The sequence below is a fragment of the Psychroserpens jangbogonensis genome (genome assembly GCF_000797465.1).
Classification (GTDB): domain Bacteria; phylum Bacteroidota; class Bacteroidia; order Flavobacteriales; family Flavobacteriaceae; genus Psychroserpens; species Psychroserpens jangbogonensis.
The window spans coordinates 230,686-288,356 of the sequence record NZ_JSWG01000009.1 but is presented as its reverse complement, the minus strand read 5'-3'; the positions used below and the strand labels follow the sequence as shown (position 1 = coordinate 288,356).

The window sequence follows — 57,671 nt, the reverse complement described above, 5'->3', positions numbered from 1 at the left end:
GAGGTAGAAATGAAGCCTAATTTTGGTCCTTATCTACCAAATCCTGTTCGTACACAAAAAGATGTCGATAATGTTATTGTTCCTGATGTAAAAGAAGCATTGAACTATGTATATGAAGCTATTAAAGCGACCAAAGAAAAGCTTAACGATGAAATTCCGTTAATAGGATTTGCTGGTTCACCTTGGACAATTTTATGTTATTGTGTGCAAGGACAAGGCAGTAAAAACTTTGATAAAGCAAAAGAGTTTTGTTTCACAAACCCAATAGCTGCTCATCAATTATTACAAAAAATCACAGACACAACTATTGCTTATTTAAAAGAAAAAGTAAAAGCAGGATGTAATGCTGTTCAAGTCTTTGATTCTTGGGGAGGCATGTTATCGCCTGTAGATTATCAAGAATTTTCTTGGCAATATATTCAGCAAATTATTGATGCTGTAAAAGATGATGCTCCTGTAATTGCTTTTGGGAAAGGGTGTTGGTTTGCTTTAGGTGATATGGCAAAATCTGGAGCTTCTGCTTTAGGTATTGACTGGACATGTTCTGCAAGAAATGCAAGATACTTGACTGGTGGAAATATTACTTTACAAGGTAATTTTGATCCAACACGATTGTTTTCTCCGCCTTCCGAAATTAAAAAAATGGTTCACCAAATGATTAACGAATTTGGGAAAGATAGATATATTGTAAATTTAGGTCATGGAATTCTACCAAATATTCCATTAGACAATGCAAAAGCATTTATTGATGCTGTAAAAGAATATAAGGCTTAAAAAGTTGGGCGATACCACTTGTGGTCGTGCTCTTGCAAGTCGCCATCAGAGATGAGCTTCAACAATTGCTCCATCACTAACGCAAAATTGAGATACAATTGTTACTTTAGTTCTATGATTAAGAATATATTAAAAGGTATACAAGCGTATTCAGGCGCTTTAACATTGATTTCAAAATTAAATCTTTGGAAGTTCTTTTACATTCCTATAGTCATTAGTGTAATTACAGCTACCATTATTGGTTTTTCAGCTTACATCCTTTCAGATAATATTGGTGAATTCATTGCTAAGGCTTGGATTTGGGATTTCGGTAAAGAAACCTTTACAGCAATCTCTACTTTCATAGGAGCCATTTTTGTTTTAGTTATTGGCTTAATTCTATACAAACACATCATAATGGCATTATCTGCGCCATTCATGAGTCCTGTTTCAGAAAAAATTGAAGTCTATTTAACAGGAATTAAAAGACATAATTATAGAAATACAACCTTCCAGGAACAGTTATGGCGAGGTATTAGAATTAATATGAGAAACTTGGTTAAGGAACTCCTTTTTACCATTCCTATTCTATTATTAAAGTTCATTCCTATTGTAAACATTTTTTCAACAGTTTTACTATTCCTTGTTCAAGCATATTATGCTGGTTTTGGAAATATGGATTATACATTAGAACGTCATTTTAAATATCGTGAAAGTGTTCAGTTTGTAAGGAAACATAAAGGCGTGGCAATTGGAAACGGAATTGTATTTATCTTATTTTTATTTATTCCTATTATAGGCGTTATTTTAGTTTTACCATTGAGTGTGACTGCAGCTTCATTAAAAACGGTTAATCTTCTAAAAGAAGAAAACCGCCTATTAGAATCCAAAATTTTAGTGCCATGATTGCAGAATTTAATGGTTTCGAAATCAACCCTATAAATGAAGGTGATGCATGGAAAATTTGCGACTTTGTAATTACAAATGCTGATCGTTTAAAACGTTATTTTCCGAAGACGCTAGAACAAAATTTAAATCCGACCTTATCACAAATCTATGTAGAGAAACGCGTGAAAGAGTTTCGAAATAAAGAAATGTTCGTGTTCACTTTAAAACAAATAGAGACACGAAAACTTGTCGGGTTAATAATTATTAAAGAACTAGATTGGACAATAAAACAAGGCGAGTTTGCCTATGCTATAGATTACAATTGCAATGGAAAAGGCGTCATGACTAAGGCAATAGAAAAGCTTTCAACATATGCATTTGAAACCTTAGGATTAGAACGACTTCAAATCATCGTTCATAAAGACAATTTGCCTAGTGTTAAAGTCGCTTTAAATAATAGTTTTGAATGGCAAAACACGTTAAAAAACGGATTCACACCTATCGGTGAACAACCTTTAGATATGGAGTTATACGAATCATATAAGACTTAAATTTTGAAAGAAAAATTTTTCAATTACATACACGAATTACAGGACACCATTACTTCTAAATTAGAAACTATAGATGGTAAAGCTATGTTTCAAGAAGATATTTGGAAACGTCCTGAAGGTGGAGGTGGAAGAACACGAGTGATTGAAAATGGGAGCGTATTTGAAAAAGGTGGCGTGAATGTTTCTGGAGTTCACGGAAAGTTACCAGAGAGTATGCAAAAATACTTCGGAGTTGAGGATGCAAATTTCTTTGCCTGTGGATTAAGTCTCGTTCTTCATCCTAAAAATCCAATGGTGCCAACAGTTCATGCAAATTGGCGCTATTTTGAAATGTATGACCAAGATGGGAATATCGTTGACCAATGGTTTGGTGGTGGACAAGATCTTACGCCATACTATTTGTTTGAAGATGACGCTAAACATTTTCACCAAACCTGTAAAACAGCTTGTGACAAACATAATCCAGAATTTTATCCAAAATACAAAGCGCGTTGTGATGAGTATTTTTACAATACACACAGAAATGAAGGTCGTGGTATAGGTGGTTTATTCTTTGATTATTGTAAGAAGACTGAAGACATGAGCATGCAAAATTGGTATGACTTTGTTACCGAAGTTGGTAATAGTTTCCTTGAAGCCTATGTTCCAATTGTAGAAAATCGAAAAAATATTGAGTTCACTAAAGCACAACGAGATTGGCAAGAAATAAGACGAGGTCGTTATGTCGAATTTAACTTGGTTCATGATAAAGGCACGCTTTTCGGATTAAAAACCAACGGAAGAATTGAAAGCATATTGATGAGTTTACCACCACATGTACAATGGGTTTACGACCATCATCCAGAAGCTGGAAGCGAAGAAGAAAGATTATTAAACGTATTGAAAAGCCCATTAGATTGGGTTAACGCATAAACTAATTAATATTTAAACAGTTTTAAATATGTATCCATTAAGAAGAAACCGAAGATTAAGAACTAACGACGCTATTAGAGGTTTAGTTCGAGAAACGATAATTACACCTAATGATTTCCTTGTTCCACTTTTTGTTGTGGAAGGAAAAGGCATCAAGCAAGAAATTGCTTCAATGCCCAATTACTATCGTTTCAGCTTAGATTTGTTAGAACATGAGGTCAAAGAGCTATGGAAACTAGGTTTGAAATCGGTTTTATTATTTGTGAAGGTACCTGACAATCTAAAAGATAATAAAGGTACTGAAGCTCTTAACCCAAACGGTTTGATGCAACGTGCGATTAAAACCGTAAAAAATGTATGTCCTGGAATGCTAGTAATGACAGATGTTGCTCTTGACCCATATTCATCTTATGGTCATGATGGCATTATTTCAGACGGAAAAATAATAAATGACGATACTATCGATGTTTTGGCAGAAATGAGTCTATCTCATGCAGAAGCTGGAGCCGATTTTGTAGCACCTAGCGATATGATGGATGGACGTATTCTTTCTATTCGTGAAGCTTTAGAAGATGATGGATATACTGATACTGGTATTATGAGTTATTCAGCAAAATATGCTTCTGCTTTTTATGGTCCATTTCGTGATGCCTTAGATTCTGCTCCTGCAGATATCGCAAATATTCCAAAAGACAAAAAAACATACCAAATGGATTTTGCTAATCGTTTTGAAGCCCTTAAAGAAACCGAAATGGATATTGATGAAGGCGCTGATATCGTAATGGTAAAACCTGGATTGTGTTACTTAGATATAGTTCGAGAAATTAAAAACGAAGTCGATGTTCCTGTAGCGGTTTATCAAGTATCAGGAGAATATGCAATGCTAAAAGCTGCTGCCGAAAAAGGGTGGTTAGACCACGATGCTGTGATGCTAGAGCAAATTATAGCAATCAAACGTGCTGGAGCAGACATCATAGCCTCTTATTTTGCTAAGGATGTAGTGAAATTATTATCGTAAATTGCAGCAACTAAAATAGTTTTAATGGGTTTACTTGTTTTTTACGCTATCATTTCCATTTTCTTTTCCTTTTTATGTTCCATTTTAGAAGCCGTACTTCTAAGTGTTACACCTACTTTTATTAACTTAAAAAAGAATGAAGGGAAAACATATGCTGAAGACTTAGAGGTCCTTAAGAAGGATGTTGATCGTCCTTTAATTGCTATTCTTACTTTAAATACAATTGCGCACACAGTAGGTGCAATTTTAGTTGGTGTACAAGCAAAAGTGGCTTATACAGAATTATACGGTTCGACAACAAGAAGTATTTTAGGCATTAAATTTACAGAAGATGTTATGGTGGGAGTTGTATCTACCATCATGACCATTCTAATACTTGTGGCTTCAGAAATTATACCTAAAACCATTGGCGCAACCTATTGGAAACAACTTGCTAATTTCACTACTAAAGCATTACATGTTTTAATTTTTCCTTTAAAATGGACTGGAATACTTTGGCTATTACAACTTACCACAAAACTTATTGGTGGTAAAGGTCATGGAAGTGTTTTAAGCAGAGAAGGTTTTTTAGTCATGGCAGATATGGCACATGAAGAAGGTGTCTTTCAAGAGAATGAAAGTAAAATTATTAAAAACCTTTTGACTTTTAAAGACGTGTTTGCAAAAGATGTCATGACACCTAGAACAGTTATGAAATCTGTAGATGAGAAAACAACTGTTGAAGATTTTTTTAATAAAAATATGAATCTTCGATTTTCGAGAATTCCTATCTATGCTGATGATGCGGATAACATAAAAGGATTGGTTTTAAAAGATGAAGTCTTTAAAGAAATGGCATTGGATAACGGCTCTAAAAAGCTTTCAGAATTAAAAAGACATATCATTGTAGTGTCTCGAGAATTGCCAATTCCTAGGCTTTTTGAAAAGTTAGTAGAAAGCAGAAATCATATGGCTTTAGTTGTAGATGAATATGGATCGGTAAGCGGTTTAGTCACAATGGAAGATGTTATTGAAACACTTTTAGGTCTAGAAATTATGGACGAAAGTGATAATGTATCTGACCTTCAGCAAATGGCTAGAAAAAGCTGGGAAACCAGAGCAAAAAAATTAGGTATCCTTGAAGATAAACCATCAGAAGAGAACGAATAACATTGGAAAACTGCATTATAAAATCGCCTTTAGGTTATACCAAAATTGTTGGTGACGAAGAAGGTGTTTGTGAAGTAACTATTCTAAATTCAGAAGAAAAAGAAACAGACATTATCCCTGTGGAACTAGAAGATTGTGTCACACAACTTAAAGAATATTTTGAAGGTACTCGAACTGAATTTGACCTCATTTTAAATCCACAAGGGACTACCTTTCAAAATAAAGTATGGAAGCAATTACAGCAAATTCCTTTCGGAAAAACATTTTCTTACCTAGAACTTTCTAGACAGCTTGGTGACATAAAAGCCATTAGAGCAGTTGCTAATGCTAATGGTAAAAATCCATTATGGATTATTATTCCTTGTCATCGCGTTATTGGAAGTGACGGAAGTTTAACTGGATATGGTGGTGGATTATATAGAAAACAATGGTTGTTAGAACATGAAAGTCCGTACAAACAACAAACTCTTTTTTAATGTACAAAGTAGCTTCCAAATTTTTAAATCGCTTTTTTAAACCGGCAATCATTTACAAATATGGGTTTAATTGGTCGCCAATGTATAGGAGAACAACTGCCAAAATTATTGAAGTAAGTGACGATTTACACAAAGTGGTTATTACTATAAATCTCAATTGGAAAAATCGAAATTATGCAGGTTCAATATTTGCAGGAAGCATGTTATCTGCTACAGATCCAATCTACATGATACAGCTCATTCAAATTCTTGGTGATAATTATGTCATTTGGGATAAATCGGTTGAAGCACGATATAAAAAACCTGCAAAAAGTAGAGTTTTTGGTGAGTTCATTTTCACAGCTGAAGAAATAGAAAACATCAAACAAGGAGTGGCAGATAAAAATGAAATTGATATTATCAAAACCATGCATCTTGTTGATGCCAAACAAAATAAAATTGCTACTTTTAATAAAACACTTTATATCGCTGACAAAGGGTTTTACAAACAAAAATTAAAACAACGTCGAGCGAATAAATAACTTGCATTTTCATGAAATTTTTAAAAAAATTCCTCAAGCGAACACTTATCATAATTGGAGTATTAGTCCTTATAATGTATGTTTTTGATTATGGTTATATCTTAAGAGGCGTTCGTGTCGTCTATTTCACAGGTCATAATACAGCCTTTATTGACGATTTCCCTTATTTTGAAAACGATATCATCGAGAAAGGAGATAAAACAGATGTTTGGTCAAATCACAAAGATTATAATTCGGTTGAAGCTACGGGAATCTTAAAAAGAGCAAATGAAAACTGGGGAACCGTTGCCTTTGTAATCATAAAAAATGATAGCATTTGGTTTGAAGAATATTATGATGGCTTTGACGAAAACTCGAAAACAAATTCGTTTTCTATGGCAAAAAGTTATGTTTCAGGTTTATTAGGTAAAGCGATTATGGACGGTCATATTAAAAGTTTAGATCAACCTATAAGTGACTTTTATCCAGAGTACAGTTATGCAAAAACTACTGTTGGCGATTTAGCATCCATGGCTTCTGGTTTAGACTGGGTTGAGCATTATACTAGCCCTTTTTCTGTTACAGCTAGAGCTAATTACGATGATGATTTGGCCGAAACAATTTTAAATCAAAAGGTAATCAAAACACCTAGTGTTGAATTTGAATACTTAAGTGGAAGCACACAATTATTAGGAATGATTATTGAAAAAGCTACTGACAGAACATTATCAAATTATCTATCTGAGAGTTTCTGGAAACCTCTTGGCTCTTCAGATAATGCTTTATGGCAATTAGATGATGAAGATAATAGACTGGCTAAAGCATTTTGTTGTATTGGAAGCAGCGCAAAAGACTTTGCACGTTTTGGAAAACTATATAAAGATCATGGAAAATGGAATGGTCAACAAATTTTAGATTCTGCATTTGTAGCTAAATCTGTAGTACCTCGTTTTCCTCAAAGTCCAGAATATGGATATGGTTGGTGGTTAAAAGAACATCTAGGGAAAGATTTTTTTATGATGCAAGGACATCTAGGTCAATACGTAATGGTTGAGCCTAATGATAATATTATTATTGTTAGATTAGGCCATTCTAAAGGGCCAGGTAACCCATTAGAAACCTATACTGACGACATTTCTATTTATATTGAAGAAGCTTACGAAATGCTAAACAAATAGCATTTATCTAAATTAATATTATCAATCATTTAGTATTATAGAATATATTCTATATATTTAATGCTGTATACTTATACACTTATGAAATACATTAAGCTCATTACATCCCTTTTAGCTATGATGGCTATATTTTATGTTTTGAATACAAAACTTGGTAGTCTTCCTCCTTTAGGAAAGTTTTTAGCACCATCTGAAGGTATTTGGCAAAACGAAACAGATGATTCTACCAATGGTATTGTTTCCATTAACGGTCTGGAAGATGAAGTTACTGTACATTACGATGCTCAACTTATTCCTCATGTATTTGCGAAAAACGATTATGACCTATACAAAGCTCAAGGCTATATTACAGCCAAACATCGTTTATGGCAAATGGAATTTCAAACTTTTGCTGCAGCTGGACGGATTTCAGAAATTATTGGAGAAAAAGGTTTGAATTTTGACAGAGCACAACGTAGAAAAGGAATGCTTTTTGGTGCTGAAAACAGCTTAGAAGTTATAAAAAATGATCCAGAAGCGCTGAAATATCTTGAAGCTTACAGCGACGGCGTGAATGCTTATATAAGTCAACTTCAACCAGAAAACTATCCTGTTGAGTATAAATTATTAGGCTATCAACCAGAAGCTTGGAGTATTGATAAAACCATGAATTTGTTAATGTATATGACAGATATGCTTTGTGGAAGAGACTCTGATCTAGAGTACACTAATATGCTTCGTAAATTTGGAAAAGAGCGTTTTGATTTATTATTTCCAGACTTTTTTGATGTCAATGATCCTGTAATACCAAGTGAAAAAGATTGGAGTTTTATAGATGTCGAAATGACCGAAACACCTCTTGGAGAATTACCATTAGATTCCATTTCAGAAACTATGGAGAAACCGCATCCAAATAATGGAAGTAACAATTGGGCTGTTGCTCCACAAAAATCATATTCTGGTAATGCCATTTTAGCCAATGACCCACATTTAGGTTTAAAATTACCATCTATTTGGTTTGTGATGCAATTATCATCTCCAAATCAAAATGTGTTTGGCGCGACACTTCCTGGCGCATTAGGAATCATTATTGGATTTAATAATGATATTTCTTGGGGAGTTACAAATGCTACAAGAGATGTAAAAGATTGGTATAAAATTGAATTTCAAGATAAAACTAGAAAGGCTTATAAATACGATAATGCTTGGAAAAAAACGTCGGTACGAATAGAAGAAATTAAAATAAGGGATAAGAAAACTTATATCGATTCTGTAATATACACACATCATGGACCAGTGAGTTATGATCACACATTTAAAAGTAATGACGAGAAAAAAGGGTATGCGATGAAATGGGCTGGACATACTGGACATAACTTTACTAAGTTGTTTTTAAATCTAAATAAAGGGAAAAACTATGATGATTATTTAAATGCAATTTCAAATCATGTAGCACCAGCTCAAAATTTTGCTTTTGCTTCTACTAAAGGTGATATTGCGCTCTGGGTTCAAGGTCAGTTTCCTAATAAGTGGGAAGGTCAAGGAAAGTTTCTACTCGATGGAAGTAATCCAGAACACGACTGGCAAAGTTTTATTCCAAAAGAATTCAATGCACATATTAAAAACCCAGAACGTGGTTTTGTGGGATCTGCCAACCAACATCCAGTTGATGAATCATATCCGTTTTATGTATTTAATGATGGTTATGGAACCTATAGAAATCGAGTGATTAATGATTATTTCAGAGCGAGAGAGACTGTTAATATTCAAGATTTCAAAAACCTTCAAAACAATAACTTCAATCTAAAAGCGAAAGAACTCGTTCCTTTTATGCTTGAAAAAATGGAAACACCAGCACTAACAGAAAACGAGCAACTACTTCTTAACCATGTTAGACATTGGAATTTTAATAACAGTATTGATAATGTTGGACCAAGTATTTGGTCTACATGGATTAAACATTTGTATAGAATGACTTGGGATGAATTTAATGTAGAAGACGAAGCACTTAAAACCCCTTTTATATACCAAACGATTTATATGCTGAAGAACCATCCTAATGATCCATTTATGGATATTGTAGAGACGCCTGAAAAAGAAACAGCTATTGATTTATTTAGTCTCTCATTTAAGGCTGCATCCAAGGAACTAAATGAATGGAAAACTGAAAATGGAGACTACGAATGGAAAAACTATAAAGGCGCATATGTTGGTCATTTATTACAAGCATTACCTGCCTTTTCAAGGTTTGATATTCCTGTTGGAGGTGACCGAAATACTGTAAATGCCTCAGATGTTAATCATGGTCCTTCATGGCGAATGATTGTTGAAATGTCTTCTCCTCCTAAAGCCTATGGAATTTATCCTGGTGGTCAATCTGGAAATCCTGGAAGTGTCTACTACGATAATTTTATAGATGATTGGGCCGCAGGAAACTATTATGATTTATTATTTATGCAAGACCAAAACACAACTGAAGGTGTTACATCTACTCAAAAATTAACTCCAAAACAATGAAGAAGAACCTTATAAATTTTATTGCCACGATTATTATAGCTTTACTCCTATCTCAAATTTTACCTTGGTGGTCAGTTATGCTTGCGAGTTTTATAACTGCAGTTTTATTGAGTTTAAAAAGGAGTGCAGTATTTTTTGTTCCTTTTTTAGCTATTGCAGTGTTTTGGATGGTTTATGCCTTTTGGTTAACTAACGCTAACGATTTTACACTATCTAAAAAAATTGCTGTCTTATTACCGCTTCAAGGTAATCCTTACCTACTCATATTGGTAACAGGAATTGTTGGTGGATTAGCAGCAGGTATCGCAGCGATTTTCGGAAAACAATGTGCTTCTTTATTAAAACCTAAAGCCTAATAAAATGATATCTAAACTCAACTTAGAGCATATATTGTTTTTAGATATTGAAACTGTTCCTGAAACAGAGAGTTATTCTGATTTAGACGACACCAAACAACAACTTTGGGAGTCAAAATCGCAATATCAAAGACGAGATGATTATACAGCAGAAGAATTTTATGATCGTGCTGGTATTTGGGCAGAGTTTGGAAAAGTAGTTTGTATTTCAGTGGGATATTTCACCTACCAAGGAGATTTAAGAACATTTAGAGTGACTTCCTTCTATGGTGATGAAATTAAAATATTGAAAGATTTCAAAAACCTTTTAATCTCACATTTTAGTCAAACAAAGCATTTGCTTTGCGCGCATAATGGTAAAGAATTTGACTTCCCATATATTGCAAGACGAATGATCATTAACAACATTGAATTGCCTTATAAATTAAATTTATTCGGAAAAAAGCCTTGGGAAGTACCTCATCTTGACACATTAGAATTATGGAAATTTGGTGATTACAAAACCTATACGTCTTTAAAATTATTGACGAACGTTTTAGGGATTCCTTCTCCTAAGGATGACATTGATGGCAGCGAAGTATTTGCGGTGTATTATAAAGAAAATGATATAGATAGAATCGTTACCTATTGCGAGAAAGACACCATTGCTGTGGCTCAAATCTTTTTACGATTGCGAGGTGACGAATTACTTCATGATAATGAGATTGTTCATATTTAAGACCGCAAAAAGGATTGAATGGTTTGTTTGAAATCCTTTTTTTTAAAAAAAAGATTGAGCAGTGAAAGCCTGTTTTCTAGCATTACTAGAAATTTGCTCAAATAAAAAAAGCCCAGACATTACATCTGGGCTTTCTCTTTTTAATAATTGTATCTTAATTAGTTTCTAATAAACTTTTTAGTTAAGATTTCATCACCATCATTTACTTCAATAAAATACATTCCAGCCTCTAAACTGCTCACTTTAATTTGACCAGTAGAGTTGCCTTTCGTTATTATTTGACCTAACATGTTTTTAATCACATATTCAAATTTACCGCCTTCAGATAATTCCACATTTAGAATATCTCCTTTAACAGGGTTTGGATGAATTCGTAAATCCATTTCAGAGATTTCTGCTTCATTCAAACTACCGACAATTGCTAAATTGTTAATCTCTCCTCGACTCGAATTAGTTCCTGTAATAGTCACTTGATCTATATGAATATAATCTTGATTTCCAGAGGCATCATTTCTAAATCTAAATCCAGAATTCACCGCAAAATTATATTCAGAAGGTGTAAGTGTAATGGTTGCGTTATAGAAATTACTATTTTCTATTCCTGATCCTGCTACCCAGGTTGCAGCTGTAATATAGCTAGAACCATCATAAAATTGTAACCAGAAATCTTCACCGCTTTCCATACTAAACACATAGAAATAGAAATCTACTACCACTTGTGAGTAAGGTGTAACATCAATATTAGATAATGTCATCACTGATGAACTTGTATTATCTCTTAGTCGTATTGAGTAACTTCCTTCATAAGATCTAGTACCAGTATATCTAAAAGAATCACTTCCTCCATCTACCCAGCCGTCCCAGCCAGTTTCAAAATATCCTTTATTTAAAACTACGTCACTTGTAGAACAAGGTGAACAAGAAGAGCCTCCACAATCTACGCCTGTTTCATCTCCATTTTGAATACCATCATTACAAGTTGGTGCCACAGGTTCTAATAAATTGATATTATCAATAGCTATATCTGCTTGCCATGTGTTTCCTACAAAACGGTTAAACCTTAATTGAACATTACTTCCTGCATAAGCAGAAAAATCTAATTCAATTGTATTCCATTGGTCTCCTTGATTTCCTGTTTGATTCCAAATACTTGTCCAAGAAGCACCATCATCATCAGATAATTCAAGATCAATAGATCCCATATTTGCTGCACCAAACATATGATAATCGAAACTAAATGTTGGTGTTGAAACTGCACTTAAATCAAAACAAGGTGAAGTTAAAATTGCTCTTTTATCAGGATATCCTGTTCCATTACCCGATGCTTCGACATAAATATAACTAGAACCTTGATTTGCTGAAGAAGGTCCAGTTCCAGAAGATGGTGTTGTTCCAGAATTAACTGCCCAATCTATATCATCAGCAGTTGATTGTGACCAAGCTCCAAATGAGCCTTCAAATCCTTCGGAATAAGGGTAAGATGTAATTCCTCCTGAACATCCAGTTGAAGGGTCAGAAACATTTACTGTTCTTGTTACTTGAGCAGCTGCATTTCCTGCTGCATCACTTACGTTATAGTTCACAAAATACGTTCCAGCCAAACTGGTGTTTACAGAACCTGTTGTAACAATACTCGAAGTAAGATTGCCATCTATGTTATCCGAAGCAGTCGCACCTTGTTCGCTATACGTATCTCCTACTAATAAGTTTATTGTAGATGCTCCAACCAATACAATAACTGGTGGTGTTGTATCTGCAGCTACATTTACTGTTCGTGTCACTTGAGCAGCTGCATTTCCAGATGAATCACTTACATTATAATTTACAAAATATGTGCCTGCAGAAGCTGTATTAACTGTTCCTGAAGTAACTATACTAGATGTTAAGTTTCCATCTATATTATCTGTTGCAGTTGCTCCTTGTTCTGAATAAGTGTCTCCAACATTTAAGTTTATCGTTGAAGCTCCAACCAATACTATTACTGGTGGTGTTATATCTTCAGCTACATTTATTGTTCTTGTTACTTGAGTTGCTGCATTTCCAGACGAATCACTTACGTTATAATTCACAAAATATGTACCTGCAATTGTAGTATTAACTGCTCCAGTAGTAACTATACTAGATGTTAAATTTCCATCTAAATTATCTGTAGCAGTTGCACCTTGTTCAATATAAGAATCTCCAATATTTAAGTTAATTGTTGAGGCTCCATTCAAGGTAATAACAGGAGCTGTTGTATCAGGATTTACAGTAACCGTTCTTGTTACTTGAGTAGCAGCATTTCCAGCAGCATCACTCACATTGTAAGTAATTGTGTATAATCCAACCACATTAGTATCTACTGTATCTCCACCAACATTAATACTACTTGTTAAATCACCATCAATATTGTCTGAGGCTGTTGCGCCTTGATCAGAATAAGAATCACCAAGTTCTAAACTAATATTTGCAGACCCAATAATTGTAATCACAGGAGCTGTTGTATCAGGAATCACATTTACAGTTCTAATCACTTCAGAAGCGGCATTACCTGCAGCATCACTTACATTATAAGTGACCACATAAGTGCCTCCTAAGCTTGTATTGACTGTGTCTCCACCAATTATTATACTTGACGTAAGATTACCATCTATATTATCTGTAGCAGTTGCTCCCAATTCTGAATAGGTTTCGCCAACATTTAAATTTAATGTTGAAGCACCATTCAATGAAATTACTGGAGCTTCAGTATCTGGTCCGTTGCCTTCAATAACAACTGTATAATCTTCAACTTCACCATACTGAAAAGTTTCACATTCTGTTGGTATACCATTATACTTCATAGAAACTCTCATTCTTGTAGAATTCTCAACAGCACCTGATGGAATTGTAAAACTACCACTTACAGGAGTTGATTGCGTTGCAGCTTGAGACCAAACAAGTTCTCCAGCATCTCCAAAATCACCATCTCTATTATAATCTATCCAAACAGCATACCCTTCGCTATAAACTGTTCCAGTCCAAGTTGGTGTTACTGTTATTGTATATTGAGTATCTATTGTTAATGTTGTTGATATACTTGTAAAATCTGTATAAAACTGACCACCTGATGCGTTATCAATCGTATTTAATTGAACACGACCTATATATTCATCGTTAATATTTGTACTTGCTGAAGCGCAATAATTTAACTGTACATCAGTAGTTGTAAAGTTTACTGAACTACTATAAACTGAATTACTTCCACCAGAACATTTACTTCTTACTTGAGCTTCATACTGAGTTAAAGCAGTTAGACCTGTAGCATTTAAAGAAATTCCATTAACTGCCGTAGTTATCCAAGTAGATGCTCCAACTTCACGATATCTTAAATCGTAGCTTGCGCCAGGAACAGCGGTCCAACTTATAGTTGCTGAAGTTGTAGACACATTAGATGCTCCTAAACCAGTTGGTACGTCAGCATTACAAACAACTGGAGCTCCAATTGTAAAGTTTGTATTTGAAATATCAAAGAAAATATTATTAGCTCCTCGAACCATTACTCTATTTTGATTTCCTTGACTGTTTGGTACAACAATATCATGTGAACCATCATTTGTCACTCCAGAGGCCAACGATACTGAATAGGTATCACCTCCATCAGTTGAAAGAAAAATATCAACATTTGCAGCATTAACTCCATTTCCTGTAGTACCAGCAACATTCCATGTGACAGTTTGTGTAGTACCAGCATCCCAAGTCACATTTGTATTCGGTGAATTAAGAACGAATGGTCCAGCTGTACCATTTACAGTAACAACCATATCATCACTACTATTTGTTCCTCCTCCTGCAACATTATCTCTAACGGTTAATCTAAAATTAAGCGATCTAGCAACATTAGGAACAGCTTCCCATTGCCATGATGTTGCACCAGTTTTTATAGTTGAAAGTCTTGGAAAATAACGACTTGTAGATGTCGTTGGTTCATAAGCTCTAAAAGCAACACCTGTTGTTGCAGTTGTACTTGGATATGTAGAGGATGCATTATTTTCATCCATCTGTTCCCAACTATAAGTCAATGCGCCAGCTGCTGTATCGGCATCAGTTGCTGACCCGTCTAAAACAAAAGCAGTTCCATTTGGAATTGTATAATTAGAACCTGCGTTTACTGAAGGAACAGCGTTCCCAGTATTTGTATTCGTTTGGCAACTTGTACTTTTAACATAATCTGTTACTTGTTCTATTGAAGCTGCATGGAAATTAGGATGTACGTTAGGCTCAACATCTGTAGCTCCTGTAATTCCAGCATAACTCATAATAGTAGTTCCACTTCCTGGTTCCATTTGAACATTAGTTCCTTCATTACCACCATGTGTCCATGTATGATTAGCGCCAAATTGATGGCCCATTTCATGTGCTACATAATCTACGTCAAAGAATTCTCCTGTAGGCACTGTTGCAGAAGTCCACCCACTACCTTTTTGATTATTTACACACACGCATCCAATACATCCAGCATTACCATTGTTTTGTAGATTAGCAAATAAGTGTCCAACATCATAGTTTGCCTCTCCAATTGTACTTGTAAGTTCTGATTGAAGTTGTCCGTTATAAGATCCTGTAGTTGTATATGGGTCACTTCCAGAGTTCGTGAAAATAACATCATCTGTATTATTAATCAATATCATAGTCACGTTGAAATCGGTTTCAAAAATCCCGTTTACACGAGTCATCGTTTGAACAATTGCAGCCAATGCTAATGCTTTTGTGCCTCCATGGTAATTGGTGTATTCTCCTGTAGCAGAAACCACTAATCTGTATGTTCTCAGGATACTATCATCTGCATTCCTCATAGACATGCCGCTATCAGAATTCATGGATCTATTCATACTTTCTGTTACAGAGCATTCAAAATCATTATTTACATTTAGTTTATTTGCTCTAGTAAATACTGAATAGACAGAAGCGTCTTCAGTCACAGCTTCAATAAAAGAAGCAGGTTTATTAGCCGAAAATCTAATACTTTGAAAACCTAAAGGTGTTACACTAAATCTTATAATTGCTGTAGGATCATCTATTCCTTGACCAGCATATGATTTAATTTCAGGGTATCTCGCAGCTAATTCAGTATCCATTACTGAAGCTTCAAAAACTCTAAAGCGTTCGAATTCGCCATTAGCATTCGGAAATGATAAAACCACATTAGATGATTTGGATAAATCTCCTCTTTTGGGAGTCTTTTCTAAAGCTTGCCTTAAACCTTCAGTGTTTAAAGAGAAGGTTTGTGATCTTGGAAGATCTTGTTTACTTGGTTTTACTCTAAGATTGTTGTCAATTGGTTGTTTTTGCCAAAGTGCTTTACCTTGAGACATTGCAAAACTTGTGCTCATCAAAAAGACGAGTAGGAGTAATTTAATTTTCATTATTTAGAAGGATTAAAGGATTAATTTAATAGCGAAAAAATTCGATAATGAAAATAGGATTTTTCACAAAGAAATTACCAAAATGTTAATAAGTTTGCATCAAAAATCAAAAATATACGGTTTTTCCGCATGTATTTAAAAGAAAAATACTACAATCAATAATTAATCACAAAACCGTTTTATGCTCTATAAAAAAGAGCCCAGATTAAAACCTGAGCTCTTGTAATTATATGTGATTTAGGTTTACCTAATAATTAGCTTTTTACTAATTGTACCTTTAGTATTGGTAAGTTGAACTAAATAAACTCCTTTTGAATAATTAGAAGAATCTATAACATTAATAGCGCTATCAATATTCAAGTCTGTTCTTATAATTTCTCTTCCTTGTATATCATACAGAACAAACGATGTGTCTTCTGTCAATTGTCCATTTACAATAATCTCTTTAAAATCAGAATTATTATAAATTTGAATATTATTAAGGCCAGCTTCTACAACAGATAACGTCTCAGTCTCAAATCTCAGATAAAAACGTCCTGTACCTAATAAGTTTGTTTCTGCAGTTAAATTATAATCTGATGTGTTCAATAATGTAACTGTATTTGTAAGCGTGTCTTCAAAATACACATTATATTCTAAGTCTGTAGTGTCCATACTTATACTTACTTGCTGACCTTGTAAAAGATTAATACCTATAGGAATTAAAGTGCTTCCGTTTACATCATTGAATCCAATAGTTTGAATTGCCATGTTTAAATCTTCACCACCTTCAGTTAGTTCAGAATAAATTGAAAAAGATGAAGGTTCTTCTGCATATAATTCGGCGTCATAACCAATATCAAGGCCTAAAGAAGCATTATTCTCAAAATATATATCTGTATTATAGGTTTTATCTGGTCTACTCATTGTGATTACAAAATGAGCCAAGTTTGAATTTCTTCCGGCTATAAAATCGTCTGAAGTCCCAATAGTTCTCATTGAAGGATTAAAGATGACGTTTGAACCACCAACTTTAGACGACACAAAGAACCCTTGTCCAGGCGCTATTAAACTACCAGGATTATTATCTGAATAGGCCATATTCCAAATCGTCCATTCGGTTCCAAATGTTATGTCTGCATCATAACCATATACTGCTACAGTATTAGGATCTAATTCGGTTAGGTTTGCCAATAAGAAATCTTCTACTTTAATATAAGATGTATATGGGTTACCGACTAAATTCCATTTTGCATATTCTGTACCTGAACTCACGATAGGGATACTTAATGCTGTATTAGTAACTGAACCTTCAAAAGTAAAAGTCCCGTCATCGGTAGATGCTGCTCGATAGCCTTTTGCAACTTCGAGATTTACAGCTTCAACATTAGAAAACAATCCATAATCATTTAATGGTTTCTCAAAAGGTCCAAACAAATATAAAGTTTCACCTGTGTTAGCAAATACATTTGAGTTATTAGAGATAAAGCTTGTAAAGGCTTCACCGCTTACTGGTGGAGAAATTAAATCATTCCCTCCAGCATTATCAGTGACATGTCGATTATATTTAACATCTCCTGTTACTGTGCCATCAACTAATAAACTTGAAAATATTGTTGAACTAGAATTTAATACAAGGTTTCCGTTATTCATAACATCGATATCTCCTCCAACGGTAATATTGTTTGCTTGATCAATATCAATTGAAGCACCTGAATTTACAGTTAAATCATTTATACTAATGTCAGTTGTATTCACATTATACAGACCATCCAATATTAATACATTATCGGCCGTTGTAGTTCCGTCAGGCGCACTTGGATCCCAAGTACCTCCAGAAAATAATAAACCATCATATTTGACATTAACCGTGTAATCTTCTACTTCACCATCAAAATTTGTTAGACAAGACGTTGGATCCACATTGTACTGTGCAGATACTCTCATTCTTGTATTACCAAAAATCATACTTTCAGGAATGGTAATAGGTAAGGTAGGTAAAGCTCCATCTGGTACATCAGTTACATCTCCTAAATCATACTCTTCTCCAGGATCATCAAAGTCGCTATCTTGATTCCAATCAATCCATACAAATGCATTAACCGTATAGTCTCCATCTGTATCTACATGAACAGTGAGGTCTACGTTTGTCCCTTGAAAAATATCTGTGCTAATATTTGTAAAATCTTCATAACCTACATCTTTTGGAGAACCATCTGCATTATCAATTGTTCCAAAAATCACTCGAGTCACTCCGGTTTGAAAAGATGTATCTCCAGAAGATTCACAGTAGGTTGCTTCAACTACATTTACAGTTCGTGTAACTTCAATAGCATCATTTCCAGCAGCATCACTTACATTAAAGGTCACAAAATAAACACCTAAACTATTTGGGTCAACAGTATCTCCACCAACGACAATACTTGAAGTTAGATCGCCATCCTCATTATCGGTAGCAGACGCACCCGGTTCTGTGTATGTTGATCCCATTATTAAATCGATTGTAGAAGCACCATTTAAAGTAATTACAGGAGCTTCTGTATCTGGGATTGGAGCTCCAATTCCAATATGATCTATAGCCATATCACTCGCGAAACCGTTTCCTGTTGTTCCAGTAATCCTTAGTTTAACATTTTGATTGAGGTATGAAACTAAATCAATATTCTGAATGTTCCAGACATCACCTTGATCTCCGGCTATTGCAAAAATACTTGTCCAGATAGTACCATCATCGTTTGAAATTTCCACTTCAAGAGAACCAGTATCAGCTCCATATAAATGATAGTAGAATGATAAGGTAGCATCTGTAAGACCATTTAAATCAAAACATGGGCTTTCAAAAACAGCCGCTGCATTAGCTCCTATTTCTCCAGGAGATCCGTTTGAAGAAGCTTCAAGAAATAAGTAGTTTCCACCAACTGTAATATCATCTGAAGGTCCAGTACTTCCAGAAGGAGTCGTACCTGAGTTTAAAATCCAATCACCAGCATCTCCAGATCCTTGATTCCAATCTCCTAATCCACTATCAAAAGTTTCTAAATAAGGATAAGATACTATTTGAGTTCCGGAACAAGGTGGTAACACTGTTGTAGTAAACGTAATTATTCCAGAGTAGGCAGAAGTTGAGTTGTCTGGACAACGGCTTCTTATTTGTGCCTCATAATCTGTTTCTGGTGATAATCCCATTAAATCAAAAGTTGCATTACTAGTAGAAGCATCTAGCCAAGTACCAGATCCAACTTCTCTATATTGGATGTCAAAAACTACAGATGCGATAGCATCCCAAGATAAGGTTGCTGTAGTCGCTCCAACATTAGAACTTGCAAAATTAGCAGGTACTGTAGCTGTACACGTAATTGGTGCTCCAATAGTAAAATCGGTATCTGAAATGTCGAAGAAGATATTATTCTCTCCTCTTACCATGACTCTATTTTGATTACCTTGATTGTTTGGCACTACAATATCATGTGAACCATCATTTGTAACTCCAGTAGCTAAGGTTATTGGATATGTATCTCCACCATCTGTTGATAGGAAAATATCAACATTTGCTGCATTAATTCCATTTCCTGTTGTACCAGCTTCATCCCAAGTTATTGTTGCAAAAGCATCTGCATTCCAGGTTACATTTGTGTTTGGAGAATTGACCACAAAAGGTCCAGCAGTACCATTTACGGTAACTACCATATCTGCACTACTATTAGTTCCTCCTCCGACAACATTATCTCTAACAGTAAGTCTAAAATTAAGGGTTCTACCAATATCAGGTACAGCTTCCCATTGCCAAGATGTAGCTCCTGTTTTAATTGTTTCTAGTCTAGGAAAATACCGATTCGTTTCAGTAACAGGTTCATAAGCTCTAAAAGCAACACCTCCTGTTTTCGTTGGGCTTGGAAATGTTGATAAATTTCCATTATCATCTATTTGTTCCCAACTATAGGTTAATGCACCCGCTGCTGTATCAGCGTCAGTTGCTGATCCATCTAATTCGAATGCTGTTCCGTTAGGTATTGTATAATCTGAACCTGCATTTACAACAGGAACAGCGTTGCCTGTAGGGAAATCAGTTTGACAATTTGTAGTCTTTATATAATCTGTAACTTGTTCAATAGACAAAGAATGAAAATTAGGATGTACATTATTCGCCACATCAGTAGCAGCACCTGTAATTCCTGCATAACTCATAATGGTCGTTCCACTTCCTGGTTCTGCTTGTACTCCAGAACCTTCACTTCCTGCATGAGTCCAAGTGTGATTTGCTCCAAATTGGTGTCCTATTTCGTGAGAAACATAATCAACATCGAAAAATTCTCCTTCTGGCACTACAGCTGTTGTCCATCCACTACCTTTTTGTCCATCAACGCAAACACAACCTATACAACCTGCATTTCCGCTATTTCCACCTGTTCCAAATAAATGGCCTATATCGTAATTGGCTTCACCAATTTCTGCAGTTAAAGTAGCTTGTAATTGACTATTGAGATTTCCAGTATATGGATCGGAAGTTCCATCTGTGTATATCACATCATCAGTATTAGCAATTAATGTCATTGTAACATTGAAATCAACTTCAAAGATCCCATTAACTCTTGTCATGGTTTGGTTGATTGCTGCTAAAGCATCTGCAACAGTACCGCCATGATAAGCTGTATATTCTCCAGTCGCAGACACTGCTATACGATATGTTCTTAAAATACCATCATCGGCATTTCGCATTGCCATGTCATTATCTGAATTTAAAGTGCTGTTCATACTCGCTGATACTGAACACTCAAAGTCGTCATTCATGTTGATTTTCTGTTCTCTAGAAAACACAGCATATACACTGGTATCATTTGTTAAAGCTTCTATAAATACTGCTGGTCGATTTGCCGAAAGACTAATACTTTGAAATCCTAAGTGGGATATACTAAATCTTATTATTGCAGTAGGGTCGTCAATTCCCTGACCTGCATATGATTTTATATCTGGATATCTGGCTGCCAATTCTGGATGCATTATAGACGCTTCAAAAACTCTAAAACGCTCAAATACACCATCTGCATTAGGAAATGATAGAATCAAATTAGATGATTTACCAATTTGTGCTGATTGTTCTAAAGCTTGTCTTAAACCATCGGTATTTAAAGAAAACGTTTGTGATCTTGGAAGATCTAGTTTACCTGGCTTTACTCTAAGATTGTTGTTAATTGATTGTTTTTGCCAAAGTCCTTTATTTTGAGCCATTGCAAAACTTGTGCTCATCAAAAAGATGAGTAGGAGTAATTTAATTTTCATAATTTCAAAAACCTTTAGGGAGTTAATGTTTGCAAATATATCACATTTGAGAGCTTTTTAATCCGTAACATGCATTAAAAATCGTCAAAACGCAAACGCACAAAACACAACTACCTAATAATTAGCGAATTAATATATCTGGGGTTTTTGGTTTGTGAGCTTATAAATGATAAGGATAATGAGGTCTCTTATCTTCTTAATAAAAAAGAGCCCAGATTAAAACCTGAGCTCTTGTAATTATATGTGATTTATAAAGTTTACCTAATAATTAGCTTTTTACTAATTGTACCTGTAGTATTGGTAAGCTGGACTAAATAAACTCCTTTTGAATAATTGGAAGCATCTATAATATTAATAGCATTGCTTGTATTTAAATCTTTTCTAATAATTTCTCTTCCTTGAATATCATACAGAATAAATGATGTGTCTTCGGTCAACGGACCTTTTACAATTATCTGTTTTGTATCAGAATTATTAAAAACTTGAACATTACTAAGACCAGAGTCTACAATTGATAATGTTTCTGCTTCAAACCTAATATAAAAACGTCCAGTACCAATTAAATCTGTATCTGCCGTTAAATTATATTCAGATGTATTTAAAAGTGTGACTGTATTTGTAAGTGTATCTTCTAAATATACGTCATAATCTAAATCTGAAGTGTCCATACTTATACTTACTTGCTGACCCTGTAAAAGATTAATGCCTAAAGGAACTAAAGTACTTCCATTTACATCGTCGAATCCAATAGATTGAATTGCCATGTTTAAGTCTTGACTCCCTTCGGTTAATTCTGAATAGATAGAATATGATAACGGTGTTTCTTCAAAAAGTTCGGCATCATAACCTATATCTAGCCCTAAAGAGGCATTTTCTATAAAATAAATATCAGTACCAAAAACTTTATCAGTAGACGTCATTTTAATTACAAAATGAGAAATAGTATTATCCGCGTTTCTTCCTTCTATAAAATCGTCTGTAGAACCTGTAGTTCTCATAGACGGTGTAAATGATACATTAGATCCGCCATCTTTTGAAGAGACAAAGAATCCTTGACCAGGAGCAATTAAAGTATTAGGGTTATCCTTTGAATAAGCAACATTCCATATGGTCCATACACTTCCGTCTGTGATATCAGCATCATAACCATATATGGCAACACTTTGAGCATCCAACTCAGTTAAGTTTGCATTTAAAAAATCTTCTAATTTTATGTATGAAGTATAAGGGTTACCTATTAAATTCCACTTGGCAAAATCGATTCCTGTTTTCACTATAGGAACATTTAATGATCCCGTAGTAACTGAACCCGAAAATGTAAACGTCCCACCATCTGTAGAGCCCGTTCGATATCCTTTAGCTGCTTCAAGATTTACGGCCTCAACATTAGAAAATAGTTGATAATGATTTATTGGTTTTTCAAAAGGTCCAAAAAGATAAACCGTCTGTCCAGAATTAGATAGTATGTTGGAATTATTAGAAATAAAGCTTGTAAAGGACTCACCACTCACTGGTGGCGAAATAATATCATTTCCGCCAGCATTTGATGTGACATGACGATTGTACTTTACATCTCCAGCTACTGAACCCTCAACAATTAAACTAGAGAATTCATCAGAATCAGAATTTAAAATAAATTCACCAAAATTTCTTATGTCTAGAGCAACTGCTACAGATTGTCCTTTTTCAACATTAATTGTTGCTCCAGAATTTACAATAATGTTGTTAACACTAATTGCAGAGTCAACATTATATATTCCATCTAATAATAGAACCTTTTCAGATGTAGTTGTACCATTTGGAGCGCTAGGTATCCAAGTATTATTTGTGAATAAAAGACCATCGTAAACAATATTGACTTTATAATCTTCTACTTCACCGTAACCAAAGGATTCGCATTCTGTTGGTATTCCATCATATTTCATTGAAACTCGCATTCTAGTCTCTCCATAATTAATGTCTGTAGTTGGTAATGTAAAAGTTCCAGAAACTGACGCGCTATTGGTTGCAGCCTGTGTCCAAACTTGCTCTCCACTATCTGAAAAATCACCATTATGATTATAGTCTATCCATACAGAATAGCCTTCATTAAATGAATTACCTGGCCAATCTGGTGAAACTGTTATTGTATATTGTGTACCTGATAATAAATTAGTGATTAGAGAAGGAGTGTCAGTAAAATCTGAATAACCTGTTCCGTCTGTTCCGACTCCTGAATTATTGTTATCTAAGGTGTTAAGTTGCACTCTATTTATGTATTCGTCAGAAGTATCATTTCCGTTAGACGCACAATAGTCATAGTCGTCAACTATAACAATATGGTCAATTGCAATATCACTACTCCAACCATTACCTGTTATACCAGTAAATCTAAATTTTACGGTTTCGCCGAAATAACTACTTAAGTCTATGTTTTGTGTATTCCATTGATTACCAAGATTACCGGATTCTGTAAATATATTTGTCCAATTATCACCATTATCTGATGATATCTCTAAATTTAATGTCCCAACGTCTGTTCCGAACATATGATAATAAAATGAAAAAGAACCCGTAGTAAAGTTTGTAAGATCAAAGCATGAACTCGTTAAGATAACAGTGGCATTAGAACCCACACCACTAGATGATGCTTCAGTAAAAAGATAATTACCATTACCAGTATTATCATCTGAAGGTCCTGTATTATTTGAAGGCGTTCCATTTGCATCTAAAGACCAATCTCCGGAATCTCCAGAATCTTGTGTCCAGTCTCCTAATCCAGAATCAAAAGTTTCTAAATAAGGGAAAGAAGATATCAATGTTCCCACACATGCAACTGCATCTGAGGTTGTAAATAGAACCGAACTGCTATAAGCAGAATTGAAATTACCACAATTACTTCTTACTTGAACCTCGTATTGCGTTAATGCAGTTAAACCCGTTAGCTGTTTAGTTGCCTCTGAAACTGTAGTTGTTGTCCAAGAAGGCTCTCCTTGTTCCCTATAGCGCAAGTCGTAAGTTATTCCAGATATTTCATCCCAACTTAATGTTGCTGAAGTAGTGCTTACATTCGAAGCTTGCAGTCCTGTTGGTATACTCGCTAAAGGAGTCAATAGAACATTTGCTAAAACAACTGTATTACCATCAGTTATTGATTGGCCTGAAACCGTTACTGGTTGATAACATGGCGCTTCGAATAATAAGTCATAAGTACCTGCTTTAATTGGTCTGTAATAATCGCCATCCACATCTGTATAAATTTCAGAACCATAATCATCATGACCTACAATGGTTACTTTTGCGCCTTCAATTTCTAGAGAAGGATTCGTTGCATCTGCTACAATTCCTCTAAAGCCATAAGTTCCTTGAGTTAAAAAATCTAATAAGGCATCTCTATTATAATACCAATAATCAACTAATGAACTCTCGGCTAAAATTTTAACATCGGAAAGCTCTATTGTAATTTCTCTACATTGCTCATAAAAATTCATGTAATCCTGTCTTCCTCCATAAACACGATACCATTCTGCTCCATGAGTTACACCAGGACTTTGTGCATAATCATTATGCCATGCTTGGTTACCTGCACTCTCATCCCAGTCATCATCATCAGTCATATATGAAGCTTTATTACTATATGATGGTGTTGAACTTGGTCCTGCGTTTGCATCTGTTTGACAATGTGTGGCATATTCTATACCAATGTGCTCAAACCAATCATTATCTGCATGAATATATTGAGCGGAATACGCATTATCAAAAGGATAATTAACTAATTCTGTTCCACCATGAAAATTTGCTGACAATACAAAGTTATGTGCCTCTGCAAAAGCCATAAACGCCAAAGTTTCTGTTTGATAAACTTCGGTATCAGGATGTGCTCCAGCAACGTTATCTGGATAATTTCTATTCAAATCAATATTTAAGGCGTTACCTCTTCTTGAACCAGTCACTGAAGTATTACCCGAACTATTATGATAAGTCCCATCTGGATTTGCGCTTGGGTTAATCCAAATTTCTGCATTCTCAACTAAATTTTTAATTCTAGCATGATCTGAATGACCAGTATTATTATAAACCGTTAGTATATAATCTATTAATGATAGCATCATTGGATAGCCAGCAATCTCATCTCCATGCATTGAAGAGGTTAGCATAAGTTTTGGCTCTTGCTCATCTGTAGCAACATTATCTGATATTTTTACAAATAGTAAATCTTTATCTCCTTGATGAGTCGCACCTATATTTACCATCTCAACTAATCCAAAATTATCATCTTCAAAATGTTGCATTTGATGTGCATACTCTGCATAAGTTGGATAAGAAGCTAGAGGAAATGTAAGTTGATCACCAGGAGCTCTAGCAGCCAAAGGTCTTACATCATATATGACAGATTCATCAACTTCATTTTCGCTTTTGGGTATACTGTAAGGAATGTTTTTAGTTACAAATCTTCTAAACTGAGCTTCGTTTGCCCAGGCCTTAACAGTATTAGTGTTAGGGTCATAATTAACTAGAGACATGTCACGTGTTAAAGCTTCTACATCTCCACCTCTTTCTATTTGAAACGTAAAGGTAAGTTCTCCCTTTGATGAAAGGTATTTTTCTGCTTTTTCTTGTTCTAAATCCTGTGATTTAAGTATTGAATTTTGTGCATTTACATTAAGTAAAAGCGTCAATAAAACGGCTAAGGTTAAAGTAATTCTTTTCATTTAATTTGGGGTATCAATGAATTTGATTTCAACAAATATATAACATCTAAGTGTGTTTTTATCCATAAAGCGCATAAATAATCGATGAAATGCACGATTTAAAAATAGTAAAAAATGTAAATTGTTGAAAACTAATAATTTACGTGAAAATGAATTTTAACTTATTTATGTAAAAATAGAGGTGAATGAAGGTTTTTAGTGTTTTATGGTACTTAAAATTGTCTATTTTTACATATGCCAAATACAGTTTTACTGCAAGTAAAAGACCTTTCAATCTCATTCTTTAATAACGAAAACGAGACCAAAATTATTCATAATATTTCCTATGATTTAAACACCAATGAAATCCTTGGTATTGTAGGTGAATCTGGTTCAGGGAAATCTGTATCATCATTGGCTATTTTAGGATTACTCCCTAAGGCTATATCAAAAATTACTAGCGGAGCTATTCATTTTAATAGTCAAGATTTAACTTCGCTTTCTGCAAAAGAGTTTCAAAATATTAGGGGAAATGATATTGCAATGATCTTCCAAGAGCCTATGAGTTCTTTAAACCCGTCAATGACCTGCGGAAATCAGGTTATTGAGATCATACTTCAGCATACCAACTTATCAAAAACTGAAGCTAAAGCAGAAACTATTGCGCTTTTTGAAAAAGTAAAATTGCCACTACCAGAACGTGTATATAAAGCCTATCCTCATGAAATTTCTGGAGGGCAAAAACAACGCGTCATGATTGCCATGGCTATTGCTTGTAAGCCAAAACTTTTAATTGCAGATGAACCTACAACCGCTTTAGATGTAACGGTCCAAAAAGATATTATTGAGCTTTTAAAGCAGTTACAAGCCGAAAAAAACATGAGCATCATATTTATTTCTCATGATTTAGCTCTTGTTTCTGAAATAGCAGATCGCATTTTGGTCATGTATCAAGGTGCTATTGTTGAACAAGGAAACGTATCTGATATTTTTAATAAACCTCAGCACACCTATACTAAAGCATTATTAAGTTCGAAGCCTTCATTAGAAATTCGTTTAAAACGCTTGCCAACCATAAAAGATTTTATGGAGGGTAATTCTATAACAGAGACAATAAGTATGGCTCAACGTAAAACGGCTCACGAAGCATTATACAATAAACCAGCATTACTAGAGGTTAAAAACCTTGAAAAGGAATACCTATCAAAATCTGGTTGGTTTGGGAAAGCTGAATCGTTTAAGGCTGTAAACCAAGTAAGTTTCGAACTTTATGAAGGCGAAACATTAGGTTTGGTTGGCGAGTCTGGCTGTGGTAAATCAACTTTAGCAAATGCTATTCTTTTATTAGATAAATCGACAGCTGGACAAATTTTATATCATGGTATTGATATTACCAAACTCAATACAACTGAAGTAAGAAAACTAAGAAAAGATATTCAAATTATATTTCAAGATCCTTATGCTTCGCTAAATCCAAGAATTCCAGTTGGTAAAGCCATTATGGAACCTATGAAAGTACATGGTATAGGATCATCTGATTCTGATAGAAAAGAAAAAGTATTGAATTTACTACTAAAAGTGGGTCTTGACGATAGTTATTTTAATCGCTATCCACATGAGTTTTCTGGAGGTCAACGTCAAAGAATTGGAATTGCTAGAGCCATTGCTTTAGAACCAAAGTTAATTATTTGTGACGAATCGGTTTCTGCTTTGGATATATCGGTTCAAGCACAAGTATTAAATTTATTAAATGACCTTAAAGATAATTTTGGGTTTACTTACATATTTATCTCTCACGATTTAGCTGTGGTGAAATATATGTCTGATCAACTTTTAGTAATGAATAATGGAAAAGTAGAAGAAATGGACGATGCAGATATTATATATGAAAACCCTAAAAAAGAATACACTAAAAAACTTATTCATGCTATCCCTAAAGGATTATAGCATGAATATTTTTTTAGTTAGGTTTAAGATATTTTTGAGCAATCTTAATGTGTTTCTGAAATTAATTTTCAGCTTATTTTCAGAAACTGTAGGTTTAAGTAGATTTGGGGCAAAAAAGTTCATAGGTTAAAATTTATGATAGATTTGGGGCAAATCATAAAGTTAAGTTTATGGTAAATTTGGTTAATATTTGTTTCGATTTGGTTTTGTAAATATGTAACATGTTTTTAATTAATCAGACAAAACACGTAATTAATCGATGAAATGCATTAAATTTTAACATTTACTATATGATTTGACGTTTTTTCTTACAATATAACATGTATTAGAGCTCTCGGATTAGTTTACAAAACATAAAAAAACCACTAAAAAAGTGGTTTATTAATATCTCTACTTAGTTGAAATAGTCTCAAATCTGCATTTCAGGAATATCTCCTTCAATAATTAGAGTCCCTTGAGTAGCATTTTTAATATCCTCAACTGAAACACCAGGAGCGCGCTCTAAAAGTTTAAAGCCATTGTCTGTAATTTCAATTACAGCGAGGTTTGTTACAATTTTCTTAACGCAGCCAACTCCAGTTAACGGTAAAGAACATTCCGCTAACAATTTAGATTGTCCAGCACGATTAGTATGCATCATGGCCACAATTATATTTTCAGCACTTGCTACTAAATCCATTGCTCCTCCCATACCTTTAACCATTTTACCTGGAATTTTCCAGTTAGCAATATCTCCATTCTCAGAAACTTCCATGGCACCTAATATTGTTAGGTCTACGTGCTTTCCTCTTATCATAGAAAAACTTGTAGCTGAATCAAAGAAACTTGCTCCAGGTAATGTTGTAATAGTTTGTTTTCCTGCGTTAATAATATCTGCATCCTCTTCTCCTTCAAAAGGAAAAGGTCCCATTCCTAAAACACCATTTTCACTTTGAAACTCAACTTCAATGTCGTCCCTTACATAATTAGCAACTAAAGTTGGGATACCTATCCCAAGGTTCACATAATAACCATCTTGAACTTCTTTTGCGATTCGCTTTGCGATTCCGTTTTTATCCAACATATTAATCTCTTTGTCTTACAGTTCTTTGTTCAATTCTTTTTTCAAAACGCTCACCTTTAAAAATGCGCTGTACAAAAATACCTGGTATATGAATTTGATTTGGATCTAATTCACCAACTGGCACCAATTCTTCAACTTCAGCTACTGTTATTTTAGCTGCGCCACACATATTAGGATTAAAATTACGAGCTGTTCCTTTAAAAACTAAGTTTCCAGCTGCATCACCTTTCCAGGCTTTTACAAATCCAAAATCAGCATCAAACGCATGTTCTAATACATACATTTTTCCATCAAATTCTCTGGTTTCCTTTCCTTCAGCCACTTCAGTTCCGTAACCAGCAGGTGTGTAAAACGCTGGGAAACCTGCTTGTGCAGCTCTACAACGTTCAGCTAAAGTCCCTTGTGGAATCAATTCCACATCTAATTCACCTGAAAGCATTTGTCTTTCAAATTCATCATTCTCACCAACGTAAGATGACGTCATTTTATCTATTTGCTTACCTTGTAATAATAAGCCTAATCCAAAATCGTCTACACCTGCATTATTAGATATACATTTAAGACCTTTAACTCCTTTTTGCACTAGTTCTGCAATAGCATTTTCTGGTATTCCCGATAAGCCAAAACCACCAAACATAAAGGTCATATTGTCTTTTACGCCTTCTAAAGCTTCAGAAACATTAGCTACTTTTTTATTGATCATTACTATTAAATTTTGATACCGAAAAATACGAAATAAAAAAGCCATTCTACAATGAATGGCTTTGGATTTTTACTTAAAAAACAGTCTAACTATTAAAAATCTAGAACATCTTTTAATTCATCAGCTGTGTCTTTTTCATTAGAATCATCATCACCTAATTTACTACAATCTACTTCGATTGAAAGGTTTTGAGGTCTCTCAAACTCCCCTTTTGATACATTTAACTCAGAATCTTCATAACATGCTTTCATATACAGCGCCCAAATTGGAAGCGCCATAGCAGCGCCTTGTCCATAAGTCAGAGTTTTAAAGTGTGTAGCCCTATCTTCTGCACCTACCCAAACACCAGTCACTAAATTTGGAACAATTCCCATAAACCAACCATCACTTTGATTTTGTGTAGTTCCTGTTTTACCAGCTATTGGGTTTGTAAAACCATATGGATATCCTGTTATTATTTCTTTGTAGACACCTTGATCTGCTCCCCAAGTTCTGCGCAATCTAGCTCCCGAACCTGATTCGGTAACACCTTGCATCAAGTTAACTGTAGTATAAGCCACTTCGTCACTCAATACATCACGACTTTCAGGAGTAAACTGATATAGAATAGTTCCATTTTTATCTTCAATACGAGTTACCATTACAGGTTTGTTATAGACCCCTTTATTGGCAAACGTTGAGTATGCTGCCACCATTTCATAAACACTTAAATCTGGAGTACCTAATGCAATTGCTGGAACGGGCAAAATATCTTGCTCTATACCCAACCTTTTTGCCATATCAATAACTGGTTGCGGACCAACCTTATCCATTAATCGTGCAGTAATGGTATTAACCGAATTTGCTAGTGCATCTTTTAGTGTTAAAAATCCATCATAACGACCATCAGAGTTTTTAGTTGTCCAAGGTTCTGGGTTTCCGTATTTATCTGCTTCTATAGTTATTTGTTGTCTTGGCAAGGTATCACAAGGCGATAAATGCAATTGATCTATAGCAGTAGCATAAACAAATGGTTTAAAAGTAGAACCTACTTGTCGCTTTCCTTGTTTAACATGATCGTACTGAAAATGTCTATAATTCATTCCTCCAACCCAAGCTTTAACATGTCCAGTTTGCGGATCCATTGACATCATACCTGGATGTAAAAACGATTTATAATATCGCATAGAATCGATAGGTTTCAGAATGGTATCAATCTCTGACGCTTTACCATCTTTCCAGGCAAATACAGACATTTGTGTTGGCTTATCAAATGAAGCCTCAATCTCTTTTTCAGTCTTCCCTTTATTTTTTAAAACTCTCCAACGCTCAGAACGTCTCATCGAAGTCTTCATTAATCCTCTTATTTCACTTTCTTCTAGGTCTAAAAAAGGCGCTGTTTTATTTCTATCTGGTGAATTCTGGTGGTCAAATTCAGCTTGTAATCTTGGCATGTGTCTTTGAACGGCTTTCTCAGCATACTTCTGCATTCTTGAATCTATTGTCGTGTAGATTTTTAGTCCGTCATTATACAAGTTATAGCTTTCTCCATCTGGTTTTGGATTATTTTTAATCCAATCTTTCATAAAGCGGTCGAGATATGCTCTAAAGTATGTCGCAATTCCTTCTCTATGAGATTCTGGAGAATAATTTAAATCTAATTCTGTTTTTTGAAGTGAATCTTTTTGAGCTGTCGTGATATACTCATACTTTTCCATTTGGCTAAATACTACATCTCTTCTGTTTTTAGTGCCTTCAGGATTACGATGCGATCTTGGATTATACAACGAAGAATTCTTAAACATACCAACCAACATTGCCGCTTCTTTTATATCTAACTCTTTTGGTTCCTTTCCAAAATATATACGAGCAGCACTTCTAATTCCATCTGCATTATTTCCAAAATCGTAGATATTGAAATACATGGCAATAATTTCTTCTTTAGTGTATTGACGTTCTAGTCGAATAGCAATAACCCATTCTCTAACTTTTTGAAATACACGTTGTATTTTATTTGAAGAGACTTGTTTAGTAAATAATTGTTTTGCCAATTGTTGCGAAATGGTACTAGCTCCTCCGCCTTTTCCAAACTTGGAAACTGCTCTTAGTGTTCCTCTAGCATCAATTCCTGAGTGCTCGTAATATCTTATATCTTCAGTCGCGACTAAAGCGTCTACCAAATGTTTTGGCAATTCACTATAATCAACAGGAGTACGATTATCATTAAGATAAAACTTACCTAAGGTTTTATCATCAGAAGAAATGATTTCAGTTGCTAAATGAGTTTTAGGATTCTCTAGAATAGTATGATCTGGCATTTCTCCTAAAAAACCCCAAGATGCCAACAAAAACATAAGTATGAATAACAAAACGCCACCTGTAAATGTCATCCAAAACCAACGTATGTATTTAGAAAAATCAACGATTGTAGTCGATGCTGATTTCTTTTTTACTGTCTTTTTTGCCATAATCAATTTGTATTATCTCGCTCAATTCTAAAACCAACATCAGTAATGCCTTCAAGATTAAGAACGCCATTTACTTCACCATTTTTGCGCATAGCATGTTGCACTTTAATTTGGTAATCTCCAGATTCATTAAAAACAAAAGGTTGATCATAACCTTTATACCAGAGTTTATTTTCTTTTAAATCAGTGAACCCTGTGCCTAGAAATGTGCCATCTGGCGCAGACATTCTATACTCTAATGTATCTTTTAATGTTTTACCATTGGGATAATTTAATTCTACTACCAAGTAAAGATTACTGTACTTATAGTTGCTAGTATTTCTCAAATTTACAAACAAATTGTAATTGTTAATTGTATCTGGTGGTGTAACCTTAAAAGAGATAACTGAATCTTTATGCCATTGATCTGGTATGGACTTATATTCGTCATAAATGCGATTAGAATCGCATGAGACAGCAATTAAGAACATTAAAAAAACAATGCAATACTTACTTTTTGGCATTATTCTGAGGCTTTTGACGACGTCTTTGTTTCCCTTTATTATTTTTACGTTTGTTTTTATGTTTTGGACTATCGAAACGTGTTAAACTATCTTGACCAACAACGTTTTCAAACTCGGTTTTAGTATCTTCAATAAGCTCAGCAGCATATTCTTCTAAGCTTGCCACTTTTTGTTTCGCCTTGTTTTTATCAATAATTTCTTTGACCTGATCTGTAGTAAGAACATGCCAATTCATCCATTCACCTTCATAAGCATACCAAAGGTGTCCTTTAAAAATATCCGTTTTTTGACAAACTGCTGTTCCTTTTTCTGTATATAATTTGGTGTCATTTTTCGGAAATGCTTTTAAAGCATCTAAATAAGCATCCAGCTCATAATTTAAACAGCATTTAAGTTTACCGCATTGACCAGCAAGTTTTAAAGGGTTTAGAGAAAGTTGCTGATATCTAGCTGCAGATGTACTAACAGATCTAAAATCTGTTAACCAAGTAGAACAACATAATTCTCTACCACAAGAACCTATACCTCCAAGACGAGCAGCTTCCTGACGGAAACCAACTTGTTTCATCTCAATACGCGTTCTAAATTCGCGAGCAAAAAGCTTAATAAGTTCTCTAAAATCTACACGCTCTTCAGCTGTGTAATAAAATGTAGCTTTACTGGCATCACCTTGATATTCAATATCAGAAATTTTCATTTTAAGCTGCAAATCAATAGCAAATTGACGTGCTTTCACCTTCATTGGCTCTTCTTTATCTCTGGCTCCTGACCAAATATCAATATCTTTTTGAGACGCTTTTCTATAGATTTTCATGACATTTTCTTCATCATTAATATCTATTTTTTTGCGCTTCATTTGCACTCTTACCAATTCTCCTGTAAGAGTAACCATCCCAATATCATGTCCAGATTGTGCTTGTGTAGCCACTATATCACCAATACTTAAAGTAAGACTTTCGGTGTTTTTGTAGTATAGTTTTCGTCCATTTTTAAAACGCACCTCAATACCGACAAAGGCTTCTTCTCCTTGAGGTAACGACATATTAGCCAACCAATCAAAAACAGTAAGTTTATTGCAGCTATCTGTGCCACAAGTCCCATTGCTTTTGCATCCTTTTGGTTGTCCATCCTTTCCAGTTGAGCAACTGTTACAACTCATAAATTTTATATATAAATTCTGAAAGGATCTCTTTCAGAAGACGATTCATAGTTCTTTTGAAATGTAAAGATAAGATTATTTATTGAGTATGATAATTGAATAAACCTAACACCATTACATCATGTAAATGTTGTATATCTAATTGATTTTTAGTAATTTAAAGAAATAATTTGATGGAATGTTTTTATTATGCTCACAATCATAATTCTTTTCGATGATAACATATAAACTTAAAACTATAAATTATGAATTCAAAAATTACACTTTACATTTTTGCGCTTTTTTTTATCGGACATATTATGGCGCAGACTCTAGATTAAAAAGTCGATAGTGAATTAACGTCACCCGCCACTTTTGGAGAAAAAATTGTAACTCAACCAATTAATGTTATTAGAATTAATCAGGTTAGTTTTAATCAAGCTTTAAATTTCTCAAATGGAATGTGTTTCGTTAGGCTTGAAAGCGATTCAAACGAAGTCAAAACAATTAAGTTAATTAAAGAATAAAAGAATAAGGCTCCATTTTATAATGGAGCCTTATTTTATTTTTTTAAGACTTCAAAAATATTTCTTAAGTCTTTTTTAAAAGGTAGGTGATCTGCTCTTCCTTTTTTGAAAATGTCGTTGCTATTGCCTTGGCCTTTTCGTAATTCCTTTTGCTCTTCAAATGGCAATCTACTAATTTCCTTACAGCTTGTAGAACAACAGTTTTCCATTTGTTCCTTACAATCATCACATTGAATAAATAACAAATGACAAGCTTCATTAGCACAATTTGTATGCATATCTGCAGGCTTGCCACATTGATGACAATTAGATATTACATCATCAGAAATGCGTTCAGAGCGACGTTCATCAAATACAAAGTTTTTTCCTAAAAATTTATTTTCTAAATCATTGGCTTCAACTTGTCTCACATAATTGATAATACCTCCTTCTAGCTGGAATACATTTTTAAACCCTTTGTGTTTGTAGTAAGCACTCGCCTTTTCGCAACGAATTCCTCCTGTACAATACATGACTAGGTTTTTATCTTCTTTGTGTTCTCTAAGATCTTCTTCAATAAGATCTAAAGATTCTCTAAACGTATCCACATCTGGAGTTACTGCATTTTTAAAATGACCAATCTCGCTTTCATAATGATTACGCATGTCAACCAAAACGGTATTTGGATCTTCAATTAAATAATTGAATGTCTCTGCATTTACATGAACACCTTTATTTGTAACATCAAAGGTATTGTCATTTAAACCGTCTGCAACAATCTTATGACGTACTTTAACTTTTAACTTTAAAAAAGCAAAATTATCATGCTCAATGGCAATGTTTAATCTTACATTTTCTAAAAAAGAAATTGTGTCTAAATGGTTTTTAAAGGGTTGGAAACTTTCTGCTGGAACAGAGAGTTGGGCATTAATACCTTCATTAGCAACATATATTCTACCCAAAACGTCAAAATCGTTCCAAGCTATAAACATGTGGTTTCTAAAAATTTCGGTATTGCCAATTTTGGCGTACTTGTAGAAAGAGATAGTTAAGCGATCTTTTCCCGCTTTCTCTATTAGTTCTGCTCTTTCATTAGCACTTAAGTTATTGTACAGTTGCATGCTATACTAATTTTAGGTGTTAAAAAAATATGAATTGCAAAGGTACAAAAACCATTGTTTAACAATATCCAAAAAAACAAAAAAGCACTTATGGATTTTCCAAAGTGCTTTTTTTAGACTTACTCGTTATTAATATTTTTAATTTAATCTTAAAAATATTTTGCGAGTTAGCCGCCATCGGCTTTACAGTTACTGTTAACTTGAACAGCTCCTGAAAGACCTAATGCGTTGTTAAAAATAATTTTTCTAAAAAATCTCATCCTAATTAAAAGAATTAAATTTAAGTGGATAAGTCATGTAACTGACCATTTTCATAGCAAGATTTCCCAATCTCAATTAGTAGATGCAAAATGTTTAAAAAGGTTGCGTCAGAAGATTGAAAATAATTAAAAGTTGTTGTAATTTAGCAGACCTATCAAATAAAAACAGATTGAAATGAGTAGCGAAAAAGAAGCAAAATTAAAAGCATTAAAACTAACGTTAGACAAGCTAGACAAAGCCTACGGCAAAGGTACAGTGATGAAAATGAGCGACCAAGCAGTCGTTGATGTTGAGGCAATCTCTTCAGGTTCTTTAGGACTAGATATTGCATTGGGTGTTGGAGGTTATCCTCGAGGTAGAGTAATTGAAATATATGGACCAGAATCTTCAGGTAAAACAACATTAACACTTCATGCTATTGCCGAAGCCCAAAAAGCTGGAGGAATAGCGGCATTTATTGATGCAGAACATGCATTTGATAGAACATATGCTGAAAATTTAGGAATAGATATAGACAACCTTATTATTTCACAACCTGATAATGGTGAGCAAGCTCTTGAAATTACAGATAATTTAATTCGTTCTGGAGCAATTGATATTGTGGTTATAGATTCTGTTGCAGCACTTACTCCTAAAAGTGAGATTGAGGGCGAAATGGGAGACTCAAAAATGGGACTTCATGCACGTTTAATGTCTCAAGCTTTAAGAAAATTAACAGGTTCTATTAGTAAAACTAATTGTACAGTTATTTTTATTAACCAGTTAAGAGAAAAAATTGGTGTTATGTTTGGGAACCCAGAAACGACTACTGGAGGAAACGCCCTGAAATTTTACGCATCTGTAAGATTAGATATCAGACGATCTACTCAAATTAAAGAAACTGATGGTAATGTAGCCGGAAACAAAACAAGAGTTAAAGTTGTAAAAAACAAAGTAGCTCCACCTTTTAAAATGTGTGAATTTGATATCATGTATGGTGAAGGGATTTCTAAAGTAGGAGAAATTTTAGATTTAGCTGTAGAACATGAGATTGTCAAAAAGAGTGGCTCGTGGTTTAGCTATGGAGAAACTAAGCTAGGACAAGGTCGAGACGCCGTTAAAGCGTTAATAAAAGACAATCCAGAACTAATGGATGAACTTGAAGCGAAAGTGAGAGCGTTAATTAAAGGAGACGCTTAAAATAACCCAACAAGACAAAAAAATCCCTTATTCGGGATTTTTTTGGTTTTTAGACGCAACCTTTATACTCCTATTGCATCTATATAGTGATTGAGGCACGTGTTGCCTAAATATTTAATTATATGAAGAAATTATTTTTATTAAGTTTTTTAATTTGCTCGGTATTATCTTGTAGTGAAGAAGGTGATGATTCATCAGATTTTTACTATGAAACCTTACCTGTTGAAAATGTTTATATGCCTGCAGAGTTTCAGTTTGGAAGTACACATGAAATCATAGTGACATATTTAAGACCTTCTGGTTGTCACGTTTTTAATGATTTTTATTATCTAAGTGAACTAAACCAAAGAACTATTGCAATTATCACTTCTGTTTTTCCTGATGAAAATTGTGAAACTTTTGAATATGAAGAGGTAGAAGCTACTTTAAACTTCAGAGTAAACGATATTGACCCTTACGTGTTTAGATTTTGGCAAGGCGAAGATGAAAGCGGAAATGATATCTACTATGTTATTGAGGTTCCTGTAGTAGACTAATTAAATTTATATTAATTAATAACACCAACACGTTTGAGTTTAGAACAACTCATAGCACAATGTAAAAAAAATGATGCTCAGGCACAAAGTCAAATATATAAGCTCTTTGCGAGTAAACTGTTTTCGATTTGCTTGAAGTATTCACGTAATTATGCTGAAGCCGAAGATAATTTGCAAGACGCATATGTTACTATATTTAAAAAAATAGACCAGTTTAAAAGTAAAGGCTCTTTTGAAGGATGGTTAAAAAGAATAACAATTAACACAGCCTTGCAACGCTATAGAAGCGTTGGTGTTTTTGACATAATTAATGAAGACCAAATTGAAGATGTTTCAGTTGAAGTTGATGAAGACAACATTAATATAGACTTCTTATTGCAAATCATTCAAGAGCTACCAGATCGTTACAGATTGGTGTTTAATTTATATGCTTTGGATGATTATTCACATAAAGAAATCGCAAAAATGCTTGACATCTCGGTTGGCACATCAAAATCAAATCTTGCTCGAGCAAGGTTGATTTTAAAAAATAAAATAGAACAATACAAAGCGAGTAGTAATTCGCAAAGTTTATAATGAACGAAAAAAAGAATATAGATAAACTCTTTAAGGAGCAACTCAAAAACTTTGATGTTGCACCTAAAGATTATGTCTGGGAAAACATAGAGGAAAAACTCCATGAGGACAAACGTAAAAAACGTCGCGTTATTCCTATTTGGTGGAGAGTTGCTGGAATAGCAGCAGGTTTAGTCCTTTTGGTTACAATTACTAATCAGTTTTTTAACACCTCTGATACAGATGGTATTTCAAAAGATACTATTGTAAATGAATCTAAAACGAACAATAACTCCAATTCGCAAGACGAAAATAATACGTTAGATCAAAATGATCCGTCAAAGGTGATTTTGGAAAACGATACAGAGGAACAAATTGTTGACGCTAACTCTAAAACAATAGTTGAAGAAGGCCAATCTTCAGTAAACAAGAATAAAAGCAACGTAATCACTTCAGAGAACAAAGAGAATCCTTTAGTAGCTTCAGAAAGTACTAACAGAGATAAACTCAAAGAAAAAACTCAAAATAGTATTGCTACCAATACAAATGATTACGAAAAGTCTCAGAAAGACGAGAAAAACTCGAATAACAACCTTTTGACAAAAGATGCTGTAGCAAGTACTACAAAAACATCATCTAAAACCATTCAGAATACACAAAATACAATTAAAGATAAATCAGAAATAGATGTGCTTCTTAAGTCAACCAAAGAAGATACCAATGTTACTGTTGCTAATGTAGACACTAAGGATAAAGATTCAGTTACAAATACTTTATCTAAAACAAATAAGAGTACGCAAAACACAATTAAAGATAAGTCTGAAATTGACGCACTGCTTAAGTCAACTCAAACTGGCATAAAAGCAACAGTTGCTAAAACAGACATTAAAGATAAAGATGCTTTAGAAAAAGATAATAGCACCATAGAAGACACTCAAAATAAAGAAATAGAAAAAGAAGAAAAGGAAGAAGTTAATGCTATTGAAAATGCAATAGCTGAAGCCGAAAACACGGAAGAATTAGAAGAAGAGGAAGAGAAACTAAACAGGTGGAGCGTTTCACCAAGCGTAGCGCCTGTTTATTTCAGTTCGTTGGGTGAAGGTTCTTCCTTGGACAATCAATTTATTGAAAATACTAAAGAATCTGAAATTAACATGAGTTATGGTATTAAAGGAAGTTATGCCTTAAACAAAAAACTCAAAATTAGAGCAGGTATCAATAAAGTCCAATTAGGTTATAAAACAAATGATGTTCTAATTTTTGAAAACACAAATCCTGTTGCTCGTGGAAATCGTCAAATTGCAAATGTAAACTTAGTGGATAGCATGAGTCAACATTCAATTTACAGTGCAAGGAACTTTAAATTTGAAAATGCACCTGCTACCTTATTCACACAAGAACTAGGTTCATTAGACCAACAACTTAGTTTTATTGAAGTCCCAGTTGAACTTGAATACAATTTAGTAGAAAGTAAATTAGGGTTAAACCTTATAGGAGGATTTAGTGCGCTAATTTTAAGTGATAATGATGTGTATGCTGTTTTAAACAATGGTGACCGTTCACGCTTAGGAGAAGCTTCAAATGTTAAAGATTTGAGTTATACAGCAAATATTGGAATCGGTGTTGACTATAATTTTTCAAAACAGTTTCAATTTAATCTTGAACCCACATTCAAGTATCAAATAAATACGTTCAATAATACATCTGGTGATTTTAAACCATTTTTTATAGGTGTATATACTGGACTTAGTTTTAAGTTTTAGGTTTTTTTAGTTGGTTAGATAGTTATTGTGTTGATTAGCAATAACAACTTAAAAGCTACTCTGTGCCAAGAGTAGCTTTTTGGTTTTTATTAAATTCTAATAATTGGTTTAAAATTAGAGTTTGTGCTTCTACGTTTAACTTCCTTGTGTCTTCAACAGCCAATCCTTCTGTAGTGATGAACTTATGAATTTTAGCTCTCATAAGGCCTGGACTTCCGCTGAAAAAAGTATATGAAAATCGTTTTTTATTATCTCCGAAAGTAATAGGTACAATAGGAATATGATGATTTATAGCCATTCTGAATGCTCCATCTTTAAAATTATCTATAATAATCTGCTCGTCTGGCACTCCTCCTTCCGGAAAAATACAGATGCTCATTCCTTGTTTTAGTCGTCGTTGTGCTCTCAGAAAAACAGCTTGTCTACTTTTAAGACTACTTCTATCGACCAAAATACTTGTGCGTTTATAGAAAAAACCAAACAATGGGATTTTAGCCAACTCCTTTTTACCTACAAAAACAAACGGATTTTTTACAGTAACCAACATGAGCATAATATCTGCCATCGAGGTATGATTAGCAACAAACATATAGCTTTTTGTAGCTTCAGGAATTTGTTCTCTTTCAATTTTTACATTAAAACCCATGCCAATCAAAATAAAACGTGCCCAGAAACGAGCAATCTTGAAAAAGAATGGATACCAAGATTCTTTAAGAATAGAAATAACAAGTATTGGGAATAGAAAAATAATCGGAAGTGCTACTAAAATGTAGAACCAGATTCGATATAAAACCCAAAAGATGTACTTAAATAGCTTCATGTGGCTCAAAACTACTCAATTTAATTCAACAATTCTACTAAAAAAAGTACCTTTGCTGACGATATAAGTTGAAATAGTAATTAAATATATTTCCGTTTTCGCGGAAAGTAATTATGGCAAGAATACTTACAGGTATACAAAGTACAGGAACACCACATTTAGGTAATATTTTAGGCGCAATAATGCCAGCAATAGATATGGCAAACGATGAAAAAAATGAATCGTTTTTATTTATTGCAGATATGCATTCACTAACACAAATAAAAGATGCTGAAACACTTCGTCAAAACACCTACTCTACCGCAGCCACATGGTTAGCATTTGGATTAGATGTTCATGAAACTGTATTTTACAGACAAAGTGATATTCCTCAAGTTGCCGAATTATCTTGGTATTTAAGTTGTTTCTTTCCTTACCAACGATTAACTCTTGCACATAGTTTTAAAGACAAAGCAGATCGATTAGAAGATGTAAATGCTGGACTATTTTCATATCCTATGTTGATGGCTGCAGATATATTATTGTATGATTCTGAAATTATTCCAGTTGGAAAAGATCAGTTACAACACATAGAAATGACACGTGATGTTGCTGCCCGTTTTCATGCTAAAATGGGAGAAACATTTGTATTACCAGAAGGAAAAGTTCAAGAAGATACCATGTTGATTCCCGGAACTGATGGTGCTAAAATGAGTAAAAGTAAAGGTAATATCATCAATATCTTTTTACCAGAAAAAAAACTACGAAAGCAAATCATGTCTATCGAAACAGATAGCACGCCTTTAGAAGACCCAAAAGATTGGAAGACTTGTAACTGCTTTGCTATTTATAAATTATTGGCTTTAGAAACTGAAATTGAAACTATGAAATCTAACTACGAAAATGGTGGTTATGGTTATGGTCACGCAAAACAAGCATTGTATGAATCAATACTTTCAACATTTGCCAAACAACGTGAACGTTATGATCATTATATGGCTAATCTTAATGAAGTTGATGATGCCTTAGCTATTGGAGCTGAAAAAGCAAGAACTGTTGCTAATGATGTGCTTAAACGTGTAAGAGCAAAAACAGGCTATTAGGATGAAAAAACTAATCTGGTTTACTGTTTTAAATACCGCTGCAATGGTATTATTGATTGCTTCAAGAATTGGTTCTGAAAAGGACAGAATTGACTGGGTTCTTATTGCTATTGCCTTTATACTTATAATAGTTAATTTGGTTCACTTTTTTGTTGAACGCGACAAATTAAACAAGCTCAAATAGTTTTCCTGGAAGTGGTCGTGTCACGCCTTTTAACTCCATAGTTAATAAAACACTTGCCACTTTAAAAATTGGCATTTGACACTCTAAAGCAATACTATCTAGAAGTTGCTTCTCATTATCTTTTAAATAATTATAGATTACTTTTTCTTCGGAAGTGAGCTCAACAAATAATTGTTTCTGAATAACTGGTTGTTTAGTATCTAGCTCCCAATTTAAAATATAAGGAATATCCAAAGGATTCGATAAGACATGAGCTAGTTGAAATTTGATTAGATTATTACAACCAAGACTTTGACTATCAGTGACACGTCCAGGAACTGCAAATACATCTCTATTGTATGAGTTTGCTATATCTGCAGTGACTAAGCTTCCTCCTTTTTCGGCAGATTCTATAACTATAGTCGCTTGGCTCATTCCTGCGATAATGCGGTTCCGCTTTAAAAAATTGTTTCTATCAAAAGTGTCTGAACTCCAAAAATCAGTTAGAAATCCGCCATGTTTTTCGACCTCAGCGATATACTTCTTATGTGTTTTTGGGTAAATTTGATTTAATCCATGCGCCAAACAACCTATGGTTTGTAAGTTATGTTTCATTGCTGCCCTTTGTGCAGTAATGTCTGTTCCATAAGCGAAACCAGACACAACTATTGGGTTAAAAGGCGCTAATTGTTCAATTAACTTTTTGCAAAATGCAATGCCATAAGTTGTGATTTTCCGTGTACCAACAATACTTATTATGCGCTGTTGTCTTAGATTCACGTTTCCTGTTTGAAACAATAATATTGGTGCGTCTATGCAATGTTTTAGTTTTTCTGGATAAATATCTTCCGTAAAATACAAGCAAGAGATCTTATTTTCTTTAATAAACTGTAGTTCGCATTCTGCAGCTTTAATATGCTCAGAATTATATAAACCTTTTATAGTATTCATTCCAATACCATCAATTTTAACGAGATGATGTCGTTTTTCTTTCAATACAGCTTCCGCAGAACCACAAAAATTGATCAACTTTTTTGCTGTAACATCTCCAATCTTTGGAACATGCTGCAATGCTAAAACAAAAATAATATCGTCATCTGTCATTTAATATAGATTATTTTCTATGAAAATAACAAAAATTCCCTTGTTAATAAATACTTAAGTGGATGTTTTATTCGCGCGTAAATTTTTTTAACTTTGTTTCTATGCAACTAGAGACTTACATCAGCGATTTACTATATAGATACGATTGTGTTACTGTACCTGCGTTTGGTGCATTTTTAACGCATCGTGTATCGGCAAAAATTCACGAAACTACTCATGCCTTTTATCCTCCAAAAAAAGCCTTGTCTTTTAACGAGCAATTACAAAACAATGATGGTTTATTAGCAAATTATATAGCTGATGTTGAGAAGTTACCTTATGAAGTTGCAGTTGAAAAAATAGCGAAGCATGTCAAATCAATTAAATCCTATTTAGTTGAAGGCGAAACGATTGCGTTTGAAAATATTGGAGAGTTGATCTTGAATAAAGAAGGAAAAATTAACTTTGAACCTTCACTTCATATCAATTACTTAACAGATGCATTTGGATTATCTCAATTGACGTCTGTAGATATTACTCGCGAAGTTTATAAAGAAGAAGCAGAGGCTATCGAAAAAGTGATTCCGCTTACTATTACTCCAGAAAAACGCAAATCTCGTCCGTACTTAAAATATGCTGCAATTGCATTAATTGCACTGACAGTTGGAGGTTTTGCAGCTTCTAATTATTATGTAAATGGAATTGAGAACCATAATCAATTAGCTCAAGAAGAAGCTAATCAGCGATTAGATGTTAAAGTACAAGAAGCTACTTTTATTATAGATAACCCATTACCTGCTGCTACACTTTCAGTAGAAAAACAACAAACAGGTAATTACCATATTGTTGCTGGTGCTTTTAGAGTAGAAGCTAATTCTGACAAAAAAGTTGATCAACTTAGAGCTCAAGGTTATAAGGCTAGAAAAATTGGAGCCAATAAATACGGACTTCACCAAGTCGTATATGCTAGTTATTCTGATAGAATAGAAGCTTTACAAGCGTTACGTCAAGTAAAACGTGAGCACAATAGAGAAGCTTGGTTATTGGTTAAAGCTTTAGATTAAAAAAAAAACAATAAAACTAAAAAGCGCTTTTTAGTTTTATTGTTTTATTAGTGTATAAGAACCATAAGGAACTCTAGGCTCTTTTGGAGCATTATCATAAGGAGACACATAACTACCAGCAGACACTAATTGAATTTCAATTGATTCAACTCCCTTATCATCTACATAACGTACTGCTAATTTATTATGTAAGTATTTTCTTTCCGGATCGCTAAAAAATAATAATACTCGCCTTTCGGCCATATCACAGTCATCACATATAATGGTTTGCATCTTTTTTAAAAGCTGATTTCCATCTAAATAATGTTGTGCATTATTAACTAATGAACTATTTAATCTAGAAAGTGAATTAAATACTTCAACTCCATTTTCTATATATTGGTATTCGCCAATTAACATATCTTCATACCATTCACCATTATAATTCTGTTCAACTTTCTGGAGCTAAATTACAAGGGTTGTGTTTCCATCATTGTAAACCCATGTTCCAACAAATTTATTAAGCTCGTTATTTAAATCTTTAAAATAAGCGCCTTCTACTGTATCTTGATAATATGTATCTAAAGAAACCACAGGTGTTTGAGCTTTACACGCAAACACTGTCACTATTAAACTTAAAAAAATTATATTTCGTTTCATTATATTTAGCTTACCGTAAACATATGGCAGTTTGTCAAGTTTTAAAAATAACAAATAGTAAAGTCTATATCTTGTTGAGTGAACATTAGTTTTAAATGAGGCTAAAATTTTTATAGTCTTAATTTATTAAATCGCTTAGCTAAGATTGAAAATCATCTTACCTTTGCATGAAATTAAAAAGTTGATGGAACCAAAAACAGCATTTCAGACTAAAACCATAATGACCGATTTGGTCTTACCTAGTGAAACCAATCCAATAAACAATCTCTTTGGAGGTGAGCTTTTAGCAAGAATGGATCGTGCTGCTAGTATTGCTGCTAGACGTCATAGTAGACGAATTGTAGTTACAGCTTCTGTAAACCATGTTGCGTTTAACAGATCTATTCCCTTAGGAAGTGTGGTGACTGTTGAAGCCAAAGTATCTCGTGCATTTACTAGTTCTATGGAAGTGTACATGGATGTTTGGATAGAAGACAGAGAATCTGGTGAATGCATTAAGGCTAATGAAGCTATTTACACCTTTGTTGCTGTTGACGAAACAGGACGTCCAGTAAAAGTCCCTCAGCTTATTGCAGAAACTGCTTTAGAGAAAGAACGTTTCGAAGGTGCTTTACGTCGTAAACAATTAAGTTTGGTTCTTGCTGGTAAAATGAAACCAAGTGACGCTACAGAGTTAAAAGCCTTATTTGAGTAATAAGGTTACATCTTAAACAACCAACTTGCTGGATTTTGTGTTTTAGAATCTTTATAAACACCAAAACCTAACATAGTTTCACCATTAGAGCGATTAGTAAACACTTCTCCTATTTCCTGTTTTGTAGTGACTTTATCGCCTTTTTTGACGTAAATTTTTGACATATTTTTATACACAGTAATATAATTACCATGACGTATCATCACTACAGGATTGGCATTTGGAATCACTAAAATTTGAGATACTTCACCATCAAAAACAGCTCTTACTTTAGTGCCTTTTTGAGTCGCTATTTTAACACCTTGACTATTTATAGTAACTGTCCTGTCAATTGCTGAAGGTTGCTTGCCGTACTTTACCTTTACAACGCCTTTTTCAACTGGCCAAGGTAATTTCCCTTTATTGGATTCAAAGTTTCTAGCGAGTGCTTTAGATTCAGGAGTTAACACAAACTTACTTGTAGACGTTGTTGTTTTTCCCGCTTTCTTATTTGAAGCTGCAATTGCTTCACGAATTAAGCGATCAATTTCTCGATCAATTCTATTTATTTCCTGCTGTTTTTTCTTAGCTTGAGAAGCATATGTATTTAGGTTCTTTCGAATTGAAACCATCAACTCCTCTTGCTCCTTGAGTTCAATCTCCAATTGCTTCTTTACTTCTCTATTCTCTAAAACCAATTTATCCTTGTCCTTTTTTTGACGTAATAAATCGGTATTAAGCTCTTGAAGTTTAAGCGTCTTTGTTTTTATAAGATCACCTTGTTCCTTTTGATAGCTAGCATATTGCTTTATATACTGCAACCGTTTATACGCTTGTTTAAAATTATCTGAAGACAACAAAAACATGACTCGACTTTGTTCAGACTTGCTCTTATATGACTTAACAACCATAGCAGCATAACTATCTTTTAATTCTTTTAGCTGGTCTCTTAAACTGGTAATCTCATTTTGATTTGCATTAATTTCACGCGTCAAGAGATTCGCTTGATCGTTTGTTACTTTAATCAAATTACGCCTTACTCTCACTTTGTAACTCAAATCTTCAACTAATGACACTAAGGATTTTTCTTTTTTCTTATCTGAAAACAAGAGTGCATTAATCTGCTTTAGTTCGTTTTGATACTTTTGACGTTTCGCTTCAAGTTCCTTCTGCTTACCGCTTTGAGCATTAGCTAAAGGAATGCTTAAAAACAAGCATAACAATAAAATGATGTAGGTTGGTTTATTGCGCATCGTCTAATATAATTTCTTTAAATCCTGAAGGTATTTTAAATGGAAAGCGAATCTCTTCATTAAGAGATACAGATTTATACTCCATAGCAATGATGACTTCATCATTATCTTCAACTGCAATAATTTTAATGTCTTTTGGCAAAATCTCCTTGTCTACATCTTGGTAAGCTAGATAATCTACTTGCAGGAATCGTTTCTTTAATGGTTGTAGCAATTGCTGTGAGTCCATTTTAAAATGAGAAGGATTTAATAATAGAAAAAGTTCTAATAAAACTGTTTGTTCTTTAGGTTGCAAAATGTAAGACTTGCTCGTAGAGTCTACAATATACTTTCCGTCTTTTAAATTGAAAAGAGACTCGCCTAACAACAAACTTTGAACCTTCTTAAAATTAAGTTCGACTCCTAATAAATTACTAAGTAATGTATAATCACCTTTAAAGTATTGGTTATTTATTTTATCATAAAAACTCACCTCATCAGGTGTAATCATTGCTCTTGCTAAACCCAAAGTTGCGCTAATCCAAATGGTTTTGTCCTTTTCCATTCTGAGAGTTACTGTATAACCTTGTTCTTGTAAGTCTTGAGTGTAATCAATCTTAACTCTTGCCTGTAGTGTTTTAAATTTAGAATCTTGTCTTGTGTTTTCCTTTATCAATTGTTTGGCAGAAAGGCTACTATTAATTTCTCCAGAACTAGCAACTGTTCTTGCTGACTTGCATGATGCTGCAAGACAAATTAAAAGAACGACAATACTGAGTTTAAAGGTTTTCATAACATTATTGCTGTTTAGACAATGCTTCTGCCTTTTTAGCAAACGCTTCAGATTTGGTAATATTATTATTTTGCTTGTGCGCCATACTTAATTGGGTATAAAAATCGGAAAGCATTTTGGGATCATCAACTACAAAATCAGTTCCCATTTCTAGACTCTCAATGGCTTTTTCGGGTTGATTCAATTTGTTGTTTGCAACACCATTAACTAAATATAAAATAGGTTGCGCTGGATACAATTCTAATGTTTCTGCACTTAATTTTGCAGCTTCTGCATCCTTGCTTAAATCCAATTGTAACAAAAGCACATCTTTAATGGTATTAAAATCATTGGGGTCTTCTTCTAAAATCTCTTCAAAATATCCTAACGCTTTTTCTTTATCATTAACCTTAAGGTGATATTGTGCTAATTCTTTTAATGTTTTAGCGCTTTTATTATCATCAATTAAAGCTGTTATTTCGACAAGTTGAGGTTCGTATTCAGGATTTTTAGATACAAAATTTACGAAATCGCTTAACACTTTAGCCTTGGCTTCAGGTTTTATATTTGGACTCGTTAACACAGTCTTCATCGAGCTAATAGCTGCTTCTGTATTATTACCGTCTAAATAGAATTTGTATAGCGCTAAATGAACTAATTGTGATTCTGGATTTGATTCTAGCAAATCTTTGGCAGTATCAAATGCTTTTTCAATATCACCTGTTTCACTATATCTATAAATAAGTCTAAGATAATTTGCTTCATCTTCAGGATTACTTTTAACACGATCTTCAAGGTTTTCAATGCGATCATCATCATTGCCTGTCAAATCATAAATTTGATTCCGTAAAAAATCTCTGTCTTGATTATATCCAAATTCTTCATCAAGTTCATCAAGAATTTGAAGTGCGCTTTTATACTTTTTGGCTTCAATGTAAAGACTCGCTAAATCCTGTTTGTAGTCTGGATGAAATTTCACCAGTTGCTTAACCGTTTTTAATGCTTTATCTATGTCATTTTGCTGCATATAGACATCATAAAGTTCATCTAAGAACCATTCATTCTCTGGAGATTTTGAAATGGCTTCTTTAAGTGCGTCTTCAGCAGCACCAAAATTTTTAAGAGCTTTATAATTTTTTCCTAACTCAAAAAACAGTGTAGGATCTGCATCATCAATTTTAATACATTTTAGTAACGCATCAACCGAGCGTTGGTAATTTTCAATTCCTTTTTGTTTTAAGGCCTCGAAAAAGTGCTCTTGGTAAGCATCTTCATAATTTCCTAAATCATCATCTGGTCGTTTATTAAAATCGACTTGAGCATATGTGTTCCCGGAAAACAAAAAGATTCCAAGGACAATAAGCAAGATGTGATATTTAGTCTTCATATAGTAGGTGCTTTGCGATGCTATGAATGATAGATTCAATAATTATTCCAAAATTGAATAATCACCAATGCTAATACTCGTATAATTACCATCATAACTAACGTGATTACCAATCATAGCATTGTCCAAGTTAGCGTTTTTAATAGTTGTATGCGTTTGTATTAAGCTATTTTTAACTGTTGAATTATCAATAGTACAATTATTTCCTATACTAACGTTGGGACCTACCGTTGCATTGTTCAAGACAACATTTTCTCCAATACAACAAGGTTCTATAATAGTAGAATTGGTTTTAGTTACAGAATCCGCTATTAGCTGTTCTTCTCCATCTGCGGTTAAAAAACCAAGCATTTTAGAATTAGTTTCAAGGGTTACGCTTTTGTTTCCGCAATCCATCCATTCATCAACAGTTCCAGTTTTAAAGATTCTACCGTCTGCCATCATACGTTTAATACCATCATTAATTTGGTATTCACCGCCATTCATGATGTTTTCGTCTAAAATCTCTTGCAGTTTTCCTTTTAAAACAGCTACATCTTTAAAATAGTAGATTCCAATCACAGCTTGATCACTTACAAAGCTTTCAGGTTTTTCAACCAGTTCTACTATTTCTTGATTATCGTTAAGTTTTACAACACCATAAGCTTCTGGGTTTGCAACACATTTTGTCCAAATCACACTATCGGCTTCTGGATCTAAATCAAATTCTGCTCGAATTAAAGTATCAGCATATGCAATTACTGCTGGACCAGACAATGAAGGCTCAGCACACATAATAGCATGACCAGTTCCTAAAGGTTGATCTTGACGATAGATAGAAGGCTTTGCTCCTAAACTAGTTGCTAGATTTTTTAAACTATCTACAACCTCGTCTCCAAACCAAGCTGGATCACCTAAAACAAAGGCTATTTCTTCAACAGGCTGCTTTAAAACTTTAGCTATATCTTTTACTAGTCTGTGAACTATTGGTTGTCCGGCAACTGGTATTAAGGGTTTTGGAACAGTTAAACTATGTGGTCTAAGACGAGAACCTCGTCCAGCCATTGGTACTATTATTTTCATCTATATAAATTCGTTGATAATTATTTATTTTACTCCTGTACTTCCAAAACCACCTTCTCCTCGAGCTGTATCTGAAAGTTCATTGACCTCTTTCCATTCTGCGCGTTCGTGTTTTGCAATCACTAGCTGCGCAATGCGTTCACCATTATTAATCACAAAATCTTCACTTGATAAATTCACTAAAATCACTCCTATTTCTCCTCTATAATCTGCATCAATAGTTCCAGGAGCATTCAGAACTGTAATTCCTTTTTTAGCCGCTAACCCGCTTCTTGGTCTCACTTGAGCTTCAATACCAACTGGTAATTCGATAAATAACCCTGTACCTACAATACTTCGTTCTAACGGCTTTAATATCCTAGATTCAGAAAGACTAGCTCTTAAATCCATTCCTGCAGAAGCAATGGTTTCGTAGTGAGGCAAATCGTGGTTGGATTTATTTATGATTTTAATTTGCATGTTTTGTTTCTAATTTGAAATTCTACTTCTTTTTTAATATCAGTTTTAGTTCCTTTCGTTCTAAAAAAGCAACTATAGCCACAAAGAGTAACAAAAATACAGTTCCTACTAAAATATTTCTATCTAAATGATAATAAGTTATGAAACTTAATGCTGTACTTATTAGAAGGTAAATTGCGATTCGGCTCACATCATAAGGCACTGGATAATACTTTCGACCTAATGCATATGAAATTAACATCATCAAACTATAGGCTATAAGTGTTGCATAAGCACAAGCCATGAAACCAATTTCAGGAATAAAAACGATATTAAACGCAATGGTAATTGCTGCTCCAATAAGAGAAATATACATTCCAAAACGCGTGCGATCTGTAAGTTTGTACCAAATTGAAAGGTTGTGATAAATCCCTAAACAAAGATTGGCTAATAATACAATTGGAACAATGTCCAAGGCCAATAAATAACTTTCTTTTTTAATAAAAATAGGTCTTAATAAATCAATGTAAATCACAACAATCATTAAACCTAAAGCTCCAACAATGGTGAAATATTTTAAAATGGTAGCATAGGTTTGTGTGGCATTTTCTTTATCGGAATGATTGAAGAAAAATGGTTCTGCTCCCATTCTAAATGCTTGAATAAAAAGCGTCATAAAAACTGCCAATTTATAACACGCACTATACGCTCCATTAATAAACTCGCCTTCAATTTGTGGCAACAACCACTTGTCTAAGTTTTCGTTAATTACGAAAGCTAAACCAGCAATCATAATAGGCCAACCATAGTTTAGGAGTTGTTTTAAAACTTTAGGTTCAAAATTTAGTTTCGCCTTAAAGAAATAAGGCAATACCAGGATTAAAACAACTGCGCTTGCAATAAGATTTGCGATAAATATATACTCTACCTTATTTTCAACATTAAACATAGCTCTCAATCCGTCTGAACCATGCGTTGTAGACAATAGAAGCACGTTTAAAAGCACTATAACAAGCACATTAATCAATTTGATTGATGCAAACTTTAAAGGCCTTCCTGTGACTCTTAAATAGGCAAACGGAATCACAATCAAGGTGTCAAGAAGTGTAATTCCCACTAGAAGCGAATAGAAATCGGTATTGATTCGTAAGGCTTCAGAAATAGGTATTCTAAACAGAAATAGAAGTATTCCAAATATAAAAGTACTTACAACAATGGTTATCATTGCAGTAGACAAAACGCCGTCTTTGTCTTTATTCTTACTGAAAAACCTAAAGAAAGATGTTTCCATTCCATACGTTAGGATTACATTAAAAAAAGCGGCAACTACATAAAATTCAGTGTTTTCAGAATAGTCTTCATTAGGAAGCACATCTGTATGCAAACGCACTAAAAGAAAGTTAATCAATCGAGGCAATACAATAGCCAAACCATAAATAACTGTGTCTTTAAAAAAAGTTTTAAGTACGCTCAAGGATAGTGTTTTGTTCTGCTAAAAATACGTTTTTAGCAAACGTTTACCAAAGATATATTATTGACCATTTGGTGCACTAGGATAATGAACTGGTTGTTCAATTTTAATATTTGAAATTTTATAGTACAGCGTTTGGTCTCCTTTGCGATATGTGATCACGCATTCGTCATCATTAAACTCAAATGGCATATCAACTTTAGGTTTTGGTAGTTTGTTTTTAGACTCTTCATTCATATCAGAGCTCAATATGATATCTTGTTTCTGATTAAAATCTGTTGAAAATCTACCAACATATAACGCTTGGTTCGCTTTAATGAATTCAAGTTTCACTTTTTGACCTCTAAAAAACATACTATCTAAAGAAACTGAATTGTCTTCAATAGGAATAAATACATTAATACCAGATCCTGCGCCTTTAACACCTGCAACCCATTTTTGGGCATAAGTTTGTCCAAACTCAATTGGAGCTTTCTTTTGTAATTTTTGAGCCGTAGAACATTGTGAAAAACTAGCCATAAGTACGAGCATTACTATTAAAGATGATATACGTTTTAACGATTTCATATGCGTTATGTTATAATTATAAATATACGATTTCAAATTTAATGCCATAAAAAAACCTAACTCGTTAAAGTTAGGTTTCGCTTTTATATATTCAACTGAATTAATCAGTAAATAAGTATAGTTTTCAAAGCTTCAGCTCTTATAAACAATCTGGCAAATGCCTAATTATTTAATGCTTCTGCACCACCAACAATTTCTAAAATCTCATTAGTAATTGATGCTTGACGTGCTTTGTTATAAGTTAATTTCAACTGATCTCTTAATTCAGTAGCATTATCGGTCGCTTTATGCATTGCTGTCATACGTGCACCATGCTCACTTGCAAAACTATCTCTAATACCTTTGTATAATTGTGTTTTTAGTGACTTAGGAATTAATTGTTCTACGATTTCAGCTTTTGAAGGCTCAAATATATAATCTAAATTCACATCAGAATCACTTTCAAAAGCAACGATTGGTAAGAACTGTTCTGTCATTACTATTTGAGTCGCTGCATTTTTGAACTTGTTGTAAACGATTTCAATTTTATCAAATTCGCCATCAACAAATTTTTCCATTAGCATTTCAGCAATTTCAGCAACGTTATCAAAAGTTAAGTTATCATAAACTTCACTTTTATTATCGATAACCATGTTGGTTTTCTTAAACGCATCATTACCTTTTTTTCCAATAGCTAAATAAGAAACATCTTGATTAGCATATTTGCCTGCTGCCAATCTAGTTACCTCTTTAATAATATTAGAGTTAAAAGCTCCAGCAAGACCTCTGTTAGAAGTAATAGGTACTAAAAGTACTTTTTTAACTTCTCGTTGATCTGAATACTTGCTTCCTGAATCTGCATCTAAAGTCGCACTTAAACTCTGTAAAAGTTCTGTCAACTTATCTGCATAAGGTCGCATAGCTGTAATAGCATCTTGTGCCTTTTTCAATTTTGCAGCAGATACCATTTTCATGGCACTAGTAATCTGCATCGTTGAAGACACTGATGATATTCTATTACGTATTTCTTTTAAGTTTGCCATATTGAAAATATGAAAATATCCTACTTTCTAAATAGAAAGCAGGATTATTAATTATGCTCTATACTTACCTGATAAATCTTTAGCAACACTAGTTAATGTGTCTATAACTTCATCAGTTAATTTACCTGCTTTTAAAGAACTTAAAACATCTGAATGCTTCGCTTTTAAGAATTCTAGATAATCTGTTTGAAATTCTTTTATTTTTTCTACAGGAACGTCTCTTAATAAGTTTTTAGATCCAGCGTAAATAATTGCAACTTGATCTTCAACTGTAAATGGATCGTTTTGTGCTTGCTTTAAGATTTCAACGTTACGCTTTCCTTTTTCAATTACATTTAAAGTAACAGCATCTAAATCTGAACCAAACTTCGCAAACGCTTCTAATTCACGGTATTGAGCTTGATCTAATTTTAATGTACCTGCAACTTTTTTCATTGACTTGATCTGTGCATTACCACCAACACGAGATACAGAAATACCTACGTTAATTGCTGGACGAACACCAGAGTTAAACAAATCACCATCTAAGAAAATTTGTCCATCAGTAATCGAAATTACGTTTGTTGGAATATATGCAGAAACATCACCTGCTTGTGTTTCGATAATTGGTAAAGCTGTTAAAGAACCTCCTCCTTTTACCAATGGCTTTAAGCTATCTGGTAAATCATTCATTTCTTTAGCAATGTTATCATCGTTGATTATTTTAGCAGAACGCTCTAATAATCTAGAGTGTAAATAAAATACATCACCTGGATACGCCTCACGTCCTGGTGGACGACGTAATAATAATGATACCTCACGATATGCAACCGCTTGCTTTGATAAATCATCAAATACAATTAAGGCTGGTCTACCAGTATCTCTAAAATATTCTCCAATAGATGCTCCTGTAAAAGGCGCATAAACTTGCATTGCTGCAGGATCTGATGCGTTTGCCGCTACTATTGTTGTGTATGCTAATGCTCCTTTTTCTTCTAGAGTTTTAGCAATTAAAGCCACTGTTGAAGCCTTTTGACCAACAGCAACATATATACAATATACAGGCTCACCTGCATCGTAAAATTCTTTTTGATTTAAAATGGCGTCAATACAAACGGCCGTTTTACCAGTCTGTCTATCTCCAATAACCAACTCACGTTGACCTCTACCAACTGGGATCATAGCATCAATTGCTTTAATTCCTGTTTGTAATGGTTCAGTTACTGGCTCACGATAGATAACACCGGGAGCTTTACGCTCTAATGGCATTTCGTAAGTCTCACCAGAAATAGGTCCTTTACCATCAATTGGAGTACCTAGTGTATCAACTACACGACCAACAATTCCTTCACCTACGTTAATAGATGCTATTCTATTGGTTCTTTTTACTGTTGATCCTTCTCTAACTGCTACTGAAGGGCCTAACAATACGATACCTACATTATCCTCTTCAAGGTTAAGTACGATACCTTCTAAACCACCATCGAATTCTACTAATTCTCCGTATTGTGCATTTGAAAGTCCGTAAGCACGTACAATACCATCACCAACAGTTAATACTGTTCCTACTTCATCTAATGAAGCGCCTGCTTCAAAACCTGAAAGTTGTTGTTTTAAAATTGCTGAAATTTCAGCTGGTTTTACTTCTGCCATCTTTATTTAGATATTAGACGTTAGATATTGAGATATAAACCTCTCCTCTAACATATTTTTAGTTTAATGTAAATTCTCTTTTTAACTTGTTTAGCTTACTAGCTATACTTGCATCGTATTGAATATCTCCAACACGCAAAATGAAACCACCAATAATGCCTTCATCAACAATATTTTCTAACTCAACAGATTTGCTAGTCAACTCCTTGATTTTAGCCATCACTTTGATTTCTAAATCTTCAGTCATCGCAACTGCAGTTGTTACTGTTGCTTTTTCTTTACCAATATGAGCTTCATATAACTCATTATATTTACGAGCTACTTCTGCAACAGCATCAATTCTATTGTTATCAACTAAAACATCAAACATTTTTGATGTTAAGGGGTTTAAACCTGTAAAAATTTGGTTTAAAATCTCTTTTTTGGTGTCTGGTTTTGCAATCGCATTTTTTAAAGCCAAGTCTAAATCTTCATTTTCTGATACCGTTTTAGCGATAAGTTTCATATCGTTATTAACAGTCTCTTCTGACTTTTCATCTATAGCTAAGCTTAAAACTGCTTTTGCGTAACGTATTGCTGCTCTTGTTCCTGACATAGTCGTTTAGTTTAATGTCGCTTCACCTAACATAGACTCTACCAATTTGATTTGCTTGTCTTTGTTAGAAAGTTCTTCACGTACTACTTTTTCTGCAATCTCTATTGAAAGATTAGCAACTTGAGACTTTAATTCTGCAATTGCTGCTTTCTTTTCTGATTGTATAGATGCTTGTGCTTGAACTACTAATTTATTAGCTTCTTCTTTTGCTTGATCTTTAGCATCTTCAATCATTTTATTCTTGATCTCACGTGCTTCTTTAAGCATAGATTCACGCTCAGCTCTTGCTTCTTTTAATAATTTCTGGTTATCAGCTTGAAGGTTTTGCATTTCAAGTTTTGCTTTTTCAGCAGAATCGAGTGCATTTCTAATACCTTCTTCTCTATCGTTAACTGCAGTTAACATAGGTTTCCAAGCATACTTCTTTAAAAGAAGTAATAAGAACACAAATAAAAGTGTTTGCCAGAAAAATAAACCAATAGAAAAATCTTCTAATAAATTCATAATATATAAATGTTATAACAATTTAATTCTTAATTAAAGTAACCTTGCAACCAACCGTTACAAGGTTACTTTTGGGTTCTGATTATACTGCAAATAAAGCAGCAAATCCAATACCTTCAATTAAAGCTGCTGCAATAAGCATAGCTGTTTGGATCTTACCGTAAGATTCTGGTTGACGAGCGATCGCTTCCATAGCAGAACCACCAATTTTACCAATACCAATACCAACTCCGATTACAACTAAACCTGCACCTACCATTACTGGGATTTCCATAATAAATATATTTAAAAATTAAACATTCAAATTAATTCTCAAATTAATGAGAGTGTGCTTCTTCACTATGATCATGCTCTTCTGCAGCAAAACCAAAATATAAAGCGGATAACATTGTAAAAATATATGCTTGTAACAATGCTACTAATATCTCAATAAGTGAGATTGCGAAAGCCAAACCAAATGATAATGGGCTTCCTAACCAACTTTTGAAAATAAACATTAAACCAATTAAACTCATTAATACAATATGTCCTGCTTGCATGTTTGCATATAGACGTATCAATAAAGAAAAAGGTTTGATAAAAATCCCTAAAACTTCAATAGGAATCAATATAATATATAAAGGAATTTTAGCATACCAAGGCATAGAATCTCCTAATGGATCGAAAATATGCTTCCAGTAATCGCTAGTTCCTGTTAAGTTTGTTAATAAGAAAGTTAATATCGCCAAAGATGCAGTTACAGCTATATTCCCTGTAACATTAACTCCTAATGGTGTTAAACCGAATATGTTTAAAAACCAAATAAAGAAAAATACAGTTAATAAAAACGGCATGTACTTCATGTATTTTTTCTCTCCAATATTAGGAATCGCAATATCATCTCTAATATAAAGAACGATTGGCTCAAAGAAACGACCAAATCCTTTTGCAATTCCACCATTAGTAGCGTAAGATTTTGCTAAGCCTCTAAACAAGAAGAACATTAGCAAACCTGTAATGATAATCATTACAACACTTTTAGTGATTGAAAAATCTAAAGGCTTTACGTTTGTTGGATGATGATCTTCATCATAATTAATGGTTCCCTGAGCATCTGTTTTGTATATTTTACTGTGGTATAATTTGTAATAGTCACCATCAACCTCAGCTAGTGTTTCACCATGATGGAAATTTGAAGACGAAAATACTTTCAAACCGTTATCCCAAAGAATAACAGGAAGTGGAGCTCCAATATATTTGTGTTCTCCTGAATCTGTAGTGTATGAAAAAAGACTGAAATCATAAGAATCTTTCAAGTGATGTTGAATGTATTCTTTTATTTCGCTTTTTTTATCTCCTTTAGCAGCATCGTCGTTTTTACCAAACGAAACGAATGAAACTAAACACAGTAATAAGGTAATTGTCTTAACGGTTATTTTTCTTTGCATATCACTCAAAA

General features: G+C 33.8%; 45 protein-coding genes and 1 pseudogene (1 of these 46 running past the window's edge). 21 read left to right on the top strand and 25 right to left on the bottom strand.

Annotation, left to right across the window (positions count from 1 at the left end; translation table 11 throughout):
* The 12 genes from hemE to RH81_RS08300 all read left to right on the top strand — a co-directional run.
* Positions 1–774 carry the 3' portion of a uroporphyrinogen decarboxylase gene (gene hemE / locus RH81_RS08355; protein ID WP_033959679.1) on the top strand. The gene continues 252 nt to the left of window position 1, outside the view, so 774 of the gene's 1,026 nt are visible here — the last part of the coding sequence; the start codon falls outside the window, past its left edge; its stop codon occupies positions 772–774.
* A 114-nt stretch (positions 775–888) separates the two neighbouring features.
* Complete coding sequence (locus tag RH81_RS08350; protein ID WP_033959678.1) at positions 889–1,659, top strand: EI24 domain-containing protein; 771 nt, start codon at positions 889–891, stop codon at positions 1,657–1,659.
* Entirely contained in the window at positions 1,656–2,192 is a 537-nt protein-coding gene (locus RH81_RS08345) for a GNAT family N-acetyltransferase (protein ID WP_033959677.1), read from the top strand. The genes RH81_RS08350 and RH81_RS08345 overlap by 4 nt, the downstream gene beginning before the upstream one ends.
* Positions 2,193–2,195: 3 nt before the next feature.
* Positions 2,196–3,104, top strand: a complete 909-nt coding sequence (gene hemF, locus RH81_RS08340; RefSeq protein WP_033959675.1) for an oxygen-dependent coproporphyrinogen oxidase — start codon at positions 2,196–2,198, stop codon at positions 3,102–3,104.
* Between the two features lie 28 nt (positions 3,105–3,132).
* The gene (gene hemB, locus RH81_RS08335) at positions 3,133–4,122 is read left to right on the top strand and encodes a porphobilinogen synthase (RefSeq protein WP_033959674.1); all 990 of its coding nucleotides are present in this window, start codon (positions 3,133–3,135) and stop codon (positions 4,120–4,122) included.
* A 24-nt stretch (positions 4,123–4,146) separates the two neighbouring features.
* A complete protein-coding gene (locus RH81_RS08330; RefSeq protein ID WP_033959673.1) occupies positions 4,147–5,271 on the top strand; it encodes a CNNM domain-containing protein in 1,125 nt (374 codons plus the stop codon).
* Between the two features lie 2 nt (positions 5,272–5,273).
* A complete protein-coding gene (locus RH81_RS08325; protein WP_033959672.1) occupies positions 5,274–5,747 on the top strand; it encodes a methylated-DNA--[protein]-cysteine S-methyltransferase in 474 nt (157 codons plus the stop codon).
* Between the two features lie 80 nt (positions 5,748–5,827).
* On the top strand, positions 5,828–6,268 hold the full coding sequence (locus RH81_RS08320; RefSeq protein ID WP_241478971.1) for a DUF4442 domain-containing protein: 441 nt from the start codon (positions 5,828–5,830) through the stop codon (positions 6,266–6,268).
* A gap of 11 nt (positions 6,269–6,279) precedes the next feature.
* Complete coding sequence (locus RH81_RS08315) at positions 6,280–7,425, top strand: serine hydrolase domain-containing protein (protein ID WP_033959669.1); 1,146 nt, start codon at positions 6,280–6,282, stop codon at positions 7,423–7,425.
* Between the two features lie 81 nt (positions 7,426–7,506).
* Positions 7,507–9,921, top strand: a complete 2,415-nt coding sequence (locus RH81_RS08310; RefSeq protein ID WP_033959668.1) for a penicillin acylase family protein — start codon at positions 7,507–7,509, stop codon at positions 9,919–9,921.
* The gene (locus tag RH81_RS08305) at positions 9,918–10,277 is read left to right on the top strand and encodes a hypothetical protein (RefSeq protein WP_033959667.1); all 360 of its coding nucleotides are present in this window, start codon (positions 9,918–9,920) and stop codon (positions 10,275–10,277) included. The genes RH81_RS08310 and RH81_RS08305 overlap by 4 nt, the downstream gene beginning before the upstream one ends.
* A gap of 4 nt (positions 10,278–10,281) precedes the next feature.
* Positions 10,282–10,995 carry a 3'-5' exonuclease gene (locus tag RH81_RS08300; protein ID WP_033959666.1) on the top strand — a complete coding sequence of 238 codons (714 nt, stop codon included), beginning with the start codon at positions 10,282–10,284 and terminating at the stop codon, positions 10,993–10,995.
* A 158-nt stretch (positions 10,996–11,153) separates the two neighbouring features.
* On the opposite strand, the gene RH81_RS16435 is transcribed toward RH81_RS08300, so the two are convergent.
* The 3 genes from RH81_RS16435 to RH81_RS08285 all read right to left on the bottom strand — a co-directional run bounded on the left by RH81_RS16435 (position 11,154) and on the right by RH81_RS08285 (position 26,326).
* Complete coding sequence (locus tag RH81_RS16435) at positions 11,154–16,379, bottom strand: immunoglobulin-like domain-containing protein (RefSeq protein ID WP_081988251.1); 5,226 nt, start codon at positions 16,377–16,379, stop codon at positions 11,154–11,156.
* A gap of 243 nt (positions 16,380–16,622) precedes the next feature.
* Positions 16,623–21,635 (bottom strand): reprolysin-like metallopeptidase, encoded by a 5,013-nt coding sequence (locus tag RH81_RS16430; protein ID WP_052172472.1) that lies wholly within the window; start codon positions 21,633–21,635, stop codon positions 16,623–16,625.
* 257 nt (positions 21,636–21,892) lie between these two features.
* Entirely contained in the window at positions 21,893–26,326 is a 4,434-nt protein-coding gene (locus RH81_RS08285; protein WP_033959665.1) for a M14 family zinc carboxypeptidase, read from the bottom strand.
* A 234-nt stretch (positions 26,327–26,560) separates the two neighbouring features.
* Between RH81_RS08285 and RH81_RS08280 the strand changes: the two genes are divergently transcribed.
* Positions 26,561–28,252, top strand: a complete 1,692-nt coding sequence (locus RH81_RS08280) for an ABC transporter ATP-binding protein (protein WP_033959664.1) — start codon at positions 26,561–26,563, stop codon at positions 28,250–28,252.
* A gap of 409 nt (positions 28,253–28,661) precedes the next feature.
* Here the strand turns inward: RH81_RS08280 and RH81_RS08275 are convergent, their stop codons facing one another.
* The 6 genes from RH81_RS08275 to trhO all read right to left on the bottom strand — a co-directional run bounded on the left by RH81_RS08275 (position 28,662) and on the right by trhO (position 35,733).
* Positions 28,662–29,315 (bottom strand): CoA transferase subunit B, encoded by a 654-nt coding sequence (locus RH81_RS08275; protein WP_033959663.1) that lies wholly within the window; start codon positions 29,313–29,315, stop codon positions 28,662–28,664.
* A 1-nt stretch (position 29,316) separates the two neighbouring features.
* On the bottom strand, positions 29,317–30,018 hold the full coding sequence (locus RH81_RS08270; protein WP_033960264.1) for a CoA transferase subunit A: 702 nt from the start codon (positions 30,016–30,018) through the stop codon (positions 29,317–29,319).
* A 92-nt stretch (positions 30,019–30,110) separates the two neighbouring features.
* Positions 30,111–32,465, bottom strand: coding sequence for a penicillin-binding protein 1A (locus tag RH81_RS08265; protein ID WP_033959662.1), 2,355 nt, complete (start codon positions 32,463–32,465; stop codon positions 30,111–30,113).
* A gap of 2 nt (positions 32,466–32,467) precedes the next feature.
* Positions 32,468–32,968, bottom strand: coding sequence for a gliding motility lipoprotein GldH (locus tag RH81_RS08260; protein ID WP_033959660.1), 501 nt, complete (start codon positions 32,966–32,968; stop codon positions 32,468–32,470).
* Entirely contained in the window at positions 32,955–34,127 is a 1,173-nt protein-coding gene (locus RH81_RS08255; RefSeq protein ID WP_033959659.1) for a PSP1 domain-containing protein, read from the bottom strand. The genes RH81_RS08260 and RH81_RS08255 overlap by 14 nt, the downstream gene beginning before the upstream one ends.
* Before the next feature lie 541 nt (positions 34,128–34,668).
* Positions 34,669–35,733: an oxygen-dependent tRNA uridine(34) hydroxylase TrhO gene (gene trhO, locus RH81_RS08250; RefSeq protein ID WP_033959658.1), complete on the bottom strand. Its 1,065-nt coding sequence runs from the start codon at positions 35,731–35,733 to the stop codon at positions 34,669–34,671.
* Positions 35,734–36,168: 435 nt separating this feature from the next.
* On the opposite strand from trhO, the gene recA reads away from it, so the two are divergent.
* The 4 genes from recA (at position 36,169) to RH81_RS08230 (ending at position 40,027) form a co-directional block, all read left to right on the top strand.
* Positions 36,169–37,173 carry a recombinase RecA gene (gene recA / locus RH81_RS08245; RefSeq protein ID WP_033959657.1) on the top strand — a complete coding sequence of 335 codons (1,005 nt, stop codon included), beginning with the start codon at positions 36,169–36,171 and terminating at the stop codon, positions 37,171–37,173.
* A gap of 122 nt (positions 37,174–37,295) precedes the next feature.
* Complete coding sequence (locus RH81_RS08240) at positions 37,296–37,709, top strand: hypothetical protein (protein WP_033959656.1); 414 nt, start codon at positions 37,296–37,298, stop codon at positions 37,707–37,709.
* A 33-nt stretch (positions 37,710–37,742) separates the two neighbouring features.
* Entirely contained in the window at positions 37,743–38,285 is a 543-nt protein-coding gene (locus RH81_RS08235) for an RNA polymerase sigma factor (protein ID WP_033959654.1), read from the top strand.
* Entirely contained in the window at positions 38,285–40,027 is a 1,743-nt protein-coding gene (locus RH81_RS08230; protein WP_033959653.1) for a hypothetical protein, read from the top strand. The genes RH81_RS08235 and RH81_RS08230 overlap by 1 nt, the downstream gene beginning before the upstream one ends.
* A gap of 55 nt (positions 40,028–40,082) precedes the next feature.
* On the opposite strand, the gene RH81_RS08225 is transcribed toward RH81_RS08230, so the two are convergent.
* Positions 40,083–40,847 (bottom strand): lysophospholipid acyltransferase family protein, encoded by a 765-nt coding sequence (locus RH81_RS08225; RefSeq protein ID WP_033959651.1) that lies wholly within the window; start codon positions 40,845–40,847, stop codon positions 40,083–40,085.
* Between the two features lie 113 nt (positions 40,848–40,960).
* On the opposite strand from RH81_RS08225, the gene trpS reads away from it, so the two are divergent.
* A complete protein-coding gene (trpS, locus tag RH81_RS08220; protein WP_033959648.1) occupies positions 40,961–41,929 on the top strand; it encodes a tryptophan--tRNA ligase in 969 nt (322 codons plus the stop codon).
* A 1-nt stretch (position 41,930) separates the two neighbouring features.
* Complete coding sequence (locus tag RH81_RS08215) at positions 41,931–42,113, top strand: hypothetical protein (RefSeq protein ID WP_033959646.1); 183 nt, start codon at positions 41,931–41,933, stop codon at positions 42,111–42,113.
* Here the strand turns inward: RH81_RS08215 and dprA are convergent.
* Positions 42,096–43,196, bottom strand: coding sequence for a DNA-processing protein DprA (gene dprA, locus RH81_RS08210; RefSeq protein ID WP_033959645.1), 1,101 nt, complete (start codon positions 43,194–43,196; stop codon positions 42,096–42,098). The genes RH81_RS08215 and dprA overlap by 18 nt on opposite strands.
* Positions 43,197–43,297: 101 nt before the next feature.
* On the opposite strand from dprA, the gene RH81_RS08205 reads away from it, so the two are divergent.
* Positions 43,298–44,239, top strand: a complete 942-nt coding sequence (locus RH81_RS08205) for an HU domain-containing protein (protein ID WP_033959644.1) — start codon at positions 43,298–43,300, stop codon at positions 44,237–44,239.
* Positions 44,240–44,275: 36 nt separating this feature from the next.
* Here RH81_RS08205 and RH81_RS17320 read toward each other — a convergent pair.
* Positions 44,276–44,878, bottom strand: a pseudogene (locus RH81_RS17320) (DUF6705 family protein).
* 184 nt (positions 44,879–45,062) lie between these two features.
* On the opposite strand from RH81_RS17320, the gene RH81_RS08190 reads away from it, so the two are divergent.
* A complete protein-coding gene (locus tag RH81_RS08190; RefSeq protein WP_033959640.1) occupies positions 45,063–45,572 on the top strand; it encodes an acyl-CoA thioesterase in 510 nt (169 codons plus the stop codon).
* 5 nt (positions 45,573–45,577) lie between these two features.
* On the opposite strand, the gene RH81_RS08185 is transcribed toward RH81_RS08190, so the two are convergent.
* The 13 genes from RH81_RS08185 to atpB form a co-directional block, all read right to left on the bottom strand.
* A complete protein-coding gene (locus tag RH81_RS08185; RefSeq protein ID WP_033959639.1) occupies positions 45,578–46,804 on the bottom strand; it encodes a murein hydrolase activator EnvC family protein in 1,227 nt (408 codons plus the stop codon).
* The gene (gene lolB1 / locus RH81_RS08180) at positions 46,794–47,576 is read right to left on the bottom strand and encodes a lipoprotein insertase outer membrane protein LolB1 (protein WP_033959638.1); all 783 of its coding nucleotides are present in this window, start codon (positions 47,574–47,576) and stop codon (positions 46,794–46,796) included. The genes RH81_RS08185 and lolB1 overlap by 11 nt, the downstream gene beginning before the upstream one ends.
* Positions 47,577–47,580: 4 nt before the next feature.
* Positions 47,581–48,942: a tetratricopeptide repeat protein gene (locus tag RH81_RS08175; protein WP_033959633.1), complete on the bottom strand. Its 1,362-nt coding sequence runs from the start codon at positions 48,940–48,942 to the stop codon at positions 47,581–47,583.
* 42 nt (positions 48,943–48,984) lie between these two features.
* Entirely contained in the window at positions 48,985–50,004 is a 1,020-nt protein-coding gene (locus tag RH81_RS08170) for a sugar phosphate nucleotidyltransferase (protein WP_033959632.1), read from the bottom strand.
* Positions 50,005–50,028: 24 nt separating this feature from the next.
* Positions 50,029–50,463, bottom strand: a complete 435-nt coding sequence (gene dut, locus RH81_RS08165) for a dUTP diphosphatase (RefSeq protein WP_033959631.1) — start codon at positions 50,461–50,463, stop codon at positions 50,029–50,031.
* 22 nt (positions 50,464–50,485) lie between these two features.
* Entirely contained in the window at positions 50,486–51,916 is a 1,431-nt protein-coding gene (locus tag RH81_RS08160) for an oligosaccharide flippase family protein (RefSeq protein WP_033959626.1), read from the bottom strand.
* A 57-nt stretch (positions 51,917–51,973) separates the two neighbouring features.
* Entirely contained in the window at positions 51,974–52,480 is a 507-nt protein-coding gene (locus RH81_RS08155) for a hypothetical protein (protein WP_033959625.1), read from the bottom strand.
* A gap of 161 nt (positions 52,481–52,641) precedes the next feature.
* Positions 52,642–53,502: an ATP synthase F1 subunit gamma gene (atpG, locus tag RH81_RS08150; RefSeq protein ID WP_033959624.1), complete on the bottom strand. Its 861-nt coding sequence runs from the start codon at positions 53,500–53,502 to the stop codon at positions 52,642–52,644.
* Between the two features lie 51 nt (positions 53,503–53,553).
* On the bottom strand, positions 53,554–55,134 hold the full coding sequence (gene atpA, locus RH81_RS08145; protein WP_033959622.1) for a F0F1 ATP synthase subunit alpha: 1,581 nt from the start codon (positions 55,132–55,134) through the stop codon (positions 53,554–53,556).
* 58 nt (positions 55,135–55,192) lie between these two features.
* Positions 55,193–55,729, bottom strand: a complete 537-nt coding sequence (gene atpH / locus RH81_RS08140; RefSeq protein WP_033959621.1) for an ATP synthase F1 subunit delta — start codon at positions 55,727–55,729, stop codon at positions 55,193–55,195.
* Positions 55,730–55,735: 6 nt separating this feature from the next.
* Complete coding sequence (locus RH81_RS08135; protein ID WP_033959616.1) at positions 55,736–56,233, bottom strand: F0F1 ATP synthase subunit B; 498 nt, start codon at positions 56,231–56,233, stop codon at positions 55,736–55,738.
* Positions 56,234–56,315: 82 nt separating this feature from the next.
* The gene (atpE, locus tag RH81_RS08130; RefSeq protein ID WP_033959615.1) at positions 56,316–56,507 is read right to left on the bottom strand and encodes an ATP synthase F0 subunit C; all 192 of its coding nucleotides are present in this window, start codon (positions 56,505–56,507) and stop codon (positions 56,316–56,318) included.
* Positions 56,508–56,550: 43 nt separating this feature from the next.
* Positions 56,551–57,660, bottom strand: a complete 1,110-nt coding sequence (gene atpB, locus RH81_RS08125; protein WP_033959612.1) for a F0F1 ATP synthase subunit A — start codon at positions 57,658–57,660, stop codon at positions 56,551–56,553.
* Between the last annotated feature and the right edge of the window lie 11 nt (positions 57,661–57,671).

Excerpts from the sequence above, each read along its gene's own strand:
- RH81_RS16435 (WP_081988251.1), bottom strand. The coding sequence starts at position 16,379 with ATGAAAATTAAATTACTCCTACTCGTCTTTTTGATGAGCACAAGTTTT.
- dut (WP_033959631.1), bottom strand. The coding sequence starts at position 50,463 with ATGCAAATTAAAATCATAAATAAATCCAACCACGATTTGCCTCACTAC.
- RH81_RS08185 (WP_033959639.1), bottom strand. The coding sequence starts at position 46,804 with ATGCGCAATAAACCAACCTACATCATTTTATTGTTATGCTTGTTTTTA.
- RH81_RS08215 (WP_033959646.1), top strand. The coding sequence starts at position 41,931 with ATGAAAAAACTAATCTGGTTTACTGTTTTAAATACCGCTGCAATGGTA.
- atpH (WP_033959621.1), bottom strand. The coding sequence starts at position 55,729 with ATGTCAGGAACAAGAGCAGCAATACGTTACGCAAAAGCAGTTTTAAGC.
- RH81_RS08175 (WP_033959633.1), bottom strand. The coding sequence starts at position 48,942 with ATGAAGACTAAATATCACATCTTGCTTATTGTCCTTGGAATCTTTTTG.
- dprA (WP_033959645.1), bottom strand. The coding sequence starts at position 43,196 with ATGACAGATGACGATATTATTTTTGTTTTAGCATTGCAGCATGTTCCA.
- RH81_RS08310 (WP_033959668.1), top strand. The coding sequence starts at position 7,507 with ATGAAATACATTAAGCTCATTACATCCCTTTTAGCTATGATGGCTATA.
- atpB (WP_033959612.1), bottom strand. The coding sequence starts at position 57,660 with ATGCAAAGAAAAATAACCGTTAAGACAATTACCTTATTACTGTGTTTA.
- RH81_RS08280 (WP_033959664.1), top strand. The coding sequence starts at position 26,561 with ATGCCAAATACAGTTTTACTGCAAGTAAAAGACCTTTCAATCTCATTC.
- RH81_RS08300 (WP_033959666.1), top strand. The coding sequence starts at position 10,282 with ATGATATCTAAACTCAACTTAGAGCATATATTGTTTTTAGATATTGAA.
- RH81_RS08135 (WP_033959616.1), bottom strand. The coding sequence starts at position 56,233 with ATGAATTTATTAGAAGATTTTTCTATTGGTTTATTTTTCTGGCAAACA.
- atpA (WP_033959622.1), bottom strand. The coding sequence starts at position 55,134 with ATGGCAGAAGTAAAACCAGCTGAAATTTCAGCAATTTTAAAACAACAA.
- recA (WP_033959657.1), top strand. The coding sequence starts at position 36,169 with ATGAGTAGCGAAAAAGAAGCAAAATTAAAAGCATTAAAACTAACGTTA.
- RH81_RS08315 (WP_033959669.1), top strand. The coding sequence starts at position 6,280 with ATGAAATTTTTAAAAAAATTCCTCAAGCGAACACTTATCATAATTGGA.
- RH81_RS08330 (WP_033959673.1), top strand. The coding sequence starts at position 4,147 with ATGGGTTTACTTGTTTTTTACGCTATCATTTCCATTTTCTTTTCCTTT.
- RH81_RS08320 (WP_241478971.1), top strand. The coding sequence starts at position 5,828 with ATGTATAGGAGAACAACTGCCAAAATTATTGAAGTAAGTGACGATTTA.
- atpE (WP_033959615.1), bottom strand. The coding sequence starts at position 56,507 with ATGGAAATCCCAGTAATGGTAGGTGCAGGTTTAGTTGTAATCGGAGTT.
- lolB1 (WP_033959638.1), bottom strand. The coding sequence starts at position 47,576 with ATGAAAACCTTTAAACTCAGTATTGTCGTTCTTTTAATTTGTCTTGCA.
- RH81_RS16430 (WP_052172472.1), bottom strand. The coding sequence starts at position 21,635 with ATGAAAATTAAATTACTCCTACTCATCTTTTTGATGAGCACAAGTTTT.
- RH81_RS08155 (WP_033959625.1), bottom strand. The coding sequence starts at position 52,480 with ATGAAATCGTTAAAACGTATATCATCTTTAATAGTAATGCTCGTACTT.
- hemB (WP_033959674.1), top strand. The coding sequence starts at position 3,133 with ATGTATCCATTAAGAAGAAACCGAAGATTAAGAACTAACGACGCTATT.
- RH81_RS08270 (WP_033960264.1), bottom strand. The coding sequence starts at position 30,018 with ATGATCAATAAAAAAGTAGCTAATGTTTCTGAAGCTTTAGAAGGCGTA.
- RH81_RS08190 (WP_033959640.1), top strand. The coding sequence starts at position 45,063 with ATGGAACCAAAAACAGCATTTCAGACTAAAACCATAATGACCGATTTG.
- trhO (WP_033959658.1), bottom strand. The coding sequence starts at position 35,733 with ATGCAACTGTACAATAACTTAAGTGCTAATGAAAGAGCAGAACTAATA.
- RH81_RS08350 (WP_033959678.1), top strand. The coding sequence starts at position 889 with ATGATTAAGAATATATTAAAAGGTATACAAGCGTATTCAGGCGCTTTA.
- RH81_RS08255 (WP_033959659.1), bottom strand. The coding sequence starts at position 34,127 with ATGAGTTGTAACAGTTGCTCAACTGGAAAGGATGGACAACCAAAAGGA.
- RH81_RS08285 (WP_033959665.1), bottom strand. The coding sequence starts at position 26,326 with ATGAAAAGAATTACTTTAACCTTAGCCGTTTTATTGACGCTTTTACTT.
- RH81_RS08265 (WP_033959662.1), bottom strand. The coding sequence starts at position 32,465 with ATGGCAAAAAAGACAGTAAAAAAGAAATCAGCATCGACTACAATCGTT.
- RH81_RS08230 (WP_033959653.1), top strand. The coding sequence starts at position 38,285 with ATGAACGAAAAAAAGAATATAGATAAACTCTTTAAGGAGCAACTCAAA.
- trpS (WP_033959648.1), top strand. The coding sequence starts at position 40,961 with ATGGCAAGAATACTTACAGGTATACAAAGTACAGGAACACCACATTTA.
- RH81_RS08240 (WP_033959656.1), top strand. The coding sequence starts at position 37,296 with ATGAAGAAATTATTTTTATTAAGTTTTTTAATTTGCTCGGTATTATCT.
- RH81_RS08205 (WP_033959644.1), top strand. The coding sequence starts at position 43,298 with ATGCAACTAGAGACTTACATCAGCGATTTACTATATAGATACGATTGT.
- RH81_RS08260 (WP_033959660.1), bottom strand. The coding sequence starts at position 32,968 with ATGCCAAAAAGTAAGTATTGCATTGTTTTTTTAATGTTCTTAATTGCT.
- RH81_RS08170 (WP_033959632.1), bottom strand. The coding sequence starts at position 50,004 with ATGAAAATAATAGTACCAATGGCTGGACGAGGTTCTCGTCTTAGACCA.
- atpG (WP_033959624.1), bottom strand. The coding sequence starts at position 53,502 with ATGGCAAACTTAAAAGAAATACGTAATAGAATATCATCAGTGTCTTCA.
- RH81_RS08275 (WP_033959663.1), bottom strand. The coding sequence starts at position 29,315 with ATGTTGGATAAAAACGGAATCGCAAAGCGAATCGCAAAAGAAGTTCAA.
- RH81_RS08345 (WP_033959677.1), top strand. The coding sequence starts at position 1,656 with ATGATTGCAGAATTTAATGGTTTCGAAATCAACCCTATAAATGAAGGT.
- RH81_RS08305 (WP_033959667.1), top strand. The coding sequence starts at position 9,918 with ATGAAGAAGAACCTTATAAATTTTATTGCCACGATTATTATAGCTTTA.
- RH81_RS08225 (WP_033959651.1), bottom strand. The coding sequence starts at position 40,847 with ATGAAGCTATTTAAGTACATCTTTTGGGTTTTATATCGAATCTGGTTC.